Below are 55,792 nucleotides of genomic sequence, written 5' to 3'. Positions count from 1 at the left end.
CTTCGGCGTCCGGCTTGCCGGCCGCCACCGCGCGTGCCGTCGGCAGCTTGCCGAGCGCATCGAGGCGCGGCACCAGCTGGCGCTCGGCGGCGCGCCGGAACAGTTCCTGCTCCTGGGGCAGCACCTCGAAGGCCTCGCGCCGGGCCAGCTCGGCCGCCTGGCGTGGCGCGATCACCGCCAGCGTCGCCGGCCCGGCCGGCAGGCTGTCGGCCACGCTCGGGAAGCGGCGCGCCTGGGCATCGAGCGCCTGGTCGACCAGCGCATCGTCGGGCGAGAACGTCAGCCAGCGGCCCTGGCGGGCGAGCGTCGGCCGGTAGGTGGTGGCCGTCGCGTCGCCATGCGGGCCCCACGGTGCACGCACCTCGCGCTGCCAGCGCTGGGCGCCGGTGCGCGCGGCCGGTGTCAGTGCGGTCGACTTGGCCGGCAGCAGCCAGCCGCTCAGTGCGTCGAGCGAGGCCGACGGGTCGGCGGCGCCTTCGCGCAGCTGCGCGACGACGAGCGGCGTGTGGAAGTGCGAACGCGGGTACCAGCAGATCGCCGCCGGCCCGTCGAGCTGGTCGGCGAGCGCGGGCCAGCCGGGGGCGCCGGCGACCCCGCGGGCGCGCGTCCAGTCGGCCGGCAGCAGCGTGCAGGCCGCCGGGTTGGCCGGCAGCGCGGACCACAGCCCGCGGTCGGCCGGTGCGGCCGGCAGCGCCGCGAGGCCGTCGACGCGCAGCTGGGTCGCCAGCACCGCGCCGCCGGGCGCGATGTCGAAGCGCAAGGCCCGCAGGCCGGGGAAGAAATGCTGGTAGCCGAACGACATCAGCCGCGCGTCGGCGACGAGGGTGTGCCCGTTGCCGCTCTTGTCCACGTCACCGAGGCCGAAGCCGCGGCGGTACACAGCCTGCGCCTTCGCATCGGCCGACAGCAGCGCGGCGACGATGTCGCGCGAATGCGCATCGGCCTTGCGCTCGGCGTCGAACAGCAGGCCGGGGTCGCTCAGCACGACGACGCGGTTGCCCTGCGCGACCAGCGCCAGCGTGCGGCGCGACGACAGCGTCAACGCGTAGACCGGCAGCGTGTCGCCGTTGACGCGGATCGGGTCGATCACGCTGAACTGGCGGTCGTTGGTGGCGAGCGCAGCGGCGCCCTGCAGCGTGCGGGCCAGCACGCCGCGCGTCATCGCCATCACCCAATGGCGCGGCGCGCCCTTGGCATCGGTCCAGAACGCCATCTCGGCCGGTTCGTCGAGCGCCAGCGCGATCAGCTTGTCGCTGAGCGTGGTGTCGTGCTCGAACGCGATGCGCTTCAGCGCGCCCTGCAGGCCGAGCCGGCTTTCATGCTCCTCGTAGTAGAACGCGAAGTCTTCGGTCAGCACGTCGCGCAGCACCGGCGCCTTGATCAGGTCGCGCGGCAGCTTCGACAGCGCCGGCGTCGACACATAGGCCTGCGGATGCTCCAGGTCCACGTCCAGCGCATTGATGCTGCCGCCGTAGCGTCCCCAGCCGATCGTCGCGACGACGATCCCGCCGGCCACCAGCACCGCTGCGACGGCAATGCCGGCCCACTGCTTTCGATTCAATCCCACGGGTTCCCCCTCCCCCATCCGCGCCATGCTGTCGACGGCGCACGGGCGGCATCATCTCAGTGCCGCAAGCGGGATCGGTGATGGGGGCGTGAAATCAGCGTGAAATGCGGCCGCGGATTCCCGTGTTCACAACATTTCCTCCGGCGCGAACGGCGACAGCAGCTTCACCGTCAGCTTCAACCACAGGCTCGCCTCCGGTTCGCTGTTCAGCACCTGCGGCGCGCCGCCGGGCGGCGACAGTGTCCACAGCAGCCGGCCGTCCGGGTCGAGCGACAGGCGGTAGCTGTTGGCGCTGGCGACCTCGTCGTAGAGCTGCTGCATCTGGCGCGCGATCTCGGGGCTGTGCATCACGACGCCCATCTCGGTGTTCAGCCGGGCCGAGCGGGGGTCCATGTTCATCGAGCCGATCAGCACGTCGCGCTGGTCGATCACCAGCACCTTGGCGTGCAGCGAGGCCTGCGACGAGCCGAACGAGCCGACCTTGCTGCGCGGCAGGTCGAGGTGCACGCGCAGCTCGCGCAGGTCGACGCCGGCCTTCAGCATCTGCTCGCGGTAGCGCGCATAGCCGATGTGCACCGCCGGCGCATCGGTGGTGGCCAGCGAATTGGTCAGCACGCGCAGGCGCACGCCGCGCCGCTTCAGGTCCTCGATCAGCGCCATGCCGCGCGCGCCCGGCACGAAGTACGGCGAGATCAGCAGCACCTCATTGCGCGCGCCGCGCAGCAGGCCCTCGACGTCGTCGCTGATCACCTCGTGCGGGGCCGGCGGCGACTCTTCGGTGGCGGGTGCGCTGGCCTTGGTCGGCTTGTCGGCCAGCACCCGCGACGGCGCCCACACCAGCTTCAGCTGGTTGCGCGCCAGCTCGCTGCCGAGCGGCGACTTCGCGGCACGGGTGACGATCGCCGGCGCCGAGGCCGCCGCCTCGCCGGCCAGCGCGCTCGCCGGGTGGTCGGGCGCCGGGGCGTCGCCGGCCGGGGAGGACGTGGCTGAGGCCGCCGGCGCGGCGCCGGTCACCACGTCGATCGGGTAGGCCAGCGGGTCGTTCCAGAAACCGTCGAACACCTTCGACAGCGCACGCACCGCCGGCCCGGCCACCAGCACGTCGATGTCGAGGAAGTTGCTCTGCGCGCTCTGCACGAAGTAGGCGTCGCCGAGGTTGCGCCCGCCGGTCGCCGCGAGCGCGTTGTCGGCCACGAACATCTTGTTGTGCATGCGGTGGTTGATGCGGCCGACGTCGGTCAGCGAGGCCATCACGCGGCTCATCGTGGCCATGCGGCCGGACGGGAACGGGTTGTACAGCCGCACCTCGATGCGCGGGTGCTGCGTCAGGCGCATCAGTGCGTCGTCCTGCCCGGCGGTGTTCAGGTCGTCGAGCAGCAGCCGCACGCGCACGCCGCGGTCGGCGGCGGCCCGCACGCGCTGCATCAGCGCCCGCGACGATTCGTCGCTGTGGATCAGGTAGTACTGCAGGTCGAGCGTCTTCTGCGCGCGGTCGGCCAGCGCGGTCAGCGCGGCGAACGCGTCGTCGCCCGAGGCCAGCACCCGGAAGCCCGAGATGCCGGGCGCCGGCGCAGTGGCCGCGACCAGCTTGCCGAGCGCGGTGTTCTCCGGATCGGCCAGCGCCTGCACCGCCGGACGCGGCTGCGGCGGCGGCAGGCTGGCGCAACCGCCCAGCCCGGTGAGGCACAACAGGAAACTGACGAAGGCGGCGCGCAGCAGTCGGCTCATTCCAACGCCAGGGCAATCCGCGTGCCTTGGTCGATGGCCCTTTTCGCATCGAGTTCGGCCGCTTCGTCGGCGCCACCGATCAAGTCAGTGGCCACCCCCGACGCGCGCAGCGGCTCCAGCAGTTCGCGCAGCGGCACCTGGCCGGCGCACAGCACGATGGTGTCGCACTCGATCAGCTCGCCGTCGAGCCGCTTCTCGCCGTACGTCACGAACAAGCCCTGCGGCGTGATGCGCTCGTAGTTGACGCCGCCGATCATCTCGACCTGCTTCATCTGCAACGCCGCCCGGTGGATCCAGCCGGTCGTCTTGCCCAGGCCCTTGCCGAGCTTGCCGCTCTTGCGCTGCAGCAACACCACCTGCCGGGCCGGCGGCGCGGGCTGCGCCGGCACCACGCCGCCGCGCACCTCGGCCGGATCGGCCACGCCCCATTCGGCGCGCCACTCGGCCAGGTTCATCGTCGGCGAGTGCCCCGGCGGCGTCACGAGGAACTCCGCGACATCGAAGCCGATGCCGCCGGCGCCGATCACCGCCACCTTGTCGCCGACCGGCTTGCGCTGCAGCAGCACGTCGAGGTAGCTCAGCACCTGCGGCAGCTCCTGGCCGGGGATCTTCGGGTCGCGCGGCGTCACGCCGGTGGCGAGCAGCACGCGGTCGTAGTCGCCGGCCACCAGCAGGCCGGCCGTGGCCCGCGTGTTCAGGTGCAGCGCGACGCCGGCCGCCTGCAGCCGCTGGCCGAAGTAGCGCAACGTCTCGGAAAATTCCTCCTTGCCCGGCACGCGCTTCGCCAGGTTGAACTGGCCGCCGATCTCGGCCGCCGAATCGAACAGGTCGACCGCATGGCCGCGCTCGGCCAGCGTGCAGGCGGCCGCCAGCCCGGCCGGCCCGGCGCCCACCACCGCGACGCGGCGCCGTTGCCGCGCCGGCCGCTGCACCAGCACCGTCTCGCGCGCCGCACGCGGGTTGACCAGGCAGGTCGCGAGCTGCGCCTTGAAGGCGTGATCCAGGCAGGCCTGGTTGCAGGCGATGCAGGTGTTGATGGCCTCGGGCCTCCCGGCCGCCGCCTTGCGCACGAACTCCGGATCGGCCAGCAGCGGCCGCGCCAGGCTCACCAGGTCGGCGCAGCCGTCGGCCAGCAGCTGCTCGGCGACCTCGGGCGTGTTGATGCGGTTGCTGGTGACCAGCGGGATGCTCAACCCGGCGGCGCGAAGCTCGCGGCGCATCGTCTGCGTGACCGATGCGAACGCGCCGCGCGGCACGCTGGTGGCGATCGTCGGCACGCGCGCCTCGTGCCAGCCGATGCCGGTGTTCAGGATCGTCGCGCCGGCCTGCGTGACCGCCTTCGCGAGCGCGACCACCTCGGGCCAGCTGCTGCCGTCGGGGATCAGGTCGATCATCGACAGCCGGTAGATCACGATGAAATCCGGCCCGACCGCCTCGCGCACGCGGCGCACGATCTCGACCGGCAGCCGCATCCGGTTCTCGTACGAGCCGCCCCAGTCGTCGGTCCGGTGGTTGGTGTGCGTCACCAGGAACTGGTTGATCAGGTAGCCCTCGCTGCCCATGATCTCGACGCCGTCGTAGCCGGCCTCGCGCGCCAGCAGCGCGCAGCGCACGAAGGCGCGGATCTGCCGCTCGATGCCGCGCGCCGACAGCTCGCGCGGCGTGAACGGCGAGATCGGCGACTGGATGCGCGACGGCGCGACGCAGAACGGGTGGTAGCCGTAGCGCCCGGTGTGCAGGATCTGCAGCGCGATGCGGCCGCCTTCGGCCTGCACGGCCTTCGTCACCTCGCGGTGGCGGCGTGCCGCGCCGCTGCTGGCCAGCATGCCGGCGAACGGCTTGGTCCAGCCGGCGATGTTGGGCGCGAAGCCGCCGGTCACCATCAGCCCGACGCCACCGCGCGCACGCTCGGCGAAGAACGCGGCCATCGCCGGGAAGTGCTTGCGGCCGTCTTCCAGGCCGGTGTGCATGCTGCCCATCAGCACGCGGTTGCGCAGTGTCACGAAGCCGAGGTCGAGCGGGTCGAGAAGGTGCGGATAGGGGGGCGGAGTGGGGGTCATCGAGTGGGCACGAAGCGGTCGGCCCATGCTATCTTTCCGCGCTCTGGGCCGGGTCAGGGCTTGGCCGCATAGACGCGCCGGGCTGGATCGGGTCCGAGGGGAGGCACACGATGTCCCGTTCGCCGGCTGGGAGTGCGATGCGCGACGCCCGCGGCGTTGCAGCGGCCATCGCGTTGGCGATGCTGCTGTGCGCGGGCACCGGCCATGCGGCCGACGCCGATCCGGCGGCCGCCGACTGGCATTACCGCGTCGTCCCCGGCGACACCCTCTACAGCATCGCCAACAGCTACCTCGCGCCCGGTGCCGGCTGGCAACGCCTGCAGCGCCTGAACCAGGTCGCCGACCCGAAACGGCTCGAACCCGGCCGCCAGCTGCGCATGCCGGTGGCCTGGCTGCGCGCCGAGGCGGCGGTCGCGAGCGTCGCCTTCCTGTCGGGCGGCGCGCAGCGCGAACGCGCCGGCGAGCGCATCGCGCTGGTGGTCGGCGACACGCTGCGGCCGGGCGACCTGCTGCGCACCGAGCCCGACGCGAGCGTGACGCTGCGCCTCGCCGACTCGACGCGCGTGCTGCTCTCCGGCGGCTCGCAGCTGCGCATGGATTCGCTGCTGGTGTTCGGCCACAGCGGCGTCACGCGCTCGCAGCTGACGCTCGACCAGGGCGAGGCGGAATCGCGCGTCAACCCGCAGCACACCCGCGGCTCGGCCTACGACATCCGCACGCCGGTGCTGACGCTGGGCGTGCGCGGCACCGAGTTCCGCGTGCGCGTGGCCGCCGGCAGCACGGCGGCCGAAGTCATCGAGGGACGGGTCGCGGCCCGCAGCGGCCGCAAGCCGGTCGCGACCATCGCCGACGGCTTCGGCATGGTGGCCGATGCGGCAGGCGCCACGCCGGTGAAGCCCCTGCCGCCGGCGCCCGGCCTGTCGACGCTGCCGACCCGCTACGAGCGGGTGCCGCTGCGCTTCTCGTGGCCGGCCCTGGCCGGTGCGGTCGGCTACCGCGCCCAGGTGTTCGCCGACGAGGGCCTGAACCAGCGGCTGCTCGACGGCAGCTTCACCGAGCCCGCCGCGCAGTGGGCCGACCTGCCCGACGGCCGCTACCTGCTGCAGGTGCGCGTACGCGATGCGCAGGGGCTGGAAGGCCGCAGCGCGCAGCTCGCGTTCACGCTGAAGGCGCGGCCGGAGCCGCCCTTCACCACCGAACCGCGCGACGAAGGCCATGCCTACGGCGAGCGCGTCGAATTCAGCTGGACGAAGGCGGCGGCCGCACAGCGCTACCACCTGCAGGTGGCCGACGACGCGCGCTTCGAGACCGTGCGCATCGACCGCGGTGACGTCGGCGGCGAACGTCTCGGCCTCGCGTTGCCGCCCGGCCGCTACCACTGGCGCATCGCGAGCATCGCCACCGGCGACGACCACGGCCCGTTCAGCGACGCCAGCAGCTTCGAGCTGCGCGAGACGCCGCCGCCGGCCACGCTCGCGCCGCCGAAGGACGAGGGCGGGCAGCTGGTGTTCCGCTGGCGCGAACGCAGCAGCGACGACGCCTACGACGTGCAGGTCGCGACCGATGCCGACTTCACGCAGCTGGTGCTGGAGCGGCGCGAGAACCTGCCCGAGCTGGTGATGCCGCGCCCTGCCCCCGGCCGCTACTGGTTGCGCGTGCGCACGCAGCAGGCCGACGGCTTCACCGGCCCGTGGGGCGCGACCCAGCAGTTCGATGTGCCGCGCAGCCTGTGGTGGTGGCTGCTGCCGGGCGCCGCGGTGCTGCTGTTGCTGTGAGAGCCGTGCGGTGAAGTGGCCCGCGCCGACCGGCCGCCGCGCGGTGCTCCTCGCGCTGCTGGCGAGCGCGCTGCTCGCCGGGTTGATCGCCGCCAGCGGCACGCTGGCGCCGGCGCAGACCGCGTGGCACGACCAGCAGGCGCGCGTGCTCGCATCGCGCGATGGCGCGCCCGGCGTGCTGGTGGTCGACATCGACGAGGCGTCGGTCGAGGCGCTGCGACCGCAGTTCGGCGGCTGGCCGCCCGACCGCAGCCTGCTCGCGCTGGTCGCCGAGTACCTGCTGGACATCGGCGCGCGCAGCGTCGCGATCGACGTGTTGCTGGCCGACCCGCGCGACGGCGATGCGGCGCTCGCCGCCACGCTCGCGCGCCACCGGGGCCGCATCGTGCTGGCGGTCAGCGTGGCGCCGCAGCCGCCCGGCGATGGCGAGTGGTTGCCGCCGCAGTCCGGCACCGGCGGCTGCGGCGCGCAGGCCTGGCCGGGGCTGCTGATGCCGTCCCCGGCGCTGATGGCCGCCTCGCCGGTGCTCGGCATGGTGTCGATGCCGACCGACGACGACGGCCAGTTGCGCGCGCTGTCGCTGTGGCATGCGTCTACCGTGCGGGGCGTGCCGGCCCTGTCGCTGGCCTCGCTGCTGGCAGCCGAGGGACTCGCGCCCGGCGCCCTCGCCTGCGCCGAGGGCCAGGCGCGGGCCGGCGATCACCGCTGGCCGGTCGACGCGGCCAGCCGCGTGCGGCCACGCTGGCCGGCGCGCGGCGACAGCGTCGCGCTGCGCTCCTACCTGTCGGTGGTGCAGGCCGCGCGCGGCGAGCTGCGCGACGACGAGCTGCGCCGCCAGGTGCAGGGCCGCAGCATCGTGATCGGCGCGAGCGCGGTGCTGAGCGACCGCGTGCAGACGCCGCTCGGTCCGCGCTGGGGCCCGGCGGCACTCGCGCAGATGCAATCGGCGCTGGCGACCGGCGCATTGTTCGCGCCGCCGCGTCCGGCACTCGATGCGATGTGGTGGCTGCTCGCGCTGCTGCCCGGTGCCGTCGCGCTGTGGCGCGGCATGCTGCGTCCGCACGCCGACCTGGCGTGGTGCGCCGCCACCGTGCTCGCGCTGGTGCTGCTCGATGCCGCCGGCGTGCTGTGGCGCGCGCAGCTGTCGAACCTGCTGCCGGTGCTGGTGCTGCCCGCCTGCCTGGCCGCGCTGTCGCACGGCCATGGCCGCCGCGTGCTGCGCGCCGAGCGGCTGCAGCTGGAGCGCGAGCGCGCCGGCGCCGAGGCGGCCAGCCGCATGAAGAGCGAGTTCCTCGCGCACATGAGCCACGAGATCCGCACGCCGATGAACGCCTTGCTCGGCTCGGCCGAGCTGCTCGCGCAGACGCGGCTCGACGAGCGCCAGGGCCGCCACGTCGCGCTGTTCCAGTCGGCCGGCGCGAGCCTGATGGAGATCCTGAACGACCTGCTCGACCTGTCGAAGATCGAGGCCGGCCTGCTGGAGCTGCACCGCCAGCCGTTCTCGCTGGTCGAGCTGGTCGCGAGCCAGACGGTGCTGTTCGAGGCGCGTGCGTCGCAGAAGGGCTTGCGGCTCGTCACGCAGTTCGACCCGGAGCTGCCGGCGGTCGTCAACGGCGACGCACCGCGCCTCGCGCAGGTGCTGCGCAACCTGCTGGGCAACGCGGTGAAGTTCACGCACCGCGGCAGCGTGACGCTGGCGGTGCACCGCGTGGCCGACGCGCCCGGACTGCTGCGATTCGAGGTGCGCGACACCGGCATCGGCATCCCGGCCGACCGGCAGCGCACGATCTTCGAGGCCTTCACGCAGGCCGACAGCGGCGTCGCGCGGGCCTACGGCGGCACCGGGCTGGGCCTGACCATCAGCAGCCGGCTGGTGGCGCTGATGGGCGGGCGCTTCGGCGTCGAGAGCCGCGAGGGCGAGGGCTCGTGCTTCCATGTCGAGCTGGCGCTGCCGGTCAGCACCGACGCGCCGGTCGCGGTGTGGGCGCCGAGCACGCCCGAGCCCCACGGCGCGATGCAGAGCTCGCTGCGCATCCTGCTGGCCGACGACAACCCGCAGAACGTGCTGCTGGTGCAGGCCTACCTCGAAGGCGAAGGCCACCGGATGGACGTGGTGCACGACGGCGCGGCGGCGGTCGAGCGCTTCGCGTCGCAACCCTACGACCTGGTGCTGATGGACGTGCAGATGCCCGGCATGGACGGCTACCAGGCCACGGCCGCGCTGCGCGCGCTGGAGCGCCGGCGCGGCAGCGCCCCGGTGCCGGTGGTGGCGCTGACCGCGAACGCGCTGCCCGACGACGAGCGGCGCAGCCTGCAGGCCGGCTGCCAGGCGCACCTGACGAAGCCGTTCTCGCGCGCGCAACTGCGCCGCGTGATCGCCCGGCTGACCGGCGCGGACCCGCAGGCGGGTGCCGGCGAACGCCCCGAGGTCGCCGCCTTTGCGGACGCGCCGCCGCCGTTGCCGGCGCTGGCCGCGCTGCCCGGCTTCGACCTCGCGACGGCGCTCGCGCGCATGGAGGGCCAGGTCGGCCTCTACCTGCGCGTGCTGCACGCCGCGCGCGACGCGATCGGTGCGTGGAGCGGCCGTTTCGCGGCGGCGCAGGCGGCCGGCGACGCGGCGCAGGCGCTGCGGCTGGCGCATGACCTGAAGTCGACCGGCGCGACGCTCGGCGCCACCGGCCTTGCGGCCGCCGCAGAGCGGCTCGAGGCTGCGCTGCGCCGTGGCGCGGCCGCGGACGCCTCGATGCTGACCGACATCGAAGCCCAGTTGCAGCCTCTGCAATCGGTGCTGCGCGACATGTGACGACATGGGCTGACGACAGTACTTTACGAAGGCCCCCACAGCGAGCCGCCATGCGGGCTGGCGCGTGCCGGGGTGGCGCTGCGCACCGACCATCCGCCGGCCGCCGGCAACACCTTCTGCGGCATGGTGAAAGCGCCGACGCTGCGCAACGTGGCGACGCGCCAGGCCTTCTTCCACAACGGCGTGATGCATTCGCTGGAGCAGGTGATCCGCTTCTACAACACGCGCGACACGCTGCCGGAGATCTGGTACCCGACCGTCGGCGGCCAGCCGAAGGCCGTGCCGGATGCCGGCTTCCCGGGCTACGGCCTCGTGAAGACGCAGTACGTCGGCGGCCAGGTGAAGAAGTACGACGACCTGCCGCCGCAGTTCGTCGCCAACATCGACACCCAGATGCCGCTGGACGGCCGCAAGGCCCACAGCGCACCGCCGATGAGCGAGCAGAACATCGCCGACCTGATCTGCTTCCTGAACACGCTGACCGACGGCGACCAGCCGCCGGCGGCGCCCGCTTCAACCGGACCCTGCACGCCATGAACCCGCTCACCTGTCGACTGATCGCGCTGATGGGCGCCATGCTCGCCATCGCCGGCTGCCACCCGGCGCCCGACCAGGCCACGTTCACCGCCGCGATGACCACCTACCTGGCCCAGCGCGGCGACCTGTGCCTGGGCAAGTCCGCCTGGCCGATCGACGTGACGCAGCACGAGGTCGACGTCGGCGGCCGCAACGCGCTGCAGATGCCGGTGCTGGAACGGCTCGGGCTGGTCCGCTCCGGCGTGGCCGAAGTCGTGGTCGACGACGAAGGCACGAAGCACGCGATGAAGGTGCGCCGCTTCGACCTCACCGAGGCCGGCCAGCGCTACCTGGTGCAGCGCGATGCGAAGACGCGCGACTTCTGCGCCGCGCACCTGTCGCTGGACCGCGTCGTCGGCTGGAAGCTCGACCGGGGCGAGCGCGGGCCGGACACGCACGCCCGCGTGACCTACACCTACCGGGTCGACGCAGCGCCGTGGACGCGCGACGGCGAGATCCAGAAGGTGTTCCCGGTCGTCGCTGGCGTGGTGCGCGGCGCCGGCACGGCGCAGCTCGAAGAGAACTTCGTGCGCACCGAGCAGGGCTGGGTCGCGGTCGACCTGCTGGGCACATGACGGCCCGGCTGCGCTTTGCGCCGGCGCTCGGCGAATGGGTCGCGCAGCACCTGGCGCAAGGGCAACCGCCGGCCGCACTGGTCGACGCGCTGCGCGAGCGGCAGGTGGCACCGGCGGCGGCGCAAGCCCTCGTCGACGCCTTCGTGCGGGCGCGCGAGCGTGGAACGCCCTTGCCGGTCGACACCGTCGCACTCGGTGCGTGCCTGGCCGACGGGCCGGTGATCGAGACGAACGACCGCCGCATCCGCGTCGCGATGCGGGCAGACGAGCCGGTGCTCGCGGTGCTGCAGGACGTGCTGGACGTCGACGAGTGCGAGGCGTTGATCGCGCTGGCGCGCCCGCGGCTGAAGCCATCGACGCTGGTCGACCCGATGACCGGCCGCGACGTGGCGAACGGCTTGCGCGGCAGCCTCGGCATGTTCTTCCGGCCGGCCGAGACGCCGCTGATCGCGCGGCTCGACCGGCGGCTGGCCGAGCTGATGGGGCTGCCGGTGTCACACGGCGAAGGCCTGCAGCTGCTGCACTACCCGGTGGGCGCCGGCAGCGCGCCACACTTCGACTTCCTGCAGCCGTCGGCGAGAAGTGGGTCGCGACCAAGTGGATGCGCGAGCGGCCGTTCGCCAGCCTCTGACGCTGGGGGCGATCAGCCGAGGACCGGCTCGGGCTGCGGCACCAGTCCGCCGCGGAACACCTCGAAGATCAGCATCAGCGGCCCCTCGGGCGTGACGATGCGGTAGGCCCGGCTCGCCCGCGAGTCCGGCAGCCCGACCACCTTCCACAGCCCGGCTTCGAGCGCCGGTTCGCTCTCGATCGCCTGGCGCTGCACGAACAGCCGGGCCAGCAGGTGGCCGATTGGCGCAGCGCCTTCGTCGAGGCCGCGCAGGAACCAGTCGGGCACCGCGTCGAGGCGGGTGTACGACAGGTTGTCCATCAGCACCTGGCCATCGGCAACCAGGCTCGTCACCCGCTCCAGCCACGACGTGCCGCCGAGCTGCTCGGCCACGGTGCGCGGCACCTCGGTCGTGCGGTGCTGGTGGTGCAGCAGCACCTGCACCGGCAGGCCGCACATCGCCGAGCAGGTGCGGGTGGTGGAGCCGTCCTGCGCCAGCAGCAGGCGGCGCAGCGACTCGTGCCGCGCCGTCGGGGGGAAAAGTTGCCGCTCTACACTCATGCGCCCTGTGTCCTGTGCGTGTACTGCGTGGCTGATTCCGGTTCGAGCATCCTACCCCTGCCGCTGGCAGCCACCCCGCAAGCCCTCTGCGGCCGACTGCTGGCCCGCGGACCGGCCGCGCTGCTGGAGAGCAGCAAGCCGATGCCGGGACTGGCGGGCTGGTCGTACCTGGCCGGGCCACCGGCCGCGGTGCTGGAGACCGATGCGCAGGGCACCTGGCTGCGCGACCCGGGAGGCACGGTGCTGTCGCGGTGGAGCGACCCGTTCGACGCGCTGCGCGACCTGCTGGCCCGCACCGCGCTGCCGGCCGGCGAGCGGCCCGCGGGCCTCGACTTCGCCGGCGGCTGGCTGGGCTGGCTCGGCTACGACCTGGCACGCCACGTTGAGCGCCTGCCGGTGCAGGCCGCGATCGACCCCGCGCTGCCGATGATGCGCCTGCTGCTGTGCGACCAGGTGCTGGCCCACGAGCACGCGACGCAGCGCTGGTACGCCTGCCGCAGCCACTGGCCGGGTCTCACCGACGCGCGCGACGACGCCTGGCAGGCCTTGCTCGACGCGGCCGCCGGGCCGGCGCCGCCGGCGACGCAGTTCCGCGCCGGCGAGATGCGCTCGCGCACGCCGGCCCCGCGCTACCTGCAGCAGGTGCGCGAGGTGCTCGAGCTGATCGCGCAGGGCGACCTCTTCCAGGCCAACCTGTCGCACCGCCTCGAAGGCCGCTTCGAAGGCGACCCCTTCGCGCTGTACCGCACGCTGACCGCCCTGAACCCGGCCCCGTTCGCCGCCTACCTGCCATTGCCGCAGGGCGCGATCGCGAGCGTGTCGCCGGAGCGATTCCTGCGGCTGGACGGCCGCGACGTCAGCGCGCGGCCGATCAAGGGCACGCGCCCCCGCGGTGCCGATGCGCCGGCCGATGCGCAGCAGCGCGCGGCGCTGGCCGCGAGCGTGAAGGACCGGGCCGAGAACCTGATGATCGTCGACCTGATGCGCAACGACCTGGGCCGTGTCGCGCAGGTCGGCAGCGTGCGCGTCGACGGCCTGTTCGAGATCGAGGCGCACCCGAGCGTGTTCCAGATGGTGTCGACGGTGCGCGCGCGGCTGCGCGACGGTGCCGGCATCGCCGAGCTGCTGCGCGCCTGCTGGCCGCCGGGCTCGATGACCGGTGCGCCGAAGGTGCGCGCGATGGAGGTCATCGAGGCGATCGAGCCGGTGCGGCGCGGACCCTACGCCGGCGCCATCGGCTACTTCGACGCGGCCGGCGGCATGGACCTGTCGGTGGTGATCCGCACCGCGGTCGTGCACGGCGAGCGGGTGATGGTGCAGGTCGGTGGCGCGATCGTCGCCGACTCCGAGCCGCGCGAGGAACTCGACGAGACGCTGGCCAAGGGCCGGCTGCTGTTGCATGCCTTGCGCGAGGGATCGAAACTCCCGCTTCGATGACGAGCCAAGCCACCCACCTGCTGACCGCCGTGCACCGCCGCCGCCTGCGCGAGGTCTGGCGCTCGGCCGGCTGGCCGTGCCAGGACCTGGTCGAGGTCGAGCTGCTGTTCCTCGGCCTGCTCGAACGGGTGCTGCAGGCCTCGGGCCACGAGACCTTGCGCGTCACCGAGGCCGGCATCGCGGTGCTGGCCGAGACGCTGCAGCGCAACCGCGCCCGCCGCGACGCGCACGAGCAACTGGTGGAGCGCGTGGCCCGCGAGATGACGCGGGCCGGCCGCCTGGCGTGGCGCGGACTGTCGGTGCGCGCCAGGGTCGACGAGGGCTGGGTGATGGCAATGCCCGATGTGTTCTCGATCCGCCACACCACCGTCGAGGCCTACCTCGAACCGATCGTCCACGAGATCAAGGTGCAGCGAAGCGACCTGCTGTCGGACCTGCGCCGCGCCGCCAAGCGCGCGGCCTACCTGCAGCTGAGCAGCGAGTGCTGGTACGTGCTCGCCGAGGGCATTGCGCGCGCCGACGAGATCCCGCCCGAATGCGGCGTGCTGGTGGCGCGCGGCGGCACGCTCGACGTCGAACGGGCGGCGCCGCGGCGGCCGATGCGCATGCCCTTCCACCTGTGGATGGCGCTCGCGCGTGCGACGCCGCTCGAAGGCTGGCGCGACGAGGACGCGCAGGCGCACCTGGGCGCGCAGCCTTCGTTGCCAGGCGAATAAGGTCGATCGGATTTCGAGGATCGATCCATCGCGATTGCGCCACACTGGACGCCTTGCCCGGGAGATCCCCATGAGAATCCAACCGCCCTTCGCGATCCTGAGCTTGCTGGCCCTGCTGGCCGCCTGCTCCCGGCAGGAAACGCCGCCGCCCGCTGATCCTGGTGCCGCCGCCGCTGCCGCTGTCGCGAAGGCCGCCGCCGTCAACGCCGCCAATGCGCAGCAAGACACCCCCGGGATCGCCTGGCGCCAGGCCGCGAGCGACGCGGACGTCGATGCCGCCTTCGCCGACGCGAAGGCCGCGAACAAGCCGGTCTTCGTCTACTGGGGCGCCAAGTGGTGCCCGCCCTGCAACCAGGTCAAGGCCACCCTCTTCAACCGGCAGGATTTCATCGAGCGCTCGCGTGCCTTCGTGCCGGTCTACATCGACGGCGACAGCCCCGGCGCGCAGAAGCTCGGCACGCGCTTCGCGGTGCGCGGCTACCCGACGATGGTGCTGTTCAACCCGGCGGGCGCCGAGGTGACCCGCCTGCCCGGCGAGGTCGATGCCGCGCAGTACACGCAGGTGCTGACGCTCGGTATCAGCGCGCAGCGCCCGGTGAAGGCGGTGCTCGCCGATGCGCGCGCCGGCAACGCGGGCCTGTCGGCCAACGACTGGAAGCTGCTGGCGTTCTATTCGTGGGAGACCGACGAGCAGCAGGTGCTGCCGAAGGCGCAGTCGGTCGCGGTATTGCGCCAGATCGCGCAAGCCTGCCCGGCCGACGCGCCGGAGACCTCGCAGCGGCTGCTGCTGAAGGCGCTGACCGCCGGCGACGCGGCGCAGGTGAAGGCGATGCCGGCCGACCGCGAACGCGTGCTCGCGCTGCTGGCCGACCCGGCCGCCGCCCGCGCGCAGATGGACGTGCTGACCGTCAGCGCGGCCGACCTGGTGCGGGTGCTGTCGGCCCCGAAGACGCCGGCGCGCCCGCAGCTGCTGGCCGCCTTCGACGGCGCGCTGAAGGGCCTGCAGGCCGATGCCACGCTGTCGCGCGCCGACCGGTTGGCCGCGTTGACCGCGCGCGTCGACCTGGCCCGCATCGATCTCGCGAAGGACGCCGCACCGGCGCTGCCCGACGCGCTGCTGGCCGAAGTGCGCGAGCAGGCGGCGCGGGCCGACCGCGAGATCACCGACGGCTACGAGCGCCAGGCGGTGATCACCAGCGCGGCCGACCTGCTGGAGATGGCCGGCCTGCTGGACGAATCGGACACGCTGCTGAAGGCCAACCTCGCGAAGAGCCATTCGCCGTACTACCTGATGCTCGGGCTGGCCGCCAACGCGAAGAAGCGCGGGGACAAGGCCGGCGCGCTGACGTGGTACGAGGCCTCGTTCGACAAGAGCGAAGGCCCGGCGACGCGGCTGCAATGGGGCGCGCGCTACCTGGCAGCGCTGGTCGACCTGTCGCCGCAGGACGATGCGCGCATCGAGCGCGCCGCGCAGCAGCTCTTCACCGAAGCGGCCGGCCAGCCGGGCGCCTTCTACGAGCGCAGCGGCCGTTCGCTGCAGCGCGCCAGCGACAAGCTGCTGGCCTGGCAGCGCACGCCCGGCCAGCGCGCGGCGGTGAAGCGGCTGCAGGCGCAACTCGACGCCGCCTGCCGGCAACTCCCCGACGGAGACAGCCAGCGCGCGACCTGCGACGCGCTGCTGAAGCCGGCGGCGAAGAAGACCGCCTGACTCAGCGCTTGCGGGCGCCGAGCTGCAGTTCGTAGCGCGCGCCCTTGTCGCGGTCGGCGAACTGCAGCGTGTCGCCCTGCCAGGCGTAGTCGGCGCTGAACTCGTCGAGCTGCATGCTGCCTTGCATCAGCACCACGTCGAGCTGGCTGCTGCGCAGCTTCAGCCGGTAGACGACATCGCTGATCTGCACCTGCACGCGCTGGCCGCTGCGCCAGTCGACCCGGGCCGGGCCGCAACTGGGCGCAGCGTCGGACGTGGCGACGCACAGCTGCGCGTCGTAGCGCCCGACCGCCGGGGCGGCGTTCGCATTCGCCACCGACAGCGCTGCCAGCACAGCGCACGCGGCAGCGCCGCGTCGAAAAGGGGTCATGTCAATCCTTCGGCTTTCATGGCGTCCTGCACCGCCGGGCGGGCGCCGACCCGCTCGACGTACGCCGACACGTTCGCCAGCCCCGCGAGCTCGACACCGACACGCGGCGCCCAGCGGCTCACGGTGAAGAGGTAGGCGTCGGCGATGCTGAAGTGCTCGCCCATCAGGTAGGCCTTGCCGCTCAGCTGGCCGTCGAGCCACGCGAAGCGCCCCTGCACCTTGGTCCGCATCACCGCCTTGGCCTCTTCCGGCATCCCGGGGTTGAACAGCACGCCGAAACCCTTGTGCAGTTCGCTGGTGATGAAGTTCAGCCACTCCTGCACCCGGTAGCGCAGCATCGTGCCGTTGGCGGGCACCAGGTTCTTCGTCGGCACCTGGTCGGCGATGTACTGCACGATCGCCGGGCCCTCGGTCAGCCGCTCGCCGGTGTCGAGTTCGAGCAGCGGCACGTAGCCCTTCGGGTTGATCGTGTAGTAGTCGGTGCCGTCGGCGAGCTGGTGCGTCTTGGTGCTGGCCAGCACCGGCTCGAAGGCGAGGCCGGCCTCGCGCAGCACGATGTGGGGCGACAGCGAGCAGGTACCGGGGCTGTAGTAGAGCTTCATGGTGAGCCTTCGTCGGGAGTGGCGGACCCGGTATTACACAGCGGCCGCCGGGCCGGCGCCATCGGGTGCGAAGGCGGCCTGCGTGTCGGCTAATCTCCCGCCTTTGCATTGGAGCCCGCATGCCGCGCCAAGTCCTTGAAGAATCCCGATTGCACCCGGCGATCCGCGACAAGGTCGCCACGCTGCATGCGGACATCGTCCACAACGTGCAGGCCGCGGCCGCGTCGAACCCGGTGCTGGTGGTCGGCATGGCGCAGAACCCGCACTGCCGCCGCGTCCGCCGGGCGCTAGAGGGTGCCGGCGTCGCGCACCACTACCTCAAGTTCGGCAGCTACCTGAGCCAGTGGCGCCCGCGCGCGGCGCTGAAGATGTGGACCGGCTGGCCGACGTTCCCGATGGTCTTCGTCAAGGGCACGCTGGTCGGCGGCAACGACGACGTGCGGCGGCTGGTCGCCAGCGGCGAACTGAAGCGGTTGCTGGGCGAATGACGCGCGGGCCGCTCGCCGCGATGATGGGCGCCGTGCTGGCCGCGGGGCTCGGTGGCATGGCCGTGCCGGCACGCGCCGCCGACGATGCGCCCACGCCCTGCCGCGTCGCCGGCCTGCGCAACGAGGTGCTGTGCGGCCAGCTGCGACGCCCGCTCGACCCGGCCCGGCCGGCGGGGCCGCAGATCGACGTGCACTATGTCGTCGTGCCGGCAATGGCTCGCCGCAAGCTGCCCGACCCGGTGTTCCTGCTGGCCGGCGGGCCGGGCCAGAGCGCGATCTCGCTGGCCGGCAGCGTGATGCCGCTGTTCCAGCGCCTGAACAACCGGCGCGACATCGTGTTCGTCGACCAGCGCGGCACCGGCCGCTCGGCGCCGCTCGCCTGCGACGACGGACCGGAGAACGCGCCCGACGGCGGCCGCGAGACGCTGGCCGACGAGGCCGACCCAGCCCGGCAGTTCGCCCGCATGGCCGCCTGCCGCAACCGCCTGGCCGCACGCGCCCCGCTCGCCGTGCCGGCCGACCTCGGCTTCTTCACGACGACGCTCGCGATGCAGGACCTCGACGCGGTGCGGGCGCGCCTGGGCGCTCCACGCATCGACCTGGTCGGCGCGTCGTACGGCACGCGGGCCGCGCTGGAGTACCAGCGGCAGTTCCCGGATCGCGTGCGGCGCAGCGTGCTCGACGGTGTCGCGCCGCCGGACATGGTGCTGCCGGTCAGCTTCTCGACCGACGGCCAGCAGGCGTTCGACGCGCTGCTGGCCGCCTGCGAAGCCGAGGCCGCCTGCACGCGCGCGCACCCGACGCTGCGCGCCGACTGGAAGGCGCTGCTCGCCGGCCTGCCGCGTGAGGTCAGCACCGCGCACCCGCTGAGCGGGCGCATCGAGCGTTTCACGCTGACGCGCGAGACGGTGCTGGGCGCGGTGCGCGGCACGCTGTACGCGCCGTGGATCGCCGCCGCGCTGCCGACCGCGCTGCACGATGCGGCGCAGGGCCGTTTCGAGGGCCTCGTCGGGCTCGGCGGATTGCTGGGCGCGCGCAAGGGCATGGGGCTCGCGATGGGCATGCACTTCAGCGTCGTCTGCGCGGAAGACGCACCGCGGATGGCGCAGGCGACCGACCCGCCGGGGGCCGATTTCGGCCGCTCGCTGGGCGCGCTGTACGCACGCGTCTGCACCGACTGGCCGCGCGGCGCAGTGCCCGACGCTTTCTATCGCCTGTCGACCAGCACGACACCGGTGCTGCTGTTGAGCGGCGGGCTGGACCCGATCACGCCGCCGCGCCATGCCGACCGCGTCGCGCGTGCGCTCGGGGCGCTGGCGCGCTCGGTGGTGGTGCCGAACGCGGGGCATGGCGTGATGGGCGTCGGCTGCGCGCGCGACCTGATCCAGCGCTTCATCGATGCGGCCGACGATGCCGCGGCGCTGGCGCTCGACACGACCTGCCTGGTCGCGGTGCCGCGCCCGCCGGCCTTCGTGCCGCTGCAACCCGGAGCGCCGACATGATCCGCATCGACCATGTGGCCAAACGCTTCACCGCCGCGCGCGGTCGCAGCGTGCAGGCCGTCGCCGACGTGCACCTGCATGCCCCCGATGGCTGCATCACCGGCCTGCTCGGGCCGAACGGCGCCGGCAAGACGACGACGCTGCGCATGCTCGCCGGGCTGATCACTCCGGACGCCGGCCGGCTCGAGGTCGACGGGCTCGACGTCGCCACGCAGCCGCGCGCCGCGCTGGCGCGCATGGGCGTGCTGGCCGATGCACGCGGGCTGTCGCTGCGGCTCAGCGCCCGCGAGAACATCGTCTACTACGGCCGGCTGCAAGGGCTCTCGCGCGACGCCGCCCACGCGCGCGCCGACGCGCTGGCCGAGTCGCTGGACCTGAAGCCGCTGATGGAGCGCCGCACCGACGGCTTCAGCCAGGGCGAGCGCATGAAGACCGCGCTGGCCCGCGCGCTGGTGCACGACCCGGCCAACATCGTGCTTGACGAGCCGACCAACGGGCTGGACGTGCTGGCGACGCGCGCGCTGCGCGAGGTGCTGCGCCACCTGCGCAGCCCGGCCGGCGGCGGCAAGTGCATCGTGTTCTCGACGCACATCATGCAAGAGGTGGAGCGGCTGTGCGACAGCGTCTCGGTGGTCGCGCACGGCCGCACCGTTGCCAGCGGCACGGTGGCTGAACTGCTCGCGCAGACCGGCGAACAGGACTTCGAGGAGGCCTTCGTGAAGCTCGCGTTTGCCGAGGAACTCGCGCAGCCGGTGCGCCTGGAGGCATCGGCATGAGCGGCCTCTCGTTGCTGTCGATCGTGCTGCGCAAGGAGCTGGCCGACGCGTTGCGCGACCGGCGCACGCTGATCGTCGTGCTGATCTCCAGCGTGCTGCTGGGGCCACTGGTGCTGGTCGCGCTGTCGGGCCTGATCGCGACCTTGGAGGCCCAGGCCGAGAAGCGCGAGGTCGTCGTCGCGGGCATCGAGCATGCGCCGGCGCTGCGCAACTTCATCGAGCGGCAGAGCTATGTCGTGACCCCCGCACCGGCCGACTACGAAGCGAAGCTGCGGGCACAGAAGCTCGGCGACCCGGTGCTGGTGATCCCCGCCGGCTTCGAGGCCGCACTCGTGCGCGGCGAGCAGCCGGTGCTGCAGGTCATCTCCGACACCGGCAACAAGGCGGCGGAGGCCGGCGCCGGCCGGGTGCAACGGCTGCTGGCGGCGTACGCGCGCGAGCGCGGTGCGCTGAGCCTGGCGCTGCGCGGCGTGTCGCCGCAGTTGCTGGAGCCGATGCAGGTGGAAGAGCACGACCTCGCGAGTGCGCAAGGCCGCGCCGCCCAGCTGACCGGCATGCTGCCGTTCTTCGTGATCATGGCCGTGGTCTACGGCGCGCTGAATGCCGCGCTGGACACCACGGCCGGCGAGCGCGAGCGCGGGTCGCTGGAGCCGCTGCTGGCCAACCCGGCGCCGCGCTGGGCGGTGGTCGGCGGCAAATGGGGCGCGGTGTTCGCGCTCGCGATGCTGATCGCGGTGCTGTGCTGCCTGAGCTTCCTGCCGGCACAGTGGCTGCTGCGCAGCGACACGCTGCAGGCGATGTTCCAGTTCGGCTGGGTCGAGGCGCTGCGGTTCGTCGCGCTGCTGCTGCCGCTGGCCGCGGCGCTGTCGGCGCTGCTGATGGCGGTGGCGATCCGCTGCAAGACCTTCAAGGAAGCGCAGGCGAACAGCACGGTGGTGGTGCTGGCCGCTTCGCTGCTGCCGCTGATGACCCTGTTCAACCAGGGCGGCGAGGCGTGGTGGCATGCGTGGGTGCCGGGCCTCGCGCAGTTCACGCTGATGACGCGCGTGCTGAAGGGCGAGGCGCTGGCGATGCAGCCGATCGCGATCTCGCTGGGCGTCTGCACCGTGCTGACGGTGGTGAGCATCGTGTTCGTCGCACGGCACCTGCGCGCCGCGGCGGTTAGATGACGACCCCTCGTTCGGCGGGTACACCGGGCGGTCCCCCGTGGGGACGCGGGCCGGCTTGGGGCGGCCCGGCGCTCGGCCCGCCAGCGGGCATCATGTCGGGATGAGCACTCCTCCTCTCTCCCTCGATGCGCTGCAATGGCGCTTCTGCCGCTTCGACGAGCTGTCGCTGCGCGAGCTGCACGACATCTACATGACGCGCCAGCAGGTTTTCTGCGTCGAACAGAACTGCGTGTACCTCGATGTCGACGGCCATGACGAAGCGGCATGGCACCTGGCTGCATGGCTGCCGTCGCAGCGCCAACCGTTCGCCTATGCGCGCTTGCTGCCGCCAGGCGCCAAGTATGTCGAGCCGTCGATCGGCCGGGTGATCACCAGCGAGGCGGCGCGCGGACTGGGCATGGGCCGCGAGCTGGTGCGGCGTGCGATCGCGCATGCGCGCGACGTGTTGCCCGGCCATGGCATCCGCATCTCGGCGCAGTCGCGGCTGGAGGCGTTCTACGCGGGCTTCGGGTTCGAGGTGGTCGGCGAGCGCTACATGGAAGACGGGATCCCGCACACCGAGATGGTGCTCGCGGCGGGGTGAACGCGGAGCGGGCGCTGTGCCCCGTGGTGCTCAGGCCGCGCGGTCCAGCGCGCGTTGAACTTCCGATTGCCACGGCAGCGTGTGCACGATCTCGTTGAGCCGCAGTGCCACTTCCATGCCGGTGAGCTTCTCGCCGCCGGCACCCAGCAGCTGCAGGTTGGTGATCAGACCGAGCGGGTCGGCCATCGCGACGATGCCTTGCTCCAGCTGCACCCAGTCCCACGCCACGCCTGCCGCGCCTTCGGAGAGCGGGCCGCCCCACAGCGTCTGGCCGGTGCTCGGTCCGTCCTCATCGCCGGGATTCAGCACCCGGGTGCCCAGGTGAACGAAGTGAAGATCCGGGGTGCTGTCCGCGTGCCACTTGACGGGTGGCCAGGCGTAGATGGTCCATGCAGGCGTCATAGCGGTTGATCGTGTTGATCCCTGAGTTTTGTGATTGGCCAATAATGTGGTCAAGTCACGGTCGCGCCTAGCTGTAAACCTTGCCAGCTGTAATCTCTGTCAGCTGTAAGACCTTTCAGGTTTTGCAAGGTCGGACGCCGGGCACAGATGCTTGCCAGTGAAAGAAGGACCATGCTGCAAGGTGGGTACATGTCGGTGCTGCAGGCACAAAGCCGTGACGAGTTTCGCGGTGAGATCGTTCGGTTTACGCAGGAATTGGGCTTCGAACGGGTCAGCGCAATCACCGTCATCGATCACTTCCTTGGCGAGCCGGAGTTCATCGCGGTCGACAATGCCCCCGACGCGTACCGCGATTCCTTCGAAGCCGTGGGAAATGGCAGCAAGGATCCGGTGATGCAGCACTGCAAGCGGCAGAGCGTTCCCATCATCTGGGACCAGAACACGTACACCGCCTGCGGCCAGGGCGAGAAGTGGGAACATCAGGCCCGCTTCGGCTACAGCCACGGCATCAGCCTGGCGCTTCACCTGCCCGATGGGAAACACTTCGTGCTGGGCGTGGAACGCGACCAAGCCTTGCCACATGACCGCCAGGAACTGACGCGGATGGTGGCCGACTTGCAGCTGTTCGCGGTGCACGCCTATGAGGGCGCTGCGCGCATTCTCATCCCCGCCGCGCAGGAGCCAGGCGCGTCGCCGCTGACGCCCCGCGAGGTCGAAACGCTGCGCTGGACGATGGACGGCAAGACCGCGTGGGAGGTCGGCAACATCCTCGGAATCAGTGAGCGAACTGCTGTACTGCATGTGAACAACGCGATGCACAAACTGGGTTGCGTCAACAAGCATCAGGCCGTTCTGAAGGCCTTGCGCATGGGGCTGATTCGTTGACTTTCGCACTGCCCGAACTTGGCAGACAGCGATACCTGTAAGAGCTGACAGTTACCGCAAACGAGGGGGGCTGCTGCAATAGAGCCAGTGCACGAGTTGGCGTGCACGCAGCAAGCCAGGAGCTCCTCATGCAACAAGCAATCGCACTGATCCCTTCGACGCAATCGAGCGACAAGGTCCGCTTCGAAAGCGAGTCGAAGATCGTTCGCAATGAGCCCGTCGTTCTCGACAGCAAGTTGCTGCGCCTGATCAGCGGCGGTACGGATACGCCGAACAAGACTTGGTGAGATTCCTGGACGCAAGTCCAGTCGTGAGAGTGTCAGACCGTAGTAAAAGTTGATCGAGCAGTGATCGGGCGCTCCAGATTCCCGGGATCACTGCAACGAACTCAGCGGAGGAAGTAGTAAATCGAAGAGGAACCCGTGAGCGGCTGTCACCGCAGCGAGGTTCCCTCGAAGAGACAGGGATGTCCCTGATCTCGTCAATGTCAGTCGTGCCAAGCCAGGTCTGTTGCGTTTCGAACTGTCGAAGTGCCAACAGGCTTGGCCCGGCCGCCTCAGCTCCCGCGAGGCCGGCCCGTCAAACTCCCACCAGATTCCGAGTCGCTGTCATCGCAGTGGTATAGACCACCACCTGGTTGCGTCCGTCGCGCTTCGCGGCGTAGCAGGCCATGTCGGCGGCCCGCAGCACCTCGGTCGCATTCGCGAAGCCGGCACCGACATGCACGAGCCCGATGCTCGCCCCCACGCTGAAGCTGCGACCCTCCCAGGCCAGGCGATAGCCGTTGATCGCCACCCGCAACGTGTCGGCCAGGTCCACCGCGCGTTTGACCGGGCAGTGCGGCAGCAGCACCGCGAACTCGTCGCCGCCCAGCCGTGCCACCGTGTCCGATGGGCGCACGCGATCCTGCAGTTGTGCGGCGATGTCGCGCAGCAGCGCGTCGCCAGCCGCGTGCCCTGCACTGTCGTTGACCGCCTTGAAGCGATCGAGGTCGATGAACAGCGCACAGAACGGCTGCTCGGCCGCTCCCAGCGTCGCCTCGTCGAGAACCTTCTCGAACTGCACCCTGTTGGCCAGGCGCGTCATCGCGTCATGCGTCGCCGACCACGACAGCCGCGCGTTGCGTTCATGCGCTTCGGTCACGTCCTCGACGATCCAGATGATGCCGGCGCGCCGATCGCTGTCGGGCAACAGGCTGCCGCGGATGTGGCCCCAGAACGTACTGCCATCGCGCCGCGCGAGCTGGCTTTCGGCCTCAAACACACCCGTCTCGCCCAACGCGTCGCGTGACTGCTGACTCAGTTGCTGGTGCTGCAGTTCGCTCGTGAAGACCTGCCGTGTGTCGTGGCCGAGCAGCTCGGCCTTGTCGCGTCCGAAGAGTTCGCAGAAATGCCGGCTCACCAGTTCGAACCGGCCTTCGCGCGTGAGCGCGATGCCGGCATGGGCCGCATCCAGAACGGCCTGCAGCTGCATCAGCAGGCGATGGGTCTCGCGGCCTCGCAGTGCACGCTGTTCGACGACATGCTGGAAGGCCCGCGACAGCGCGCCGATCTCGCCACCACCCCGCGGCCAGTCGCCGCGCAGCGGCGCCTCGTCATCGAGCAGGCTCATCGCCCTCGCATGCAGGCGCGAGATGGGCCGCGTGATGAACCACGCCAGCAAGCCCGCCAGCAACGCCGCCGCCAGGCCCACCAGCGCGCCGACGCGCCAGGCCGTGTCGCGCGCGGCGGCCAGCGATTGCATCGCATCGGTTTCAGGGGTGACGTGGACCAGCATCCATTCCGCAGCCGGCACGCCGGCCAGCGCCACGAGGTAGCCGTGGCCCACCGAGGCCGTGCCTTCCACGTGGATCGTGCTGCCATCAAGCACCCAGCGTTCGAACTCGGCGCTCAGGCCCGTTTCCTCGCGCGCATGGCGCAGGATGCGCTGGGGATCGGCATGCGCCAGGATTTGCCCGCTCTTGTCGATCACGAGATCGCGCGAGTTGTCGCGACCGGACGAATCGCGCAGGAACGACAGCAGCCCGGTCTTGTCCAGGCGCAGCGCTCCGCCGACGACAGCCGTCACCTGGCCATCGACCTGCCGCACCGGCACCGCGAAGATCAGGACAGCCGCATGGCTGATCGCGCTGACCAGCGGCCGCGACACCACCGGCAGCTTCTCGCGCATCACCCGCTGGAAGTACTCGCGATCGGCGAGGTTCGGAAGGTTCGAACCTGGCACGCCCTTCTCGAGGCGTACCAGCAGATCGCCGTTCGGGCCCATGATGAAGACGGAATCGAACAGCAGACCGGCGGACGGCTTGTCGATCAGGAACTGCGTCAGCGCCGGCCTGTCGCGCAGCATCTCGGGCCGGACTTGGCTGGCGACACCCTGCAGCGCCGTCTGCAGCAGCTCGAGCTTGCTGGACAGCAGGCTGGCGGTGCGCTCCACATCGTTCGCGCTCTGCAGCAGCAACTGCTGCCGCGATCGGCTCTGCGTGATCGACAGGATGAAGAGCGTCGTGACCGCGGTCGCACCGACGGCCGTGACCACGCCAGCCGCAACGATCTTGAACTTGACCGAAGAGGCAACCCGACGCAGCAGTTGACGAAACTTCAACACCATGGACGACGATCCAGCCACGGTGTCGGCGGCAACCCAGCGCCGCCCGACAGACCGTGTCCGGGGATGCTCCCACGGGCCCGGCGCCTGCAAAACACCGGGAAGCGAGTCGATCGTGGTTCAGTTCCGCCGTTGCCAGATGGAAGGCGGAAGCTCGGAAGCTCAGTCCGGCTTGATGCGCGCCCGCGTGATCACCGGTTTCCAGCGCGCCTGCTCCTGCGCGATGAACTGCGCGAACTGCGCCGGCGTGTTGCCGATCGCCTCGGCCGCATCGCCTTCCAGCCGCTCCCTGGCGGCCTGGGAGCGGATGGCCTTCGCCGCCTCCACCGCGAGGCGGTCCGCAGACGTTTGCGCGAGGCTGGACGGGGCCATCAACCCGTACCACTGCGTCATCTCGAAATTCGGAAAGCCCTGCTCGGCGACCGTCGGCACGTCGGGCAGTTGCGCCAGGCGCTGCTTCGACCCGGTGGCCAGACAGCGCAGCTTGCCGGCCTTGATGAACTGCAGGATGGCCGGCGCCCCGACCGACGCCGCATCGAGGCGGCCCGCCAACAGGTCCGTCAGCTGCGGCCCGGTGCCACGGTACGGCACATGAACGATGAACAAGTTGGCGACGGCTTTCAGGTATTCCATCGCCAGATGCCCCGCACTGCCGTTGCCGGCGGAACCGAAGTTCAACTGTCCCGGCTTGCTGCGCACCAGCGCGATGAACTCCTTCAGGTTCTTCGCCGGCACGTCCGGATGGACGACATAGAGGCTCGGCACCTTCGCCAGCAAGGTGATCGGGCGGAAATCCTTGATCGGGTCATACGGCAGCTTGTCGTACATGAACGGGTTCACGGCCAGCGTGCCGATGTGGCCGAGGATCAGCGTGTGCTGATCGTCGGCGTGCGCGACATCGGCCATCGCAATGTTGCCGCTGCCACCGGGCTTGTTCTCGACATAGACCGTCTGGCCCAGGCCTTTACCCAGCTCGACGGCGGTGGAGCGGGCGACGATCTCCGAGCTGCCGCCCGGCGCGAACGGCACGACGAAGCGGATCGGCTTCGTCGGCCAGGCAGCGCCCTGCCCCCAGCCGATCGACGGAATGCTGCCGGCCGCGACGGCAGCGAGCCACGTGCGGCGGGTGATGGAATCGAATGGCATGGCGTCTCCGCTCAGTCAGGATGGACCAGTCTAGAGAGCCGCCCTGCGTTCGGCATTGGGGGTAGCCGCAGCGGTGTCAGCGCGGTGTCAGCGCGGTGCCGGGCAGGTCTGGCGCTCAAGCCGGGTCAGCCAACGGATCGCGTGCTCGGCACTGGTGCCGCACATTTCGGCGCCTGGTTGCAACGAACCACAGACCGCGGGCCGATCCACCTGGCCGAAGATCTTGCAACGCTGCTCAGCATCGAGTTGCACGCACGGCACGCCCGCCGGCTTGCCATCGGGCATGCCGGGAATCGGCGTGCTGATCGACGGCGCGGTGCAGCAGGCGCCACAGCCGGGTCGGCAGGCCAAAGCGGTGTTCATGGGTTGTTCCACGTGAAACCAAGGTGTCGACGAAACCACGCTGCAGGCGCGGCAGGCCGTGACAACGGGTGACGGGAACGCGGGCCCCGCCTAAAATTCAGCCCTCGCCGGCGCCCCTCGCGCCCTGCGATTGCAGCGCGGAAAGCCGCTGCTGCGACCCCAACCGGAGCCCCCATGTTGTTCCCCCAAGATTTCGACGTGATTGTCGTCGGCGGCGGCCATGCCGGCACCGAGGCCGCACTCGCCGCCGCCCGCATGGGCTGCAGCACCTTGCTGCTGACGCACAACATCGAAACGCTGGGCCAGATGAGCTGCAATCCGTCGATCGGCGGCATCGGCAAGGGGCACCTGGTCAAGGAGGTCGATGCGCTCGGGGGCGCGATGGCCGCCGCCACCGATGAATCGGGCATCCAGTTCCGCATCCTCAACGGCTCGAAGGGCCCGGCCGTTCGTGCCACCCGCGCTCAGGCGGATCGCATTCTCTACAAGGCGGCCATCCGCCACCGGCTGGAGAACCAACCGAACCTGACGCTGTTCCAGCAAGCGGTCGACGATCTGATCGTCGAAGGTGATCGCGTCGTCGGTGCCGTCACGCAGGTCGGCATCCGCTTCCGCGCCCGGGCCGTCGTGCTGACGGCTGGCACCTTCCTCGACGGCCGCATCCACGTCGGGCTGCAGAACCACGCGGGCGGCCGGGCCGGCGATCCGCCCGCCGTGTCGCTGTCCGCGCGGCTGAAGGAACTGAAGCTGCCGCAAGGCCGGCTGAAAACCGGCACCCCACCGCGCCTGGACGGCCGCACGATCGACTTCTCGAAGCTCACCGAGCAGCCCGGCGACCTCGATCCGGTGCCGGTGTTCAGCTTCATGGGCCAGGCGTCCCAGCACCCGCGCCAGCTGCCCTGCTGGATCACCCACACCAACGAGCGCACGCACGAGATCATCCGCGGCGGCTTCGACCGCAGCCCGATGTTCACCGGCGTGATCGAAGGCGTCGGCCCGCGCTACTGCCCGAGCATCGAAGACAAGATCAACCGCTTCGCCGACAAGGACTCGCACCAGATCTTCCTCGAGCCCGAAGGCCTGACGACGCACGAGTTCTACCCGAACGGCATCAGCACCAGCCTGCCCTTCGACATCCAGCTCGCTGCCGTGCGCTCGATGCCGGGACTGGAGAATGCCCACATCCTTCGACCCGGCTATGCGATCGAGTACGACTACTTCGATCCGCGGGGCCTGAAGGCCAGCTTCGAGACCAAGTCGATCGGCGGCCTGTTCTTCGCCGGCCAGATCAATGGCACGACCGGCTATGAAGAGGCTGCGGCCCAAGGCCTGTTCGCCGGCATCAACGCCGCTCGCCAGGTCCAGGGACACGGGGCTTGGACGCCCCGCCGCGACCAAGCCTACCTCGGCGTTCTCGTCGATGACCTGATCACCAAGGGCGTGACCGAGCCCTACCGGATGTTCACCAGCCGTGCCGAATTCCGGCTGCAGCTGCGTGAAGACAATGCCGACCTGCGGCTCACCGAGGTCGGTCGCGAGATGGGCCTGGTGGACGACGCGCGCTGGGATGCCTTCAACCGCAAGCGCGATGCTGTTTCACGTGAAACCGAGCGGCTGCGCTCGACCTGGGTCCACCCCACCCTGCTGCCCGCGGCCGACGCCGAACGACTGCTCGGCAAGGCCATCGAGCATGAATACAGCCTGGCCGACCTGCTTCGGCGACCGGGGGTTGGCTTCGATGCCATTGCCGAAGTCGCCGCCATCGCCAAACCCGAGCTGGGTCTCTCACGCGCCGCATTGCAGGCCGAACTGGGCCTGACGCTCGCGGACACGGTGATCGAGCAGGCCGAAATCAGCATCAAGTACGCCGGCTACATCACCAAGCAGAACGACGAAGTCGAGCGCGCCGCCCATTTCGAAAACCTGCGCCTGCCGGCCGAGCTCGACTACGCCCAGGTCACCGCACTCAGTTTCGAAGCGCGGCAAAAGCTGGCGAAGCACCGGCCCGAGACCTTGGGCCAGGCTTCTCGCATCTCCGGCATCACCCCGGCCGCCATTTCGCTGTTGCTGATTCACCTGAAGAAAGGCCGCTTCAAGGAATTCATGACGACGGACCGTGCAGGCAACGACACCGCCCCGAACGATGCAGCCGCCTGAGGCCCGCGAGTTCGTCCTCGCCCGCGGGCTGGAGCGGCTCGGGCTGACGCTCGACGCCGACCAGCAGGCGCGCCTGCTCGCCTACCAGGACCTGATCGCGAAGTGGAACCGCGTCTACAACCTGACGGCGGTCCGCGATCCGGCCGAGATGCTGACCCACCACCTGCTCGACAGCCTGTCGGTCGTGGTGCCGCTGCGCCGGCATGCGGCCGGTCAGCCGCTGCGCTTGCTCGATGTCGGCAGTGGCGCCGGCCTGCCGGGGGTGGTGATCGCCATCGCCGAACCCGGCTGGCAGATCACCTGCGTCGACACCGTCGGCAAGAAGGCCAGCTTCATCCAGCAGGCCGCGGCCGAGCTGGGGCTGCGCCAGCTGCGGTCGCAGCATGCCCGCGTCGAAGAACTGCCGCCCGCCGGGGCCGATGTGGTCACCTCCCGCGCCTTCGCGTCGCTGGGCGATTTCACGCGGTTGACCGCGAAGCACCTCGCTCCTGCAGGCAGCACCTGGATGGCGATGAAGGGCAAGCCGCCCTCCACGGAAATCGCTGACCTGCCGGCCGATCTCGATGTGTTTCACGTGGAACCGTTGCAAGTGCCCGACCTGAACGCCGAGCGCTGCCTGGTCTGGATCCGACCCCGGGCTGCCGAATGACCGTCCTCGGCATCTCCGACTACGGGTCGTTCTGCCTGGCCATCGTGCTGTTCCTGGCACTGCCCGGTCCTGGCACGCTGGCCTTGCTCACGTCCACCGCGAAAGGCGGATTCCGAGCCGGTGCGGCCGCCACCTTCGGCGTGATCGCCGGCGACCAGGTGCTGCTGTGGTGTGCCGTCGGGGGCGTGGCCGCGCTGCTGGCGTCGCACCCGACCGCGTTCCGGCTGGTGCAGTACGGCGGCGCCGCCTACCTGGTCTGGATCGGCCTGCGCCTGCTGCTCGCCAGGCCCGGCGACGCCTCGCCGGTCCGCATCGAGCCGCGCGGCTATGCGCGCCAAGCCTTCCTGATCACCTTGCTGAACCCGAAGGCCATCGTGTTCTACATGGCCTTCTTCCCGTTGTTCATCAACCCGGCCACTCACCGCGGTGCGACCACCTTCGCCGCGATGGCCGCGACGATCGCGTTGATCACCCTCGCCTACTGCCTGACGCTGTGCGCGTTCGCGCAGTCGGTGTCGAACAAAGTGCGCCGGCACCGGCGATTGGCAGCGTGGTTGCAGAAGGCGGCTGGTATCTTCCTGATCGGCTTCGGCATCCGCCTCGGCAGCAACTGATCCCTCTTCCAGCAGCGCCCTCCTCCATGACCCGCATCTTCTGCATCGCGAACCAAAAGGGCGGCGTCGGCAAGACGACGACCACCGTCAACCTGGCTGCCGGCCTGGCGCAGATCGGCCAGCGTGTGCTGGTCGTCGACCTCGACCCCCAGGGCAACGCGACCATGGGATCGGGCATCGACAAGCGGGCCATGTCACTGAGCGTCTACGACGTGCTGCTGGAATCGGCGACGATCGCCGAAGCCCGCCAGCGCAGCGAGAAGGTCGGCTACGACGTGCTGGGCGCGAACCGCGAACTCGCTGGCGCCGAGGTCGAACTGGTCAGCCTGGAGCGGCGCGACAAGCGGCTGAAGCTGGCCCTCGAGGCGGTGGCGTCCGACTACGACTTCGTGCTGATCGACTGCCCGCCGTCGCTGAGCCTGCTGACGCTGAACGGGCTGTGCAGCGCGCACGGGGTGGTGGTGCCGATGCAGTGCGAGTACTTCGCGCTCGAAGGCCTGTCGGACCTGGTCAACACCATCAAGCAGGTGCATGCCAACCTGAACCCCGACCTGCAGCTGATCGGCCTGCTGCGCGTGATGTTCGATCCGCGCATCACGCTGCAGCAGCAGGTCAGCGACCAGCTGAAGGTGCACTTCGGCGACAAGGTCTTCAACAGCGTGATCCCGCGCAACGTCCGCCTGGCCGAGGCGCCGAGCTACGGCCTGCCGGGCGTGGTGTTCGATCCGGCCTCGCGGGGTGCGCAGGCCTTCGTTGAATTCGCGACCGAGATGGTCGCGCGGGCCAACGAGGCCGTCGCGGCCTGAAACGCTCCGGGGCCTTACAGCCCCAGGCCTTCGTCGAGGCCGAGGTGCACGTTCATCGACTGCACCGCCGCGCCGCTGGCGCCCTTGCCGAGGTTGTCGAGGCGCGACATCAGCAGCACCTGGTCGTCATTCGCGAACACGAACAGGTCGACACGGTTGCTGTCGTTGCAGGCCTGCACATCGAAGAAGCCGTCTTCGAGCGTCGGCGCATCGCGCAGCGGCATCACGCGAATGAAACGCTCGCCGGCATAGCGCCGGCTCAGCGCCGCATGCACGGATTCGGCGCTCGCGCCCGCCGACAAGGTCGACAAGTGCAAGGGCACACTCACTGCCAAGCCCTTGTAGAAGCTGCCCACGATCGGCATGAATACCGGCTTGGTCGTCAGCCCGGTGTGCGCCATCATCTCGGGCAGGTGCTTGTGCGCCAGCGTCAGGCCATAGGGCCGCGGCGCATCGAGACGGGCATCGCCGCCCGCTTCGTACTGCTCGATCATCTTCTTGCCGCCGCCGGAGTAACCGGTGATCGACGTCGCACTGACGCCCAGCGAGGCGGGCACGAGACCGGCATCCACCAGCGGCCGCATCAGCAGGATGAAGGCGCTGGCATGGCAGCCCGGGTTGGCGATCCGCTTGCTGCCGCGCAGCCGCTCGCGTTGGTCTGCTGCCAGCTCCGGCAGGCCGAACACCCAGCCCGGCACCGTGCGGTGGGCCGTGCTGGCATCGATCAGGCAGGTGTCCGGGTTCGTCACCATCGCCGCGGCCTCGCGCGAGGCCGCATCCGGCAGGCACAGGAAAGCCACGTCGGCGGCGTTCAGCAGGCGGGCGCGTTCGGCGGCATCCTTGCGTCGATCGGCATCAATGCGCAACACTTCGACGTCGCTGCGCGCCGCCAGGTATTCGTTGATGCGCAGACCGGTCGTGCCTTCCTGGCCGTCGACAAACACGCGATGCTTCATTGAATCGTCCACCTGCCCAAAAAGAGAATTCGGACCGCGAGGATAAGCCACCTGCATGACAAACGCCCATTCGCAAGAATCGCTGGCCCTGCACGACGTGCGGGTGCTGCTGCTCCCCGGCTGGGAGAACTCCGGCCCCGGCCATTGGCAGACCCTCTGGGAACGCGAACACGGCGACCTCCGCGTCGAGCAGGCCGACTGGCTGTGGCCGAAGCGCGGCGACTGGATGACCCGCCTCGAAGAGGTGCTGCTGCAGGACGAGCGCCCCGCGCTGCTGGCCGCGCACAGCCTGGGCTGCCAGCTGGTGGCGGCCTGGGCCGCGCACTCTCGCCACACGCACCGCGTGCGCGGCGCACTGCTGGTGGCGCCGCCCGACATCGAGCGCGCGGACATGCCGCCCCAGCTGACGCCGTGGCGCCCGATCGCGCGCCAGGCCCTGCCCTTCGCAAGCATCGCGGTGGTCAGCAGCGACGACCCGTACTGCGCCCCCGAACGCGCGGCCCAGATGACCCGCGCGTGGGGCAGCCGGCAGGTCGACATCGGTCCGCGCGGCCACATCAACGGCGACTCGGGGCTGGGCGCGTGGCCCGACGGACGCGCGCTGCTGCAATCGCTGCAATCCCTGCAACCGCCGCCGACGGCCCGTGCCGGTTGATCGGGGAAAATGCCACGATGGCAACCAAGAAACCCAAAGGCCTCGGCCTCGGCCTCGAAGCACTGCTCGGCCCCACGGTCAGCGACACCCCCGTTCCGGTCAACGACGGCACGCCGCGCACGCTGAAGCTGACGCAGCTGCAGCCGGGCAAGTACCAGCCGCGCACGCGCATGGACGAGGGCTCGCTGTACGAGCTCGCCGAAAGCATCAAGGCGCAGGGCATCATGCAGCCGGTGCTGGTGCGCCCGGTCGCGCCGAACCGCTACGAGATCATCGCCGGCGAACGCCGCACCCGCGCCGCGAAGCTGGCCGGCCTCGACGAGGTACCGGTGCTGGTGCGCGAGGTGCCGGACGAAGCCGCCGCGGCGATGGCGCTGATCGAGAACATCCAGCGCGAAGACCTGAACCCGCTCGAAGAGGCGCAAGGCATCGCGCGCCTGGTCAACGAATTCCACCTGACGCACGAGCAGGCGGCCCAGGCCGTCGGCCGCTCGCGCAGTGCGGCGAGCAACCTGCTGCGCCTGCTGAACCTGGCCGAGCCGGTGCAGCAGATGCTGATGGCCGGCGACCTCGACATGGGCCATGCGCGCGCGCTGCTGCCGCTCGATGGCGCGCACCAGATCCTCGGTGCCGGCGAGATCGTCGCGAAGAAACTCAGCGTGCGCGAGGCCGAGAAGCTCGTGACGAAGATGGGCTCGTCGCGCCAGCAACCGCTGCTGCGCGTGCCGAAAGAAAAGCCGCGCGACATCGCGCGCATCGAGGAAGAACTCTCCGATGCACTGACGGCGCAGGTCGAGATTCGCGTCAAGAAACGCACCAAGCGCGGCGAACAAGGCGAAGTCGCCATTGCCTTCGGCTCGCTGGAGGAGTTGAATGGGTTGCTCGACAAGCTCGGATTGACCAACACCTGAGACCAGCCCCCGACATGCCGATCGACATTCCGTTGTCCTCACAATCCCTGAGGCGCGCATCAGGAACTTCCCCCGCCGCAAACGGCTCATTGCATGCATCATCCACTCAGGTGGGTGACATGCGGCAACAGACGGGGGCACACTAATTGCTGTACACCTTCACCTGATCGAAGCGTTGAACAGCGGTCGTTTTCCTCCACATCTCCACACACACGACACCTCGAAATGACGCAAGCTTGAATCACGTGACGCGCTGACCTTTCAAAGGAAAGCTCTGATGGAGCCCTCGACCCGGGACTTCATCAGAACTTCCCCAGACGGCAGCGAAGGTGGCCCCTTCGCTGTCGCCATCCCGATGTCTTAGGAGGTCAGCATGGACGTGATCAGCCATTTCGCAGCACGCTTCGAGCGCACGCGTGAAGAGGAACTCTCGCTGGAAGAGTACCTCGCCGAATGCAAGCGCAACCCCGTGGCCTACGCCACCGCCGCCGAGCGCATGCTCAAGGCGATCGGGGATCCACAGACCATCGACACGCGCAACGACCCGCGGCTGTCCCGTCTGTTCGCGAACAAGGTCATCAAGATCTACCCGGCCTTCGCCGAGTTCTACGGCATGGAAGACTCCATCGAGCAGGTGGTGTCGTATTTCCGGCATGCCGCGCAGGGGCTGGAGGAAAAGAAGCAGATCCTGTATCTGCTCGGCCCGGTCGGCGGCGGCAAGTCGTCGATCGCCGAGCGGCTGAAGGCGCTGATGCAGGAGGTGCCGTTCTACGCGATCAAGGGCTCGCCGGTGAACGAATCGCCGCTCGGGCTGTTCGATGCGATCGAGGACGGGCCCATCCTCGAGAAGGAATACGGCATCCCGCGCCGCTACCTGCAGCGCATCCTGTCGCCGTGGGCCGTCAAGCGGCTCGAAGAATTCGGCGGCGACATCCGCAAGTTCCGCATCGTCAAGCGCTTCCCGTCGGTGCTGAAGCAGGTGGGCATCGCGAAGACCGAACCGGGCGACGAGAACAACCAGGACATCTCGTCGCTGGTCGGCAAGGTCGACATCCGCAAGCTCGAGACCTATGCGCAGGACGACCCCGATGCGTACAGCTACTCCGGCGGCCTGTGCCTGTCGAACCAGGGCCTGCTCGAGTTCGTCGAGATGTTCAAGGCGCCGATCAAGGTGCTGCACCCGCTGCTGACCGCGACGCAGGAAGGCAACTACAAGGGCACCGAAGGCTTCGGCGCGATCCCGTTCGACGGCATCGTGCTCGCGCACAGCAACGAGAGCGAGTGGAAGGCGTTCCGCAACAACAAGAACAACGAGGCCTTCCTCGACCGGATCTACATCGTCAAGGTGCCGTACTGCCTGCGCGTCAGCGAAGAGGTCAAGATCTACGAGAAGCTGCTGCGCGGCTCGTCGCTGGCCGCGGCCACCTGCGCGCCAGGCACGCTGAAGATGATGTCGCAGTTCGCGACCCTGACCCGGCTGAAGGAACCGGAGAACAGCAGCCTCTATTCGAAGATGCTGGTGTATGACGGCGAGAACCTGAAGGACACCGACCCGCGCGCGAAGAGCTTCCAGGAGTACCGCGACTACGCCGGCGTCGACGAAGGCATGAGCGGCGTCTCGACGCGCTTCGCGTTCAAGATCCTGTCGAAGGTCTTCAACTTCGACAGCACCGAGGTGGCCGCGAACCCGGTGCACCTGATGTACGTGCTCGAGCAGCAGATCGAGCGCGAGCAGTTCCCGGCCGAGACCGAGCAGAAGTACCTCGCGTTCATCAAGGAGCACCTGGCGGTGCGCTACGCCGAGTTCATCGGCAAGGAGATCCAGACCGCCTACCTCGAGAGCTACAGCGAGTACGGCCAGAACATCTTCGACCGCTACGTCACCTATGCCGACTACTGGATCCAGGACCACGAGTACCGCGACACCGACACCGGCGAGGTGTTCGACCGCGGCTCGCTGAACGCCGAGCTCGAGAAGATCGAGAAGCCGGCCGGCATCGCGAACCCGAAGGATTTCCGCAACGAGATCGTCAACTTCGTGCTGCGTGCACGCGCCAACAACGCCGGCAACAACCCGGTCTGGACCAGCTACGAGAAGCTGCGCACGGTGATCGAGAAGAAGATGTTCTCGAACACCGAGGAGCTGCTGCCGGTGATCAGCTTCAACGCGAAGGCGAGCGCCGACGAGGCGAAGAAGCACGAGGACTTCGTGACCCGGATGGTCGCCAAGGGCTACACGTCGAAGCAGGTCCGCCTGCTGTGCGAGTGGTACCTGCGCGTCAGAAAGAGTTCCTGATCGACGCCTGACGAAAGGCCCTCATGCTTCAGCAGATCATCGATCGACGGCTGGCGGGCAAGAACAAGTCCATCGGCAACCGCGAGCGCTTCCTGCGCCGCCACAAGGACCAGATCCGCGAGGCGGTGAAGCGCGCGGTCGATGGACGCGGCATCCGCGATATCGCGCAGGGCGAGGACATCCACATCCCGAAGCGCGACATCGCCGAGCCGGTGTTCGGCCATGGGCAGGGCGGCAAGCGCGAGATGGTCCACCCAGGCAACCAGGACTACGTGCGCGGCGACCGCATCGAGCGGCCGAAGGGCGGCGCGGGCGGTGGCGGTGGCGGGCAGGCGAGCGATTCCGGCGAGGGGGACGACGACTTCGTCTTCCACCTCAGCAAGGAAGAGTTCATGCAGGTCTTCTTCGACGACCTCGCGCTGCCCAACCTTGCGCGCACGACGCTCGCCGAGACGCCCGAGTTCAAGACCCACCGTGCCGGCTACAGCAGCGACGGCACCCCGAACAACCTGCACGTGGTGCGCTCGATGCGCGGCGCGATCGGCCGGCGCATCGCGCTCGGCGCCGAATCGCGGCACGAACTGGCCGAGCTCGAAGCGCAGCTGGTGCAGCTGAAGCGCCATCCGCACCCGAACCCGTTCGCGCACGAGATCCCGCCGCTCGAGCTGCAGATCGAAGCGCTGCGCGCCCGCCTGAAGCGCATCCCCTACCTCGACCCGATCGACCTGCGCTACCGAAGCCGCGTGCGCGTGCCGGTGCCCACCTCGAAGGCGGTGATGTTCTGCCTGATGGACGTGTCGGGCTCGATGGACGAGGCGCGCAAGGACCTCGCGAAGCGCTTCTTCATCCTGCTGTACCTGTTCCTGACGCGGCACTACGAGAAGATCGACATCGTCTTCATCCGCCACCACACGCAGGCGCAAGAGGTCGACGAGCAGAACTTCTTCCACTCGACCGAGACCGGCGGCACCGTGGTGTCGAGCGCGCTGGTGCTGATGGAAGAGATCGCGCGGGCCCGCTACCCGACCAGCGAGTGGAACATCTACGGCGCGCAGGCGAGCGATGGCGACAACTGGCACCACGACAGCGGACGCTGCCGCGAGCTGCTGGCCAACAACATCCTGCCGCTGTGCCGCTATTTCGCCTATGTGCAGGTGGCCGAGGAAGAGCAGAACCTGTGGGACGAGTACTCGGCGCTGGCCGCCGACGCGAAGGCCTTCGCGATCCGCAAGGTGACCGAGGCGTCGCAGATCTACCCGGTGTTCCGCGAGCTGTTCAAGAAGGAGGGTGCACCGACATGAACCTCCAAGTCACTCCACCGTGGGGCGCCGAGAGGCGCAAGAAACAGATGCTCACCGCTTCCCCGAAACGCCGCGCCTCCGACGTCGCGGCGCCCAAACGTGCGCACGAGCCGCTGCCGTCGCCCACCGACTGGTCGTTCGAGCTGGTCGAGCGCTACCACGAGGTGATCAAGGCCACTGCCGAACGCTACGGCCTGGACACCTATCCGAACCAGCTCGAGATCATCACCGCCGAGCAGATGATGGACGCGTACGCGTCGGTCGGCATGCCGGTGAACTACCGCCACTGGAGCTACGGCAAGGAGTTCATCTCGACCGAGAAGAACTACCGCCGCGGCCACATGGGCCTGGCCTACGAGATCGTCATCAACTCCGACCCCTGCATCAGCTACCTGATGGAGGAGAACACGATGGCGATGCAGGCGCTGGTCATCGCGCATGCGGCCTACGGGCACAACAGCTTCTTCAAGGGCAACTACCTGTTCCGCATGTGGACCGATGCGTCGTCGATCATCGACTACCTGGTCTACGCGAAGAACTACGTCACCGAATGCGAGGAGCGCCACGGGCTGGACGCGGTCGAGAACTTCCTCGACAGCTGCCATGCGCTGATGAACCACGGTGTCGACCGCTACCGCCGGCCGAGCCGCAAGTCGCTCGCGCAGGAGCTGGCCGACGCGAAGGACCGCGAGGCCTATGCGCAGCGCCAGATCAACGAGATGTGGCGCACGCTGCCGCGCAAGGCCGACAAGGCGGCGCTCGAAGAAGCCGAGTCGCGGCGTTTCCCGGAAGAGCCGCAGGAGAACCTGCTGTATTTCATCGAGAAGCACGCGCCGCTGCTGGAGCCGTGGCAGCGCGAAATCGTGCGCATCGTGCGCAAGGTCGCGCAGTACTTCTACCCGCAGCGCCAGACGCAGGTCATGAACGAGGGCTGGGCCACGTTCTGGCACCACTCGCTGCTGAACACCATGTACGACGACGGCCACCTGAGCGACGGCATGATGATCGAGTGGCTGAAGTCGCACACCAACGTGGTGTACCAGCCGCGTGTCGGCGACCGCGGCTACAACGGCATCAACCCGTATGCGCTCGGCTTCGCGATGTACACCGACATCAAGCGCATCTGCCAGAACCCGACCGACGAAGACCGCCACTGGTTCCCGCAGCTCGCCGGCACCGACTGGCTCGAATCGATCGACCATGCGATGCGCAACTTCAAGGACGAGAGCTTCATCGGCCAGTACCTGTCGCCCAACCTGATGCGCGAGTTCCGTCTGTTCGCGATCGTCGACGACGAGAAGGACAAGGAGCTGGAGGTCTCGGCCATCCACGACGAGAGCGGCTACCGCCGCGTGCGCGAGGCCTTGTCGCACCAGTACGACCTGGGCAGCCGCGAACCGAACATCCAGGTCTGGAGCGTGAACCTGCGCGGCGACCGCTCGCTGACGCTGCGCCATGCGCAGCACAACGACCGGCCGCTGCACGACAACGCGCAGGAGGTGCTGAAGCACGCCGCCCGGCTGTGGGGCTTCGGCGTGCACCTGGAAAGCGTCAACGGTGCCGGCGAGGTGCAGAAGCGCTGGTCGGTGCCGGCGCCGAATTGAATGGGGCCCCCCAGTCGCTTCGCTCCTGCCCCCGAGGGGAGCCACCCTGCGGCCCGGCAAAGCCGGTTCCGCGGGCGTTGCTTGATGGGCACTTCGCTACGCTCGTGCGTTCGTCGCTGGCAGCCCGGGTGACAACCCGGGATCAACCTTCACTTGTTCGCTTGTCACCTTCCCAAGGCAGGGCGGCGGCAGAAGGCGCGTGCGGGGAGGCTGTGGCGCGCCAATCAGGAGGGGGCGCCGGAGCTGGCTGGCTTCGTGGCCCGCGTGCGCAGCACGCTTCGTGAACTGACTGTCGCCGACTGTTTGACCACAGCGAACGAAGTGAGCGGAGGGAGTTTCGGCGACGGGCCACGAAGCCAGCCAGCGGAGGGAAGTCCTCGGCCCCCCGGGGGCCGAGGACCGCCCCCGACGGCGCGCCACAGCCTCCCCGCACGCGCCTTCCGCGCCAACGCTCGAACGAAAATCTACAGCAGCAATTCGTCGGGCGGAATGAAGGCCCGCACGGTGCCGATCAGCTTGTCGACGTAGGCTTCTTTCTCGCCCACCGGTGCCACGTAATGCAAAGCCTTCGACGTCGCATCGACGCCGGCGCGCCGCAGCATCGCCCACGTGGCGAGGTACTGCGAGGCCATGCAGCCCCCGGCCGTCGCGATCGGGCCGCGCGCATGGAACGGCGCATCGACCACCCGCACGCCGGCCTCGACCACCCACGGCTTGGTCGTCAGGTCGGTGCACGCCGGGATGTCGGCCAGCAGGCCCAGCCGCGCCAGCAGCAGCGTGCCGGAGCATTGCGCGCCGATCAGCTGGCGCAACGGGTCGAGCTGCAGCCGGTCGAGCAACGCGCTGTTCTCGGCGATCGCCCGGGTGTAGATGCCGCTGCCGAACAGCACGATGTCGGCCTCGTTCGCGAACTCGAGCGGCTGCTGCGTCTCGATCGTCACGCCGTTCATCGACGTGAGCCGCTGGCTCGGGCCGGCGATGTCGACCGTCCAGCCGGACGGCCGCAGCCGGTTCATCAGGCCGAGCGCGATGAACGAATCCAGCTCGTTGAAGCCGTCGAAGGTGACGATCGCCGCGCGCACTGCGGTGGGGCCGTTCATCGTGCCCGCCCGTTCACTCTTCGAGCAGGCTGCGCAACATCCACGCAGTCTGTTCGTGCACCGTCAGGCGCTGGGTCAGCAGGTCGGCGGTCGGCTCGTCGCCGGCCTTGTCGGCCAGCGGGAACAGGCTGCGCGCGGTGCGCGCGACCGCCTCGTGGCCCTGCACCAGGATGCGCACCATCTCGAGCGCCTTCGGCGGCACCGCCGGTGCGTCCTGGATCGAGGCCAGCGCGCCGAACTGTGCGTACGAACCGGGCGCCGGGTGGCCCAGCGAGCGGATGCGCTCGGCGACCGGGTCGACCGCAGCCCACAGCTCGGTGTACTGCGTCATGAACATCAGGTGCAGCGTGTTGAACATCGGCCCGGTGACGTTCCAGTGGAAGTTGTGCGTCGTCAGGTACAGCGTGTAGGTGTCGGCCAGCAGCTTGCTCAGGCCACCGGCGATGGCCGCGCGGTCCTTGTCGCTGATGCCGATGTGGATGCCCATGCCGCCGCTCGGGGCGGTCGAGGCTGCGGGAACGGAAGCGGTCTTGGTTTTCTTCGCCATCTGGGAATCTCCGGGAAACAAGGGTGAATCGGGTCGAGTCTAGTCAGCCTTCAAAGGCCCCTCACGACACTCTGCTGACGCCTTCGAGCGGACAGGCGTAGATCGCATTGCGCAGCGCGGCGATCGCCTCGTAGCGCGTGAAGGTGCGGCGCCACGCCAGCACCACGCGCCGCGTCGGCACCGGCGTCGCGAACGGCACGTAGCGCACATGCGGCTGCTGGTCCTTCGGCACGCTCAGCTGCGGCACCACGGTGACGCCCATGCCCGAGGCCACCATGTACTTGATGGTCTCGAGCGACGAGCCTTCGAAGCTCTTGCGGATGCCCTCGGCATCGCTCGAGAAGCGGGCGTACTCGGGACAGACCTCGAGCACGTGGTCGCGGAAGCAGTGGCCGGTGCCCAGCAGCAGCATCGTCTCCTGCTTCAGCTCTTCGGCGGTGATGCGCTTGCGCCTGGCCAGCGGGTGGTCCTTCGGCAGCGCGACGACGAAGGGCTCGTCGTACAGCGGCGCCATCGCGAGGCCGGTGTCGGGGAAGGGCTCGGCCATGATCGCGCAGTCGAGCTCGCCGGTGCGCAGCATGTCGAGCAGCCGGGCGGTGAAGTTCTCCTGCAGCACCAGCGGCATCTGCGGCACGCGCTCGATCGCCTGCTTCACCAGGTCGGGCAGCAGGTAGGGGCCGATCGTGTAGATCACGCCGACGCGCAGCGGCCCCGACACCGGGTCCTTGCCGCGCTTGGCGATCTCCTTGATGCCGGCCGCCTGGTCGATCACCGACTGGGCCTGGCGCACGATCTCCTCGCCGAGCGGGGTCGCGCTGACCTCGTTGGAGCCGCGCTCGAACAGCTTGACGTCGAGCTCCTCCTCGAGCTTCTTGATCGCGACGCTGAGGGTCGGCTGCGAGACGAAGCAGGCCTCGGCGGCACGGCCGAAGTGCTTCTCCCTGGCGACCGCAACGATGTATCTCAACTCCGTCAGTGTCATGGCATCCCGCTCAAGCCTCCAGCACGGAGGAAGCGGAAGAATATCCGACACCCGGGCGCGCGTCATGCGCCTGCCGGCATCGCCTTGCGATACCCCGGGTCGTGCTGCTTGCCGAGGCCGGGGCGCCGACGGATTCTCCGGCCCGCGGCATCTGCCGCCTACCGAAAGACCTCGAATGAGCAAGCCCCCTTCACGTGCCCTGAATGCCGCCTCGCTGCTGGCGGTCGCGGCCTCGCTGTCTGCCTGCTACGTCGTGCCGATCGACCCGCGCACCGGCCAGGGCTACCCGATCCAGCGCGCCGACGCGCGCAGCGACGGCACGGCGCCCACCCAGGTGACCGTCGTGACGCCTCCCGCGCCCGCGGCACCGCCCGCCCCCACCGTGATGAACGCCCGGCTGTATCCGCTGAACACGCAGGCCAACAAGGGCGGGCTGCTGACCGCCGTCGTCGTCGACAACAACACCGGCCGCGGCAGCTTCACGCTGTCGTACCTGGGCGACACGATGCAGGGCGAGAGCACCCGCGTCGACGGCAGCTACGCCGCGTTCGGCCGCCTCTACAACGAGGTGCTGGGGCTGAACCAGCGCAGCTTCAGCGGCCGCCGCGGCATCGCGAACGCGTATGGCGGCAAGGGCGTCAACGCGCAATGCGAGTACCTGATCACCGGGCCGGGCATCGGCACCGGCGCCTGCCAGTTCTCCGACGGCGCCCGCTACCAGATCCACTTCGGCAGTTGACCGGGTTCAGGCCTTCGCAGGGCGCTTGATCGCCTCGAGCTTGTCGAGCCCGACGGCATCGAGCGCCTTCTTCAACGCCGCCAGGTCGACCTGCTGCCCCTTGGCCTCGACGATCACGCCATTGGTCAGCAGCACCGTCACCTCGCCATGGCTGCCGTCCTTGCGGTATTCCTCGCGCACCGTGCGCTCGCCCTGCTTGTAGGCCTTCTCGACCTGCTCGGCCGTCTCCTTGTCCATCGTCATGTTGGCCCAGCCGGCCAATGCCGCCAGGCCGGCGGTGCCGCCCAGGTCGGTGATGCTCAGTTGCACCCGCTTGTCGGCAGCGGCATACGAGGCCTTGGCCATCGAGCTGGCGATGCCGATCGCCTGGCCGCCCTGCGATTCGATCGATTCGCGCTTCAGATCGCCCAGCGCCTCGGGCAGCGCGGCCTTCAGGTCGGCCGGCGCGATCGGCTGGCCGTTGCCGCCGGTCAGCGCGCCCATCGCCTTGCCGGTGGCAGCCGCGTCGCCGGACTTCTGCGCTTCTTCCATCCGCTTGCCAGCCTCTTCCATCTTCTTCGCGAGCGCATCCATCTTCGCGGTGTCGATCTTGACCTCGCCGTCGGGCGTCTTGATCGTCACGGCAGGGCCGCCGGCCGTCGTGGTGCCGAACATGCTGCGCGTGGGCAGCGCCAGGCCGGAGAGCGCCGCCAGCACCAGCATCAGCACGACGGCGCACAGGATCACCACCGCGGTGTACGCCGCCGCCTTCGCCTCGGGCGCCTTCATCAGCACCGGCAGGCCGGTGAAGAGCAGGTAGATCGAATACAGCGACGCCAGCAGCCCGAGCACGCCGATCGACGGCAACAGCGCGAAGATCCCGCCGACCCAGGCCGCAGTCATCGAATAGGCGACCACCTTCAGCGCGCTGATCGGGTCCTTGCGGCCCCCGAAGGTCGGCGCGAGCGCGTCGACGACCAGCGCCAGCACGAACACCATCACCAGCCCGAGCACGTAGCCGACCACCATGTGCGCGAGGCCCGACAGGATCGGCACGCGTAACGCCATGCCGTACCCGCCGAAGCCGACCACCGACAACCCGATGAAGCTCGCCACCGCCGGGATGGCCGCGAGAATCATCACGTAACGCTGGTAGAGCGACGCGGTGGTCTCGACCTCGCCATCGATGACCGGCCAGGTGGCCTTCGGCTTCAGCAGGATGTCTTGAACACGCTGGATCAGGTTCATGGGCACGCCCTCCGGGGTTGACGGTGTCGCCGCGGATGCTATCCCGCCCCTCGCGTCGAAAGGACGCCAGAAACTAGGGGGTTGCCCGTCAGGCCTTCAGGTACTCGGCCTTGCCACCCAGCCAGCGCAGCACGTGCTGCTCGGCGATGCGCGGGTGCTGCGCCAGCAGCGTCGTCGCGACCGCCCGTGCCCGGTGCACCAGCGCCTCGTCGAGCGCGAGGTCGGCAAAGCGCAGCAGCGGCGCGCCCGACTGCCGCGCACCGAGGAACTCGCCTGGCCCGCGGATCTCCAGGTCGCGCCGCGCGATCTCGAACCCGTCGTTGGTCTCGGCCATCGCGCGCAGCCGGTCCTTGCCGGTGGGCGACAACGGCGCGGTGTAGACCAGCACGCAGACGCTCGCGACCGAGCCGCGCCCGACCCGCCCGCGCAGCTGGTGCAGCTGGCTCAGCCCGAAGCGCTCGGCGTGCTCGATCACCATCAGCGAGGCGTTCGGCACGTCGACGCCGACCTCGATCACCGTGGTGCTCACCAGCACCTTCATCCGGCCGGCGGTGAACAGCGCCATCACCGCCGCCTTCTCGGCCGACGGCATGCGGCCGTGCAGCAGGCCGACCATCTCGTCGGGCAGCGCCTCGCACAGCTGCTGGTGCGTCGCGGTGGCGTTCTGCAGGTCCAGCGTCTCCGATTCCTCGATCAGCGGGCACACCCAGTAGACCTGCCGGCCGCGCGCCACCTCGTCGGCGATGGTCAGGATCACGTTGTCGCGGCGCGCATCGCTGAACACCTTGGTGACGATCGGCGTGCGACCCGGCGGCAGTTCGTCGATGGTGCTGACGTCGAGGTCGCCGAACACCGTCATCGCGAGGGTGCGCGGGATCGGCGTCGCGCTCATCATCAGCAGGTGCGGCTCCAGCGCGCCCTGTTGCAGCTTGGCGCGCAGCGCGAGCCGCTGCGCGACGCCGAAGCGGTGCTGCTCGTCGATGATGGCCAGCCCCAGCCGCGCGAACTCGACCTCGCCCTGGATCACCGCATGCGTGCCGACCACCAGCCCGGCCTCGCCCGAGGCCACGCGCGCCAGCATCTCGCGCCGCGCCTTGCCCTTGCGGCTGCCGGTCAGCCAGGCCACCTGCACGCCCAGCGGCTCGAGCCAGCCGACCAGCTTGCGGAAATGCTGCTCGGCGAGGATCTCGGTCGGCGCCATCAGCGCGCACTGCCAGCCTTCGTTCATCGCAATCGCGGCCGACAGCGCCGCCACCACCGTCTTGCCCGAACCGACGTCGCCCTGCAGCAGCCGGTGCATCGGCACCGGGCGCTGCAGGTCGAGCGCGATCTCCTCGACGACGCGGCGCTGCGCCGGTGTCAGCGAGAACGGCAGCGCCGCGAGCAGCTTCTCCTGCAGGCCGCCCGCCTGCACCGTGAAGGCCGGCGCCTGCTGCAGCGCCCGCTCCTGCTTGGCCTGCAGCTGCGACAGCTGCTGCGCGAGCAGCTCCTCGAACTTCAGCCGCTGCCAGGCCGGGTGGCTGTGGTCTTCGAGCGTGGCCAGGCTGACGTCCGGGGTCGGATGGTGCAGGAAGCGCAGCGCGTCGCGCAGGCTCACCAGCCCGGGCGGCAGCAGGGCCGCCGGCACGATCTCCGACAGGTCGGCACGCTGCAGCCCCGAGGCCACCGCCTTGCGCAGGTAGGCCTGCGGCAGCGTCGCGCTGGTCGGGTAGACGGGCGTCAGCGCCTCGGCCAGCGGCGTGTCGTCGTCGACGCCCTTGAAGTTCGGGTGCACCATCTCGCGCCCGAAGAAGCCGCCGCGCGCCTCGCCGCGCACCCGCACCCGCTTGCCGACGCCGAGCGTCTTCTGGTGGTTCGGATAGAAGTTCAGGAAGCGCAGCCAGAGTTCCTCGGTGCCGTCGTCGATCTTCACGACCAGCTGGCGGCGCGGGCGGAACTGGATCTCGCACTCGCGCACGATGCCTTCGACCTGCGCGGTGTCGCCGTCGCGCAGCGTGGCGATCGGCACGATGCGGGTCTCGTCCTCGTAGCGCAGCGGCAGGTGCAGCGCAAGGTCGATGTCGCGCACCAGGCCCAGCTTCTCCATCGCCTTCTGCGGGGCGGATTTTTCGCGCACGGGCGCTGCGACAGGGGTTTCGACAGCAGACGAGACGGCGCGACCGGGCATGCGCTGATTCTGCCGTGCGATCCGCCGCGTGAAACAATCCGGCCCTGCAGATCTTCGTCAGGCCGGTCCAGCCTGCATGCCATGTCGTCCGATTCCGTTCCGTCCCCCTCCCCTCGCCACTTCACGCTGAGCGATTTCGACTTCGCGCTGCCGCCCGAGCTGATCGCGCAGCACCCGGCCGCCGAACGCAGTGCGTCACGCCTGCTCGACGGCCGCAAGCTTCCGCCCACCGACCGCATCTTCCGCGACCTGCCGGCGCTGCTGCAGCCGGGCGACCTGCTGGTCTTCAACGACACGCGCGTGATCAAGGCGCGGCTGTTCGGCGCGAAGGCCAGCGGCGGTGCGGTCGAGGCGCTGGTCGAGCGGCTGCTGCCGGGCAACGAACTGCTGATGCACCTGCGCGCCAGCAAGTCGCCGAAGCCGGGCCAGACGGTGCGCTTCGCCGACGCGTTCGATGCCGAGGTGCTGGGCCGCGGCGGGCCGGACGGCAGCCTGTTCCACCTGCGCTTCCCGTCCGATCCGCTCGCGCTGCTGGAGCGGCACGGCCATGTGCCGTTGCCGCCGTACATCACGCATGCCGACGAGGCCGACGACGAGCGGCGCTACCAGACGGTGTTCGCCGCACGGCCGGGCGCGGCCGCCGCGCCGACGGCGGCGCTGCATTTCGACGAAGGCGTGCTGGCCGCGCTGCGCGAGCGCGGCGTCGGCACGGCGAGCGTCACGCTGCACGTCGGCGCCGGCACCTTCCAGCCGGTGCGCAGCGAGAACATCGCCGAGCACACGATGCACAGCGAATGGTTCGAGGTGCCGCAGGCCACGGTCGACGCGATCGCGCGCACGCACGCGGCCGGCGGCCGGGTGGTGTCGGTCGGCACGACCACGCTGCGCGCGCTCGAATCGGCCGCGCGTGGCGGCAGCCTGCAGGCCGGCAGCCGCGACACCGACATCTTCATCACGCCCGGTTTCACGTTTCGTGTCGTCGACGTGCTGGTCACCAACTTCCACCTGCCGAAGAGCACGCTGCTGATGCTGGTCAGCGCGTTCGCCGGGTACGGCCACGTGACGGCGCTGTACGCGCACGCGATCGCGCAGGGCTACCGCTTCTTCAGCTATGGGGATGCGATGCTGCTGGAGCGCAAAACCTAGCGTGGCCGCAATCCCATTGGCGCAGTGAAGCGTGAATTGACGCGCAAGGCATTCAAAGCTTCACCGTGTTCTGCCGAATCCAGGTCGCGAACGCTTCCTCCGTGAGCGTGCCGCTCGCCAATGCCAGCACGGTCAGAACGCATTCCTCGTCGTCCGCAATCAGGTCGAAGCCGTTCAAGGCGAGGAACAGTTCTGCCGCCACGAACGCTGTCCGCTTGTTCCCATCAACAAACGGATGGTTGCGCGCCAGTCCGAACCCATAGGCGGCAGCAACCGCAGCCGCATCCGGTGTGCCGTAGTACGCCAGCTGCTGCGGCCGGGCCAACGCCGAGTCCATCAATCCCTCGTCCCGCACCCCGGTACCACCACCGTGCTCGGCCAGCTGCTCTTCGTGAATCGCCTGAATGGCGGCGCGGTCGAGCCAGATCCAGTCCGCCATCACTTCGCCAGTTCGCGCAAAGCCGCACGACGCTTCTTCATGATCTGGCGAGCAAGCTCCATCTGCGTCTCGAAGGCCGGATCATGCGGCGTGATCCTGACGCCATCGGGGCTATCGGTGAGATAGACGACATCACCTTTCTCGACTTTCAGCCGCACCAAAACCTCTTTGGGCAGGATGACGCCGACCGAATTGCCGATCTGCGTGAGTTTCAGCGTGTGCATGGCAAGCCCTGAAGGTTATAACGTTTGTTATGTTATCGGTGCTGCCCCAGGACCACAACCAGACAAGGTTCGGGCCTGGGCTTGCAGGACAATCCCCCCATGCTCCAGTTTGACCTCCTCAAGACCGAAGGCCACGCGCGCCGCGGCCGCCTGACGCTGAACCACGGCGTCGTCGAGACCCCGATCTTCATGCCGGTGGGCACCTACGGCACCGTCAAGGGCGTGATGCCGCAGTCGCTCGAAGACATGGGCGCGCAGATCATCCTCGGCAACACCTTCCACCTGTGGCTGCGCCCGGGCGTCGACATCCTGCGCCAGTTCGGCGGGCTGCACCGCTTCGAAGGCTGGACTAGGCCGATCCTGACCGACAGCGGCGGCTTCCAGGTCTGGTCGCTGGGCGACATGCGCAAGATCAGCGAAGAAGGCGTGCGCTTCGCGTCGCCGGTCAACGGCGACAAGCTGTTCCTGACGCCCGAGATCAGCATGCAGATCCAGCACGCGCTGAACAGCGACATCGTGATGCAGTTCGACGAGTGCACGCCCTATGAAAGCAAGGGCCACCTCACCACCGAGGCCGAGGCCCGCAGCTCGATGGAGCTCAGCCTGCGCTGGGCGCGCCGCTGCCTGGCCGAGTTCCAGCGCAACGAGAACCCGAACGCGCTGTTCGGCATCGTGCAGGGCGGCATGTTCGAGAACCTGCGCGAGGAATCGCTCGCGTCGCTGGTCGAGCTCGACCTGCCCGGCTACGCGATCGGCGGCGTCAGCGTCGGCGAACCCAAGGCCGAGATGCAACGCATCATGGCCCACACGCCGCACCGGCTGCCGGCCCACAAGCCGCGCTACCTGATGGGCGTCGGCACGCCGGAAGACCTGGTCGAGGGCGTCGCCGCCGGCGTCGACATGTTCGACTGCGTGATGCCCACCCGCAACGCGCGCAACGGCCACCTGTTCACCCGCTTCGGCGACCTGCGGCTGCGCAACGCCCGCTACCGCACCGACGAGCGCCCGATCGACGAGACCTGCAGCTGCCACACCTGCAAGGGCTTCAGCCGCGCCTACCTGCACCACCTCGACCGCTGCGGCGAGATGCTCGGGCCGATGCTCACCACCATCCACAACCTGCACTACTACCTGAACCTGATGCGCGAGGTGCGCGAGGCGCTCGACGCCGGCCGCTTCGCGGCGTTTGCGACGCAGTTCGCCATCGACCGCGCGCGCGGCTTCGGGCCCGCCGGGCCCTCGCCCTCGCCGGGCTGAGCCGGCGGACCCATCGCATGCGGGCATCACCGTCGATCGCGCCCAGCACTGGATGCACGGGTTTCCCCCAGGGGCTGCCCTCCTGCCGTGAAGTCGTTCACGCTCGCCGCCGTCGTGTGTGCACCAGCGACGGGCACACTCAGCAGCTTTGCCAGTCAGCAGCCACGTCAGCCTGATCCGATGTTCCGCCGCTTGATCTCGACGGGTGAGCGCCTCTGGGCGTCCTTGCACGCCTTCCTGCAATTGCCGGGCCGCCCGTCCCAGGACACCGACAGCCGCGTTCAGCTGAGCGCGCTGCGCATCGTCCTGCTCAGCGGCATCACGCTCGAGGCCGCGATCGCATTGCACAGCTCGTGGCTCGGGCTGCAGCGCGGCGTCTACTACATCCTGTTCATCGTCATCGCGTTCTACGTCGCGCTGCTGGCGGCGATCCGCTGGTCGACGCAGCACCAGCGTCTGAGCGCCAACGGCCTGATCGTCGCCGTCTACGCCGCCGGCGTGGTGATTGCCACCTGCGTGCGCATTCCCGAGGTGCAGCGCCTGGGCTATGTGTTCTGCTATTCGGCGCCGCTGCTGGCGGGCCTGCTGCGCGGCTACCGGCTCGCGCTCGCGCTGATGGCGTTCAACATCGTGCCGTTCTGGTTCGCGGCCAGCGGCTTCGTGATGCCCAACCTGTTCGGCATCGACGTCACCATCGACACCTCGCCGCTGTACATCCACGGCCTGCTGTTCACCTTCTTCAACTTCTGCCTGCCGCTCGCGGTGTTCCGCATCCTGAGCGCGGTCAAGCATTCGCAGCAGCATGCCCAGCGCATGCAGGACCTGTACGAGGACCTGTTCGAGAACCAGGGCACCGCCGTCGTGGTGTGCCGCGACGACGGCCGCGTGCGCCGCGGCAACCGGCTGTTCGCGCAGCTCGCCGGCAGCGTCGTCGACGACCAGCCGCTGTCCCGCTGGCTGCGTTCGCCCGCCCCGGAAGGTAGCGCTGTCCCGAGCTTCGACGCCGGCACCGAATGGCTGGTCGGCGAAGGCCGTGCGCAGCGCCGGCTGGTGGTGCGCAACCGCTTCGCCTGCGGCGATCGCCACTTCGCGGTCAGCTTCCAGGACGTGACCGAGCTGCGCGAGCTGCAGCGCAACCTGGTGCGCAGCCAGGCCGAGGCCGAGTACCTGGCCTCGCACGACGTCGTCACCGGCCTGCCGCGCCCCGAAGGCATGGCGCAGTGGCTGGAGCGCCAGCGCGCGATGCTGCTGCCCGGCATGGTGATCCCGGTGGTGTCGTGCGGGCTCGGCTCGCTGCGCCAGGTCAACGCGCGCTTCGGCATGGCGCAGGGCAACCAGTTCATCGTCGCGTTCGCGAACGCGCTGCGCGAGGCCGGCGGCAAGGACAGCTACATCGCCCGCACCCGCGGCTCGATGCTGAGCATCGCGCTCCCGCCGGTGCCGGCAGTGCAGGCCATGATGGCGGTGACGCGGCTGCGCCGGGCGCTGCCGCACCAGTTGCAGGTCGGCAGCGGCCAAGTGCAGGTGGAGCTCGCGCTCGGCGCCGCGCTGTTCCCGAACGACAGCGCGCAGGCCGCCGAGGTGATGCACCGCAGCGGCGTCGCGATGGAGCTGGCGCGCGAAGGCGCCAACGCCGACGACGTCGGCACGCCGATCAGCGAGCGCGCGGTCAGCCGCCGCATCGCGATCGAGTCGGCGCTCGAGCGCGCGATCGACGACCGCGAGCTGCACGTCGTCTACCAGCCGCAGGTGCGTTCGAACGGCCAGTTGCTCGGCTTCGAGGCGCTGGTGCGCTGGAACAGCCCGGCGCTCGGCGCGGTGTCGCCGGCCGAGTTCGTGCCGGTGGCCGAGCAGATGGGCTGCGTGTCGCGCATCACCGACTACATCCTCGACGAGGTGTGCCGGCAGCTCGCGCTGTGGATGGCGGCCGGCGCGCCGGCGCCGCGCGTCGCTGTGAACCTGTCGGCGCGCGACCTCGACCGCGACAACCTGTTCGAGACGGTGCTCGCCGCGGTCGGCCGCTACGACGTGCCGGTCGGCGCGCTCGACCTGGAGGTCACCGAGACCTTCCTCGCCGAGCGGCCGGAGCGCGCGCTCGCGCAGCTGAAGCTGCTGCGCGAATGGTCGTTCAAGATCTCGATCGACGATTTCGGCACCGGCTATTCGTCGCTGTCGAAGCTGGCCGACCTGCCGATCGACGTGCTGAAGATCGACCGCAGCTTCCTGCTCGACCTGCCGGGCAATGCGCGGCGCGAGCGCATCGTGCGCTCGATCGTCACGCTGGCCAACAACCTGCACCTGCAGGTGGTGGCCGAAGGCGTCGAGCGCGGCGCGCAACTGCGCTTCCTGCAGATGCTGGGCGTCGACGCCTACCAGGGCTTCCTGTTCCATGCGCCGGCGCCGGCCGAGCACTGGACGCCGATGCTGCTCGGCGGGCTGCCGTCGATCGAGGACCTGATGCTGCCCGGCCCGCCGCAGTTCGGCCACAGCCTCATCTAGGCCCGGTGGGTCTGGCCGCGGGACGCTGCCGATTGACACCGCTGCGGCCGCGCCGCGAGCATGCGCCTCCATGACAGAGACGAACGAAGTCGATTTCCTGATCGTCGGTGGCGGCTCGGCCGGCTGCGTGCTCGCGAACCGGCTCAGCGCCGACCCGGCGAACACGGTCGCGTTGATCGAGGCCGGCGGCGACGGCCGCGGCGCGTTGATCGACATGCCGGTCGGCGCGGTCACGATGCTGCCGACGCGGCTGAACAACTGGGCCTTCGAGACCGTGCCGCAGACCGGCCTGAACGGCCGCCGCGGCTACCAGCCGCGCGGCAAGGCGCTGGGCGGCTCGTCGGCGATCAACGCGATGATCTACATCCGCGGCCACCGCAGCGACTACGACCACTGGGCCGCGCTCGGCAACCCCGGCTGGTCCTACGACGAGGTGCTGCCGTACTTCAAGAAGGCCGAGAACAACGAGCGGCTGCACGACGAGTTCCACGGGAGCAGCGGCCCGCTGCACGTCGGCGAGCTGCGCAGCGCGAACCCGTGGCAGCAGGTCTGGCTGCAGGCGGCGCGCGAGGCCGGCTTCGCGCTGAACGACGACTTCAACGGCGCAAGCCAGGACGGCATCGGCCTCTACCAGGTCACGCAGCACCGCGGAGAGCGCTGGAGCGCCGCGCGCGCGTACCTGCACCCGGTGATGGACCGCCGCGACAACCTGCACGTGCTGACGAAGGCGCAGACGCTGCGCGTGCTGTTCGACGGCAAGCGTGCGGTCGGCATCGAGATGGCGCGTGGCGGCCACGTCGAGCGGCTGATGGCGCGCCGCGAGGTGATCCTGTGCGCCGGCGCATTGCAGACGCCGCAGCTGCTGCAGGTGTCGGGCGTCGGCGACGGCGCCTTCCTGCAGCGCACCGGCATCCACCTGAAGCACCACCTGCCGGGCGTCGGCCGCAACCTGCAGGACCACATCGATTTCACGTTCGGCTACCGCGTGCCCGACACGGCGCTGTTCGGCTTCTCGCCGGCCGGCAGCCTCAGCGCGTTGCGCGCGTTCGGCCGCTACCGGCGCGAGCGCAGCGGGCCGCTGACCAGCAACTTCGCCGAGGGCGGCGGCTTCCTGCGGGTGTCGCCCGAATCGACGGCGCCGGACGTGCAGCTGCACTTCGTCGTCGCGCTGGTCGACGACCATGCGCGCAAGCTGCACCTGCGGCACGGGCTGTCGTGCCACGTCTGCCTGCTGCGCCCGCGCAGCCGCGGCACGGTGCTGGTGCAAAGCGGCGACATCCGCGATGTGCCGCTGATCGATCCGAAGTACTTCGACGATCCGGACGACCTGGAGGTGCTGGTCGAAGGCTGGAAGCTGACGCAGCGGCTGCTGCAGGCGCCGGCCATCGCGTCGCGCGTCAGGCGCGACCTGTTCACCGCCGGCGTGTCGAGCGACCACGAGATCCGCGAGGTGATCCGCAACCGCGCCGACACCATCTACCACCCGAGCGGCACCTGCAGGATGGGCGCCGATGCGATGGCGGTGGTCGACGCGACGCTGCGGGTGCACGGGCTGCAGGGCCTGCGCGTCGTCGACGCGTCGGTGATGCCGACGCTGATCGGTGGCAACACGAACGCACCGACGATCATGATTGCCGAGAAGGCGGCCGACCTGATCCTGGCGGCCTGAACGCAGCGTTCAGGCCGCGGCCAGCAGCGTCTCCAGACAGTGCTCGCGGATGCCATAGAAGGCCTTGATCTCGCGGATCTGCGCCAGCACCTCGTCGGCCGGCTTCGGCTGGCCGCGCTTCACCGCCAGGATCATCTTGTTCTTGCTGGTGTGCTCGAGCGCGACGAACTCGAACACCTGCGTGTCGTAGCCCTGCGAGTCGAGCAGCAGCGCGCGCAGGCCGTCGGTCAGCATCTCGGCTTCCTGGCCGAGGTGGATGCCGTGCTGCAGGATCGGCCGCAGCGGGTGCGGGCTCAGCAGCTGCGGGCGGATCTGCTTGTGGCAGCACGGCGAGCACATGATGATGGACGCGCCGGCGCGGATGCCCATGTCGATCGCGTAGTCGGTGGCGATGTCGCAGGCGTGCAGCGCGATCATCACGTCGACCGGTTCGCGCGCATGCGTGCGCACGTCGCCGTGGCGGAACGCGAGGCCGGCCATGCCGTTGCGCTGCGCGGCGGCGTTGCACAGCCGCACCATGTCCTCGCGCAGCTCGACGCCGGTGACCTGCGCGTTCATGCCGCGCGTGCCGTGCAGGTAGTCGTGCATCGCAAACGTCAGGTAGCCCTTGCCGGCGCCGAAGTCGAGCACCCGCACGTCCTTCGCGTCGCGCAGCGGCGAGGCCTTCAGCGCGCTGTCGAGCACCTCGACGAACTTGTTGATCTGCTTCCACTTGCGCGCCATCGCGGGCACCAGCTGGTGCTGCGCCGTCGTGACACCGAGGTCGGCCAGGAAGGGCCGCGTCAGGTCGACGAAGCGGTGCTTCTCGCGGTCGTGGCCGGCGGCCGCGTCGTCGGCTTCATGCTCGACAGCGGCCACGCGCAGCGTCTGCTGCCCCTTCTTGCTGACCATCAGCTGCACGTCCTCGCCACGCGTCATCAGGTGCAGGTGGCCGAACAGCTCGGTGGCCCGTTCGCGCAGGCTTTGCAGGCCCTCGGCGAGCGGCATGTTCTTGGTCACGTCGCGCGTGCGGTGGGTGTAGACGAAGCTGAGCGTGTCGGCATCGCGCACCTGGATGCGGCGCACCGTGGCGCGCAGCAGGTCGGGTTCGGGCCCGCGGTACTTGGCCAGCACCAGCTTGACGAACGTGTGCTCGTCCAGGCTGTCGGCCAGCCGCTTGAATAACTTGTCGCCGTCGCTCGTGCTGCTTGTCATCCGGCGCATTATCCCGGGGCCTCTGCAGGCCGCGTCGCTTGCACGGACAATCCGGCCCCGGAGAACCCCATGACGCACGCCACCGAAGTTTCCGAAACGCCCTTCCCCTCCCTGGCCGACATCCGCGCCACCGCCGACCGCCTGGCCGGCAAGGTGCTCGCGACGCCGGCGTGGCGCTGGCAGACCGGCGCCGCCGCGACGCGCCTGTCGCCGTCGACCGAGGTCTGGCTGAAGCTGGAGCTCTGGCAGACCACCGGCAGCTTCAAGCTGCGCGGCGCGCTGAACTGCGTGGAGGCGCTGGATGCCGACGCGAAGCGGCGCGGCATCGTCGCCGCGAGTGCCGGCAACCACGCGATCGCGGCTGCCTATGCGGCGCGGATCGCCGGCACCCGCGCGACGGTCGTGATGCCGCAGCACGCGAGCCCGCTGCGCATCGCCACCTGCGAGGGCTTCGGTGCGAAGGTCGTGCTGGTGAAGAACGTGCACGAGGCCTTCGCCCAGGCGCAGGCGCTGGTGGCCGACGAGGGCCGCACGATGATCCATCCGTTCGACGGGCCGCTGACCTCGCTCGGCACCGCGACGGTCGGGCTGGAGTTCATGCAGCAGGTGCCGCAGCTCGACGCGGTGGTCGTGCCGGTCGGTGGTGGCGGCTTGATCTCGGGCATCGCAGCGGCGGTCAAGCAGCTCAATCCGGACTGCCGCGTCTACGGCGTCGAGCCCTTCGGCGCCGATGCGATGTACCGCAGCTTCCGGGCCGGCGAGCCGGTGAAGCTCGACGCGGTCGACACCATCGCCGACAGCCTGGGGGCGCCTTATGCGCTGGCCTACAGCTTTGGCCTGTGCCGTCGTTTCGTCGACGAGATCGTGCGCGTCTCCGACGACGACCTGTGCCGCGGCATGCACGACCTGTTCATCGACATGAAGCTCGCGGTCGAGCCGGCGCCGGCCGCGGCGGTGGCGGCGCTGTTCGGTCCGCTGAAGGACCGGCTCGACGGAAAGCGCGTCGGCCTGGTCATGTGCGGCAGCAACATCGACGCGGCGCGCCACGCCGAACTGGTGGCACGCGGCAAGCCGGCCTGAGCGACCGTGGCGCGGCGGCCGAAGCATCACTACAGCGTCTACGTGGTGGAGCTGGCCGATCAGGTGTGGAACGAGCCGAGCTTCCGCAAGGCCAACCCCGACTACCAGCTCGGCAAGCCCTTCGTCTACGTCGGGATGACGGGGCTGGACCCGGACGTCCGCTTCGACAAGCACAAGGCCGGCATCCAGGCGAACCGCTTCGTCACGGCGTACGGGCTGAGGTTGCTGCCGAAGCTGTACGAGGTCTACAACCCTATGCCGTACGACGGGGCACGCGACATGGAAGTGGAGCTGGGCATCGCTCTGCGTGAAGCTGGGTTCGGGGTGTGGCAGGCCTAGCTGCTGCTGCTTCTGCTCGTCGCGACGGGTGAGGGGATGGGCTGGGGACTCATGCCGGGGCGGTCGACGGGCCCCCCGGGGGCCCGTCGACTCCACTGCAAAGATCGGCTTTGGGGATGCATCGGCAAACTCCCTCCGCTCACTTCGTTCGCTGTGGTCAAACAGTGCCGATGAGTCAGTCCACGAAGCGGGCTGCGCCCGCCATCCCCAAAGCCGATCTTCTCCGTC

The 55,792-nt window shown here is 69.7% G+C and carries 50 protein-coding genes (1 of these 50 cut by a window edge); 31 read left to right on the top strand and 19 right to left on the bottom strand.

Annotated elements, in window-relative coordinates; all coding sequences use genetic code 11:
• From ASC98_RS13010 to ASC98_RS13000, 3 genes are all read right to left on the bottom strand, one after another.
• Nucleotides 1-1,567: the 5' portion of a DUF2138 family protein gene (locus tag ASC98_RS13010; protein ID WP_162249250.1), read on the bottom strand. It extends 56 nt beyond the left edge of the window; only the first 1,567 of its 1,623 coding nucleotides appear in the window; the start codon lies at nt 1,565-1,567; its stop codon lies beyond the left edge, outside the window.
• Nucleotides 1,568-1,693: 126 nt separating this feature from the next.
• Complete coding sequence (locus ASC98_RS13005) at nt 1,694-3,295, bottom strand: phosphatidylserine/phosphatidylglycerophosphate/cardiolipin synthase family protein (RefSeq protein ID WP_056807733.1); 1,602 nt, start codon at nt 3,293-3,295, stop codon at nt 1,694-1,696.
• Nucleotides 3,292-5,355: an NADPH-dependent 2,4-dienoyl-CoA reductase gene (locus tag ASC98_RS13000; RefSeq protein ID WP_056807731.1), complete on the bottom strand. Its 2,064-nt coding sequence runs from the start codon at nt 5,353-5,355 to the stop codon at nt 3,292-3,294. Before ASC98_RS13000 ends, ASC98_RS13005 begins: the two co-directional genes overlap by 4 nt.
• Before the next feature lie 110 nt (nt 5,356-5,465).
• On the opposite strand from ASC98_RS13000, the gene ASC98_RS12995 reads away from it, so the two are divergent.
• The 5 genes from ASC98_RS12995 (at nt 5,466) to ASC98_RS12975 (ending at nt 11,821) form a co-directional block, all read left to right on the top strand.
• On the top strand, nt 5,466-7,130 hold the full coding sequence (locus ASC98_RS12995) for a FecR domain-containing protein (protein ID WP_082541759.1): 1,665 nt from the start codon (nt 5,466-5,468) through the stop codon (nt 7,128-7,130).
• Between the two features lie 10 nt (nt 7,131-7,140).
• Entirely contained in the window at nt 7,141-9,933 is a 2,793-nt protein-coding gene (locus ASC98_RS12990; RefSeq protein ID WP_056807727.1) for a CHASE2 domain-containing protein, read from the top strand.
• Between the two features lie 72 nt (nt 9,934-10,005).
• Nucleotides 10,006-10,470 (top strand): hypothetical protein, encoded by a 465-nt coding sequence (locus ASC98_RS12985; protein WP_056807725.1) that lies wholly within the window; start codon nt 10,006-10,008, stop codon nt 10,468-10,470.
• Nucleotides 10,467-11,084: a hypothetical protein gene (locus ASC98_RS12980; RefSeq protein WP_056807723.1), complete on the top strand. Its 618-nt coding sequence runs from the start codon at nt 10,467-10,469 to the stop codon at nt 11,082-11,084. Before ASC98_RS12985 ends, ASC98_RS12980 begins: the two co-directional genes overlap by 4 nt.
• Nucleotides 11,081-11,821: a hypothetical protein gene (locus ASC98_RS12975; protein ID WP_056807721.1), complete on the top strand. Its 741-nt coding sequence runs from the start codon at nt 11,081-11,083 to the stop codon at nt 11,819-11,821. Before ASC98_RS12980 ends, ASC98_RS12975 begins: the two co-directional genes overlap by 4 nt.
• On the opposite strand, the gene ASC98_RS12970 is transcribed toward ASC98_RS12975, so the two are convergent.
• A complete protein-coding gene (locus ASC98_RS12970) occupies nt 11,728-12,255 on the bottom strand; it encodes a chorismate pyruvate-lyase family protein (protein ID WP_056807719.1) in 528 nt (175 codons plus the stop codon). The genes ASC98_RS12975 and ASC98_RS12970 overlap by 94 nt on opposite strands.
• On the opposite strand from ASC98_RS12970, the gene pabB reads away from it, so the two are divergent.
• From pabB to ASC98_RS12955, 3 genes are all read left to right on the top strand, one after another.
• A complete protein-coding gene (pabB, locus tag ASC98_RS12965; protein WP_369820815.1) occupies nt 12,214-13,692 on the top strand; it encodes an aminodeoxychorismate synthase component I in 1,479 nt (492 codons plus the stop codon). The genes ASC98_RS12970 and pabB overlap by 42 nt on opposite strands.
• Nucleotides 13,689-14,408 (top strand): hypothetical protein, encoded by a 720-nt coding sequence (locus tag ASC98_RS12960; protein ID WP_056807714.1) that lies wholly within the window; start codon nt 13,689-13,691, stop codon nt 14,406-14,408. Before pabB ends, ASC98_RS12960 begins: the two co-directional genes overlap by 4 nt.
• A 70-nt stretch (nt 14,409-14,478) precedes the next feature.
• Nucleotides 14,479-16,116 carry a thioredoxin family protein gene (locus tag ASC98_RS12955; RefSeq protein ID WP_082541762.1) on the top strand — a complete coding sequence of 546 codons (1,638 nt, stop codon included), beginning with the start codon at nt 14,479-14,481 and terminating at the stop codon, nt 16,114-16,116.
• A 1-nt stretch (nt 16,117) separates the two neighbouring features.
• Here the strand turns inward: ASC98_RS12955 and ASC98_RS12950 are convergent, their stop codons facing one another.
• On the bottom strand, nt 16,118-16,486 hold the full coding sequence (locus ASC98_RS12950; protein ID WP_157597817.1) for a hypothetical protein: 369 nt from the start codon (nt 16,484-16,486) through the stop codon (nt 16,118-16,120).
• Nucleotides 16,483-17,088 (bottom strand): glutathione transferase GstA, encoded by a 606-nt coding sequence (gene gstA / locus ASC98_RS12945; protein WP_056807711.1) that lies wholly within the window; start codon nt 17,086-17,088, stop codon nt 16,483-16,485. Before gstA ends, ASC98_RS12950 begins: the two co-directional genes overlap by 4 nt.
• 119 nt (nt 17,089-17,207) lie before the next feature.
• Between gstA and ASC98_RS12940 the strand changes: the two genes are divergently transcribed.
• The 5 genes from ASC98_RS12940 (at nt 17,208) to ASC98_RS12920 (ending at nt 21,606) form a co-directional block, all read left to right on the top strand.
• On the top strand, nt 17,208-17,576 hold the full coding sequence (locus tag ASC98_RS12940) for a glutaredoxin domain-containing protein (RefSeq protein WP_056807708.1): 369 nt from the start codon (nt 17,208-17,210) through the stop codon (nt 17,574-17,576).
• On the top strand, nt 17,573-19,078 hold the full coding sequence (locus ASC98_RS12935; RefSeq protein WP_056807706.1) for an alpha/beta hydrolase: 1,506 nt from the start codon (nt 17,573-17,575) through the stop codon (nt 19,076-19,078). Before ASC98_RS12940 ends, ASC98_RS12935 begins: the two co-directional genes overlap by 4 nt.
• A complete protein-coding gene (locus ASC98_RS12930; protein ID WP_056807704.1) occupies nt 19,075-19,854 on the top strand; it encodes an ATP-binding cassette domain-containing protein in 780 nt (259 codons plus the stop codon). The genes ASC98_RS12935 and ASC98_RS12930 overlap by 4 nt, the downstream gene beginning before the upstream one ends.
• Nucleotides 19,851-21,023, top strand: coding sequence for an ABC transporter permease (locus tag ASC98_RS12925; protein WP_056807702.1), 1,173 nt, complete (start codon nt 19,851-19,853; stop codon nt 21,021-21,023). The genes ASC98_RS12930 and ASC98_RS12925 overlap by 4 nt, the downstream gene beginning before the upstream one ends.
• Nucleotides 21,024-21,123: 100 nt before the next feature.
• Entirely contained in the window at nt 21,124-21,606 is a 483-nt protein-coding gene (locus tag ASC98_RS12920; RefSeq protein WP_056807700.1) for a GNAT family N-acetyltransferase, read from the top strand.
• Between the two features lie 30 nt (nt 21,607-21,636).
• Here ASC98_RS12920 and ASC98_RS12915 read toward each other — a convergent pair whose 3' ends face one another.
• Nucleotides 21,637-22,008 (bottom strand): hypothetical protein, encoded by a 372-nt coding sequence (locus tag ASC98_RS12915; protein ID WP_056807698.1) that lies wholly within the window; start codon nt 22,006-22,008, stop codon nt 21,637-21,639.
• 189 nt (nt 22,009-22,197) lie between these two features.
• Between ASC98_RS12915 and ASC98_RS12910 the strand changes: the two genes are divergently transcribed.
• Entirely contained in the window at nt 22,198-22,893 is a 696-nt protein-coding gene (locus ASC98_RS12910) for a helix-turn-helix transcriptional regulator (protein ID WP_162249251.1), read from the top strand.
• Nucleotides 22,894-23,021: 128 nt separating this feature from the next.
• Nucleotides 23,022-23,180 carry a hypothetical protein gene (locus tag ASC98_RS30330; protein WP_157597818.1) on the top strand — a complete coding sequence of 53 codons (159 nt, stop codon included), beginning with the start codon at nt 23,022-23,024 and terminating at the stop codon, nt 23,178-23,180.
• A 292-nt stretch (nt 23,181-23,472) separates the two neighbouring features.
• Here ASC98_RS30330 and ASC98_RS12905 read toward each other — a convergent pair whose 3' ends face one another.
• The 3 genes from ASC98_RS12905 to ASC98_RS12895 all read right to left on the bottom strand — a co-directional run bounded on the left by ASC98_RS12905 (nt 23,473) and on the right by ASC98_RS12895 (nt 27,006).
• The gene (locus ASC98_RS12905) at nt 23,473-25,500 is read right to left on the bottom strand and encodes a diguanylate cyclase domain-containing protein (protein WP_056807695.1); all 2,028 of its coding nucleotides are present in this window, start codon (nt 25,498-25,500) and stop codon (nt 23,473-23,475) included.
• Between the two features lie 159 nt (nt 25,501-25,659).
• On the bottom strand, nt 25,660-26,643 hold the full coding sequence (locus ASC98_RS12900) for a tripartite tricarboxylate transporter substrate binding protein (protein ID WP_056807694.1): 984 nt from the start codon (nt 26,641-26,643) through the stop codon (nt 25,660-25,662).
• A gap of 87 nt (nt 26,644-26,730) precedes the next feature.
• Nucleotides 26,731-27,006, bottom strand: a complete 276-nt coding sequence (locus tag ASC98_RS12895) for a YkgJ family cysteine cluster protein (RefSeq protein ID WP_056819995.1) — start codon at nt 27,004-27,006, stop codon at nt 26,731-26,733.
• Between the two features lie 174 nt (nt 27,007-27,180).
• On the opposite strand from ASC98_RS12895, the gene mnmG reads away from it, so the two are divergent.
• From mnmG to ASC98_RS12875, 4 genes are read left to right on the top strand one after another with little or no spacing between them, the layout of a single operon-like run.
• Complete coding sequence (gene mnmG / locus ASC98_RS12890; RefSeq protein ID WP_056807692.1) at nt 27,181-29,163, top strand: tRNA uridine-5-carboxymethylaminomethyl(34) synthesis enzyme MnmG; 1,983 nt, start codon at nt 27,181-27,183, stop codon at nt 29,161-29,163.
• A complete protein-coding gene (rsmG, locus tag ASC98_RS12885) occupies nt 29,150-29,812 on the top strand; it encodes a 16S rRNA (guanine(527)-N(7))-methyltransferase RsmG (RefSeq protein WP_056807690.1) in 663 nt (220 codons plus the stop codon). Before mnmG ends, rsmG begins: the two co-directional genes overlap by 14 nt.
• A complete protein-coding gene (locus tag ASC98_RS12880; protein ID WP_056807688.1) occupies nt 29,809-30,426 on the top strand; it encodes a LysE family translocator in 618 nt (205 codons plus the stop codon). The genes rsmG and ASC98_RS12880 overlap by 4 nt, the downstream gene beginning before the upstream one ends.
• Before the next feature lie 26 nt (nt 30,427-30,452).
• On the top strand, nt 30,453-31,232 hold the full coding sequence (locus ASC98_RS12875; RefSeq protein WP_056807686.1) for a ParA family protein: 780 nt from the start codon (nt 30,453-30,455) through the stop codon (nt 31,230-31,232).
• Between the two features lie 14 nt (nt 31,233-31,246).
• Here the strand turns inward: ASC98_RS12875 and argC are convergent, their stop codons facing one another.
• The gene (gene argC / locus ASC98_RS12870; RefSeq protein WP_056807683.1) at nt 31,247-32,188 is read right to left on the bottom strand and encodes an N-acetyl-gamma-glutamyl-phosphate reductase; all 942 of its coding nucleotides are present in this window, start codon (nt 32,186-32,188) and stop codon (nt 31,247-31,249) included.
• Between the two features lie 55 nt (nt 32,189-32,243).
• Between argC and ASC98_RS12865 the strand changes: the two genes are divergently transcribed.
• From ASC98_RS12865 to ASC98_RS12845, 5 genes are all read left to right on the top strand, one after another.
• Entirely contained in the window at nt 32,244-32,843 is a 600-nt protein-coding gene (locus ASC98_RS12865; protein ID WP_200952985.1) for an alpha/beta hydrolase, read from the top strand.
• 17 nt (nt 32,844-32,860) lie between these two features.
• Nucleotides 32,861-33,754, top strand: coding sequence for a ParB/RepB/Spo0J family partition protein (locus ASC98_RS12860; protein ID WP_056807680.1), 894 nt, complete (start codon nt 32,861-32,863; stop codon nt 33,752-33,754).
• A 373-nt stretch (nt 33,755-34,127) separates the two neighbouring features.
• Complete coding sequence (locus tag ASC98_RS12855; RefSeq protein ID WP_056807678.1) at nt 34,128-36,050, top strand: PrkA family serine protein kinase; 1,923 nt, start codon at nt 34,128-34,130, stop codon at nt 36,048-36,050.
• 23 nt (nt 36,051-36,073) lie between these two features.
• Nucleotides 36,074-37,351 (top strand): YeaH/YhbH family protein, encoded by a 1,278-nt coding sequence (locus ASC98_RS12850; protein ID WP_056807677.1) that lies wholly within the window; start codon nt 36,074-36,076, stop codon nt 37,349-37,351.
• Nucleotides 37,352-37,398: 47 nt separating this feature from the next.
• Nucleotides 37,399-38,955, top strand: coding sequence for a SpoVR family protein (locus tag ASC98_RS12845; protein WP_056807675.1), 1,557 nt, complete (start codon nt 37,399-37,401; stop codon nt 38,953-38,955).
• A 464-nt stretch (nt 38,956-39,419) separates the two neighbouring features.
• On the opposite strand, the gene ASC98_RS12840 is transcribed toward ASC98_RS12845, so the two are convergent.
• The 3 genes from ASC98_RS12840 to ASC98_RS12830 form a co-directional block, all read right to left on the bottom strand.
• A complete protein-coding gene (locus tag ASC98_RS12840; protein ID WP_056807673.1) occupies nt 39,420-40,037 on the bottom strand; it encodes a DJ-1/PfpI family protein in 618 nt (205 codons plus the stop codon).
• A gap of 31 nt (nt 40,038-40,068) precedes the next feature.
• Nucleotides 40,069-40,542: a Dps family protein gene (locus ASC98_RS12835; RefSeq protein ID WP_157597879.1), complete on the bottom strand. Its 474-nt coding sequence runs from the start codon at nt 40,540-40,542 to the stop codon at nt 40,069-40,071.
• 121 nt (nt 40,543-40,663) lie between these two features.
• Nucleotides 40,664-41,584: a LysR substrate-binding domain-containing protein gene (locus ASC98_RS12830; protein WP_056807669.1), complete on the bottom strand. Its 921-nt coding sequence runs from the start codon at nt 41,582-41,584 to the stop codon at nt 40,664-40,666.
• Between the two features lie 175 nt (nt 41,585-41,759).
• On the opposite strand from ASC98_RS12830, the gene ASC98_RS12825 reads away from it, so the two are divergent.
• Nucleotides 41,760-42,323: a hypothetical protein gene (locus ASC98_RS12825; RefSeq protein ID WP_056807667.1), complete on the top strand. Its 564-nt coding sequence runs from the start codon at nt 41,760-41,762 to the stop codon at nt 42,321-42,323.
• 6 nt (nt 42,324-42,329) lie between these two features.
• Here the strand turns inward: ASC98_RS12825 and ASC98_RS12820 are convergent, their stop codons facing one another.
• Together ASC98_RS12820 and recG are read right to left on the bottom strand one after the other, a co-directional pair.
• A complete protein-coding gene (locus tag ASC98_RS12820) occupies nt 42,330-43,550 on the bottom strand; it encodes a Yip1 family protein (protein ID WP_056819990.1) in 1,221 nt (406 codons plus the stop codon).
• Between the two features lie 88 nt (nt 43,551-43,638).
• Nucleotides 43,639-45,717: an ATP-dependent DNA helicase RecG gene (gene recG / locus ASC98_RS12815; RefSeq protein ID WP_082541764.1), complete on the bottom strand. Its 2,079-nt coding sequence runs from the start codon at nt 45,715-45,717 to the stop codon at nt 43,639-43,641.
• Nucleotides 45,718-45,798: 81 nt separating this feature from the next.
• Here recG and queA point away from each other — a divergent pair, with 81 nt between their 5' ends.
• Nucleotides 45,799-46,863, top strand: a complete 1,065-nt coding sequence (queA, locus tag ASC98_RS12810; RefSeq protein ID WP_056807662.1) for a tRNA preQ1(34) S-adenosylmethionine ribosyltransferase-isomerase QueA — start codon at nt 45,799-45,801, stop codon at nt 46,861-46,863.
• Between the two features lie 52 nt (nt 46,864-46,915).
• On the opposite strand, the gene ASC98_RS12805 is transcribed toward queA, so the two are convergent.
• Nucleotides 46,916-47,302: a type II toxin-antitoxin system death-on-curing family toxin gene (locus ASC98_RS12805; RefSeq protein WP_056807813.1), complete on the bottom strand. Its 387-nt coding sequence runs from the start codon at nt 47,300-47,302 to the stop codon at nt 46,916-46,918.
• Nucleotides 47,302-47,526, bottom strand: coding sequence for an AbrB/MazE/SpoVT family DNA-binding domain-containing protein (locus tag ASC98_RS12800; RefSeq protein ID WP_056807659.1), 225 nt, complete (start codon nt 47,524-47,526; stop codon nt 47,302-47,304). Before ASC98_RS12800 ends, ASC98_RS12805 begins: the two co-directional genes overlap by 1 nt.
• 99 nt (nt 47,527-47,625) lie before the next feature.
• Here ASC98_RS12800 and tgt point away from each other — a divergent pair, with 99 nt between their 5' ends.
• From tgt to ASC98_RS12785, 3 genes are all read left to right on the top strand, one after another.
• Nucleotides 47,626-48,783 (top strand): tRNA guanosine(34) transglycosylase Tgt, encoded by a 1,158-nt coding sequence (gene tgt / locus ASC98_RS12795; protein ID WP_056807658.1) that lies wholly within the window; start codon nt 47,626-47,628, stop codon nt 48,781-48,783.
• 180 nt (nt 48,784-48,963) lie between these two features.
• Entirely contained in the window at nt 48,964-51,282 is a 2,319-nt protein-coding gene (locus ASC98_RS12790) for a bifunctional diguanylate cyclase/phosphodiesterase (RefSeq protein WP_056807655.1), read from the top strand.
• Between the two features lie 70 nt (nt 51,283-51,352).
• A complete protein-coding gene (locus ASC98_RS12785) occupies nt 51,353-52,951 on the top strand; it encodes a GMC family oxidoreductase (protein ID WP_056807654.1) in 1,599 nt (532 codons plus the stop codon).
• A gap of 9 nt (nt 52,952-52,960) precedes the next feature.
• On the opposite strand, the gene ASC98_RS12780 is transcribed toward ASC98_RS12785, so the two are convergent.
• A complete protein-coding gene (locus tag ASC98_RS12780; protein WP_056807652.1) occupies nt 52,961-54,145 on the bottom strand; it encodes an SAM-dependent methyltransferase in 1,185 nt (394 codons plus the stop codon).
• Between the two features lie 69 nt (nt 54,146-54,214).
• Between ASC98_RS12780 and ASC98_RS12775 the strand changes: the two genes are divergently transcribed.
• Together ASC98_RS12775 and ASC98_RS12770 are read left to right on the top strand one after the other, a co-directional pair.
• Nucleotides 54,215-55,225 carry a threonine/serine dehydratase gene (locus ASC98_RS12775; protein ID WP_056807651.1) on the top strand — a complete coding sequence of 337 codons (1,011 nt, stop codon included), beginning with the start codon at nt 54,215-54,217 and terminating at the stop codon, nt 55,223-55,225.
• 6 nt (nt 55,226-55,231) lie between these two features.
• On the top strand, nt 55,232-55,564 hold the full coding sequence (locus ASC98_RS12770; RefSeq protein WP_056807649.1) for a hypothetical protein: 333 nt from the start codon (nt 55,232-55,234) through the stop codon (nt 55,562-55,564).
• Nucleotides 55,565-55,792: the final 228 nt, after the last annotated feature.

Source organism: Rhizobacter sp. Root1238, from assembly GCF_001425825.1.
Lineage (GTDB): Bacteria > Pseudomonadota > Gammaproteobacteria > Burkholderiales > Burkholderiaceae_C > Rhizobacter.
This window is presented reverse-complemented; position numbering and strand designations above follow the sequence as displayed.

What these genes read in the sequence shown, in the direction of transcription:
- ASC98_RS12780 (WP_056807652.1), bottom strand. Translation starts at nt 54,145, where the DNA reads ATGACAAGCAGCACGAGCGACGGCGACAAGTTATTCAAGCGGCTGGCC.
- queA (WP_056807662.1), top strand. Translation starts at nt 45,799, where the DNA reads ATGTCGTCCGATTCCGTTCCGTCCCCCTCCCCTCGCCACTTCACGCTG.
- ASC98_RS12940 (WP_056807708.1), top strand. Translation starts at nt 17,208, where the DNA reads ATGCCGCGCCAAGTCCTTGAAGAATCCCGATTGCACCCGGCGATCCGC.
- ASC98_RS12970 (WP_056807719.1), bottom strand. Translation starts at nt 12,255, where the DNA reads ATGAGTGTAGAGCGGCAACTTTTCCCCCCGACGGCGCGGCACGAGTCG.
- ASC98_RS12800 (WP_056807659.1), bottom strand. Translation starts at nt 47,526, where the DNA reads ATGCACACGCTGAAACTCACGCAGATCGGCAATTCGGTCGGCGTCATC.
- ASC98_RS12910 (WP_162249251.1), top strand. Translation starts at nt 22,198, where the DNA reads ATGTCGGTGCTGCAGGCACAAAGCCGTGACGAGTTTCGCGGTGAGATC.
- ASC98_RS12920 (WP_056807700.1), top strand. Translation starts at nt 21,124, where the DNA reads ATGAGCACTCCTCCTCTCTCCCTCGATGCGCTGCAATGGCGCTTCTGC.
- tgt (WP_056807658.1), top strand. Translation starts at nt 47,626, where the DNA reads ATGCTCCAGTTTGACCTCCTCAAGACCGAAGGCCACGCGCGCCGCGGC.
- ASC98_RS12975 (WP_056807721.1), top strand. Translation starts at nt 11,081, where the DNA reads ATGACGGCCCGGCTGCGCTTTGCGCCGGCGCTCGGCGAATGGGTCGCG.
- ASC98_RS12860 (WP_056807680.1), top strand. Translation starts at nt 32,861, where the DNA reads ATGGCAACCAAGAAACCCAAAGGCCTCGGCCTCGGCCTCGAAGCACTG.
- ASC98_RS12915 (WP_056807698.1), bottom strand. Translation starts at nt 22,008, where the DNA reads ATGACGCCTGCATGGACCATCTACGCCTGGCCACCCGTCAAGTGGCAC.
- ASC98_RS12995 (WP_082541759.1), top strand. Translation starts at nt 5,466, where the DNA reads ATGTCCCGTTCGCCGGCTGGGAGTGCGATGCGCGACGCCCGCGGCGTT.
- ASC98_RS12960 (WP_056807714.1), top strand. Translation starts at nt 13,689, where the DNA reads ATGACGAGCCAAGCCACCCACCTGCTGACCGCCGTGCACCGCCGCCGC.
- rsmG (WP_056807690.1), top strand. Translation starts at nt 29,150, where the DNA reads ATGCAGCCGCCTGAGGCCCGCGAGTTCGTCCTCGCCCGCGGGCTGGAG.
- ASC98_RS12830 (WP_056807669.1), bottom strand. Translation starts at nt 41,584, where the DNA reads ATGACACTGACGGAGTTGAGATACATCGTTGCGGTCGCCAGGGAGAAG.
- ASC98_RS12980 (WP_056807723.1), top strand. Translation starts at nt 10,467, where the DNA reads ATGAACCCGCTCACCTGTCGACTGATCGCGCTGATGGGCGCCATGCTC.
- ASC98_RS12950 (WP_157597817.1), bottom strand. Translation starts at nt 16,486, where the DNA reads ATGACCCCTTTTCGACGCGGCGCTGCCGCGTGCGCTGTGCTGGCAGCG.
- ASC98_RS12825 (WP_056807667.1), top strand. Translation starts at nt 41,760, where the DNA reads ATGAGCAAGCCCCCTTCACGTGCCCTGAATGCCGCCTCGCTGCTGGCG.
- mnmG (WP_056807692.1), top strand. Translation starts at nt 27,181, where the DNA reads ATGTTGTTCCCCCAAGATTTCGACGTGATTGTCGTCGGCGGCGGCCAT.
- ASC98_RS12895 (WP_056819995.1), bottom strand. Translation starts at nt 27,006, where the DNA reads ATGAACACCGCTTTGGCCTGCCGACCCGGCTGTGGCGCCTGCTGCACC.
- ASC98_RS12835 (WP_157597879.1), bottom strand. Translation starts at nt 40,542, where the DNA reads ATGGGCATCCACATCGGCATCAGCGACAAGGACCGCGCGGCCATCGCC.
- ASC98_RS12850 (WP_056807677.1), top strand. Translation starts at nt 36,074, where the DNA reads ATGCTTCAGCAGATCATCGATCGACGGCTGGCGGGCAAGAACAAGTCC.
- ASC98_RS12775 (WP_056807651.1), top strand. Translation starts at nt 54,215, where the DNA reads ATGACGCACGCCACCGAAGTTTCCGAAACGCCCTTCCCCTCCCTGGCC.
- ASC98_RS12785 (WP_056807654.1), top strand. Translation starts at nt 51,353, where the DNA reads ATGACAGAGACGAACGAAGTCGATTTCCTGATCGTCGGTGGCGGCTCG.
- ASC98_RS13000 (WP_056807731.1), bottom strand. Translation starts at nt 5,355, where the DNA reads ATGACCCCCACTCCGCCCCCCTATCCGCACCTTCTCGACCCGCTCGAC.
- ASC98_RS12905 (WP_056807695.1), bottom strand. Translation starts at nt 25,500, where the DNA reads ATGGTGTTGAAGTTTCGTCAACTGCTGCGTCGGGTTGCCTCTTCGGTC.
- ASC98_RS12855 (WP_056807678.1), top strand. Translation starts at nt 34,128, where the DNA reads ATGGACGTGATCAGCCATTTCGCAGCACGCTTCGAGCGCACGCGTGAA.
- ASC98_RS12845 (WP_056807675.1), top strand. Translation starts at nt 37,399, where the DNA reads ATGCTCACCGCTTCCCCGAAACGCCGCGCCTCCGACGTCGCGGCGCCC.
- ASC98_RS12805 (WP_056807813.1), bottom strand. Translation starts at nt 47,302, where the DNA reads ATGGCGGACTGGATCTGGCTCGACCGCGCCGCCATTCAGGCGATTCAC.
- ASC98_RS13005 (WP_056807733.1), bottom strand. Translation starts at nt 3,295, where the DNA reads ATGAGCCGACTGCTGCGCGCCGCCTTCGTCAGTTTCCTGTTGTGCCTC.
- recG (WP_082541764.1), bottom strand. Translation starts at nt 45,717, where the DNA reads ATGCCCGGTCGCGCCGTCTCGTCTGCTGTCGAAACCCCTGTCGCAGCG.
- ASC98_RS12875 (WP_056807686.1), top strand. Translation starts at nt 30,453, where the DNA reads ATGACCCGCATCTTCTGCATCGCGAACCAAAAGGGCGGCGTCGGCAAG.
- ASC98_RS30330 (WP_157597818.1), top strand. Translation starts at nt 23,022, where the DNA reads ATGCAACAAGCAATCGCACTGATCCCTTCGACGCAATCGAGCGACAAG.
- ASC98_RS12935 (WP_056807706.1), top strand. Translation starts at nt 17,573, where the DNA reads ATGACGCGCGGGCCGCTCGCCGCGATGATGGGCGCCGTGCTGGCCGCG.
- ASC98_RS12930 (WP_056807704.1), top strand. Translation starts at nt 19,075, where the DNA reads ATGATCCGCATCGACCATGTGGCCAAACGCTTCACCGCCGCGCGCGGT.
- gstA (WP_056807711.1), bottom strand. Translation starts at nt 17,088, where the DNA reads ATGAAGCTCTACTACAGCCCCGGTACCTGCTCGCTGTCGCCCCACATC.
- ASC98_RS12925 (WP_056807702.1), top strand. Translation starts at nt 19,851, where the DNA reads ATGAGCGGCCTCTCGTTGCTGTCGATCGTGCTGCGCAAGGAGCTGGCC.
- ASC98_RS12865 (WP_200952985.1), top strand. Translation starts at nt 32,244, where the DNA reads ATGACAAACGCCCATTCGCAAGAATCGCTGGCCCTGCACGACGTGCGG.
- ASC98_RS12820 (WP_056819990.1), bottom strand. Translation starts at nt 43,550, where the DNA reads ATGAACCTGATCCAGCGTGTTCAAGACATCCTGCTGAAGCCGAAGGCC.
- argC (WP_056807683.1), bottom strand. Translation starts at nt 32,188, where the DNA reads ATGAAGCATCGCGTGTTTGTCGACGGCCAGGAAGGCACGACCGGTCTG.
- ASC98_RS12955 (WP_082541762.1), top strand. Translation starts at nt 14,479, where the DNA reads ATGAGAATCCAACCGCCCTTCGCGATCCTGAGCTTGCTGGCCCTGCTG.
- ASC98_RS12880 (WP_056807688.1), top strand. Translation starts at nt 29,809, where the DNA reads ATGACCGTCCTCGGCATCTCCGACTACGGGTCGTTCTGCCTGGCCATC.
- ASC98_RS12790 (WP_056807655.1), top strand. Translation starts at nt 48,964, where the DNA reads ATGTTCCGCCGCTTGATCTCGACGGGTGAGCGCCTCTGGGCGTCCTTG.
- ASC98_RS12900 (WP_056807694.1), bottom strand. Translation starts at nt 26,643, where the DNA reads ATGCCATTCGATTCCATCACCCGCCGCACGTGGCTCGCTGCCGTCGCG.